Annotated in this window: 52 protein-coding genes and 1 pseudogene (1 of these 53 running past the window's edge); 31 read left to right on the forward strand and 22 right to left on the reverse strand. The window is 68.2% G+C overall.

What is annotated here, in order from left to right:
• Nucleotides 1–187: 187 nt before the first annotated feature.
• Nucleotides 188–739 carry a nuclear transport factor 2 family protein gene (locus ACSQ2B_RS26395; RefSeq protein ID WP_436054398.1) on the reverse strand — a complete coding sequence of 184 codons (552 nt, stop codon included), beginning with the start codon at nt 737–739 and terminating at the stop codon, nt 188–190.
• 243 nt (nt 740–982) lie between these two features.
• Here ACSQ2B_RS26395 and ACSQ2B_RS26400 point away from each other — a divergent pair, with 243 nt between their 5' ends.
• The 3 genes from ACSQ2B_RS26400 (at nt 983) to ACSQ2B_RS26410 (ending at nt 3,911) form a co-directional block, all read left to right on the forward strand.
• Nucleotides 983–1,597, forward strand: coding sequence for a YceI family protein (locus ACSQ2B_RS26400; protein ID WP_436054399.1), 615 nt, complete (start codon nt 983–985; stop codon nt 1,595–1,597).
• Between the two features lie 20 nt (nt 1,598–1,617).
• Entirely contained in the window at nt 1,618–2,928 is a 1,311-nt protein-coding gene (locus ACSQ2B_RS26405; RefSeq protein WP_436054400.1) for a YceI family protein, read from the forward strand.
• A gap of 65 nt (nt 2,929–2,993) precedes the next feature.
• A complete protein-coding gene (locus ACSQ2B_RS26410; protein ID WP_436054401.1) occupies nt 2,994–3,911 on the forward strand; it encodes a LysR family transcriptional regulator in 918 nt (305 codons plus the stop codon).
• A gap of 214 nt (nt 3,912–4,125) precedes the next feature.
• Here ACSQ2B_RS26410 and ACSQ2B_RS26415 read toward each other — a convergent pair whose 3' ends face one another.
• Entirely contained in the window at nt 4,126–4,611 is a 486-nt protein-coding gene (locus ACSQ2B_RS26415) for an Lrp/AsnC family transcriptional regulator (RefSeq protein WP_436054402.1), read from the reverse strand.
• 127 nt (nt 4,612–4,738) lie between these two features.
• Between ACSQ2B_RS26415 and ACSQ2B_RS26420 the strand changes: the two genes are divergently transcribed.
• Together ACSQ2B_RS26420 and ACSQ2B_RS26425 are read left to right on the forward strand one after the other, a co-directional pair.
• Nucleotides 4,739–7,075: a transketolase gene (locus tag ACSQ2B_RS26420; RefSeq protein WP_436054403.1), complete on the forward strand. Its 2,337-nt coding sequence runs from the start codon at nt 4,739–4,741 to the stop codon at nt 7,073–7,075.
• Nucleotides 7,076–7,468: 393 nt separating this feature from the next.
• A complete protein-coding gene (locus tag ACSQ2B_RS26425; protein WP_436054404.1) occupies nt 7,469–9,913 on the forward strand; it encodes a TonB-dependent receptor in 2,445 nt (814 codons plus the stop codon).
• 61 nt (nt 9,914–9,974) lie between these two features.
• On the opposite strand, the gene ACSQ2B_RS26430 is transcribed toward ACSQ2B_RS26425, so the two are convergent.
• Entirely contained in the window at nt 9,975–10,877 is a 903-nt protein-coding gene (locus ACSQ2B_RS26430; RefSeq protein ID WP_436054405.1) for a LysR family transcriptional regulator, read from the reverse strand.
• A 108-nt stretch (nt 10,878–10,985) separates the two neighbouring features.
• On the opposite strand from ACSQ2B_RS26430, the gene ACSQ2B_RS26435 reads away from it, so the two are divergent.
• The 3 genes from ACSQ2B_RS26435 (at nt 10,986) to ACSQ2B_RS26445 (ending at nt 16,746) form a co-directional block, all read left to right on the forward strand.
• The gene (locus ACSQ2B_RS26435; RefSeq protein ID WP_436054406.1) at nt 10,986–13,085 is read left to right on the forward strand and encodes a malate synthase G; all 2,100 of its coding nucleotides are present in this window, start codon (nt 10,986–10,988) and stop codon (nt 13,083–13,085) included.
• A 232-nt stretch (nt 13,086–13,317) separates the two neighbouring features.
• On the forward strand, nt 13,318–14,913 hold the full coding sequence (locus ACSQ2B_RS26440) for an alkaline phosphatase family protein (RefSeq protein ID WP_436054407.1): 1,596 nt from the start codon (nt 13,318–13,320) through the stop codon (nt 14,911–14,913).
• A gap of 6 nt (nt 14,914–14,919) precedes the next feature.
• The gene (locus ACSQ2B_RS26445) at nt 14,920–16,746 is read left to right on the forward strand and encodes an ABC transporter ATP-binding protein (RefSeq protein ID WP_436054408.1); all 1,827 of its coding nucleotides are present in this window, start codon (nt 14,920–14,922) and stop codon (nt 16,744–16,746) included.
• Nucleotides 16,747–16,806: 60 nt separating this feature from the next.
• Here ACSQ2B_RS26445 and ACSQ2B_RS26450 read toward each other — a convergent pair whose 3' ends face one another.
• Nucleotides 16,807–17,268 (reverse strand): Lrp/AsnC family transcriptional regulator, encoded by a 462-nt coding sequence (locus tag ACSQ2B_RS26450; RefSeq protein ID WP_436054409.1) that lies wholly within the window; start codon nt 17,266–17,268, stop codon nt 16,807–16,809.
• 111 nt (nt 17,269–17,379) lie between these two features.
• Here ACSQ2B_RS26450 and ACSQ2B_RS26455 point away from each other — a divergent pair, with 111 nt between their 5' ends.
• From ACSQ2B_RS26455 to lpdA, 6 genes are all read left to right on the forward strand, one after another.
• Nucleotides 17,380–17,700: a hypothetical protein gene (locus ACSQ2B_RS26455; protein WP_436054410.1), complete on the forward strand. Its 321-nt coding sequence runs from the start codon at nt 17,380–17,382 to the stop codon at nt 17,698–17,700.
• 26 nt (nt 17,701–17,726) lie between these two features.
• Nucleotides 17,727–18,974, forward strand: a complete 1,248-nt coding sequence (locus ACSQ2B_RS26460) for a thiamine pyrophosphate-dependent enzyme (RefSeq protein ID WP_436054411.1) — start codon at nt 17,727–17,729, stop codon at nt 18,972–18,974.
• A 1-nt stretch (nt 18,975) separates the two neighbouring features.
• Complete coding sequence (locus ACSQ2B_RS26465; protein ID WP_436054412.1) at nt 18,976–19,989, forward strand: alpha-ketoacid dehydrogenase subunit beta; 1,014 nt, start codon at nt 18,976–18,978, stop codon at nt 19,987–19,989.
• Nucleotides 19,990–19,993: 4 nt separating this feature from the next.
• Complete coding sequence (locus ACSQ2B_RS26470) at nt 19,994–20,440, forward strand: biotin/lipoyl-containing protein (RefSeq protein ID WP_436054413.1); 447 nt, start codon at nt 19,994–19,996, stop codon at nt 20,438–20,440.
• Nucleotides 20,441–20,594: 154 nt separating this feature from the next.
• Nucleotides 20,595–21,275 (forward strand): dihydrolipoamide acetyltransferase family protein, encoded by a 681-nt coding sequence (locus ACSQ2B_RS26475; RefSeq protein WP_436054414.1) that lies wholly within the window; start codon nt 20,595–20,597, stop codon nt 21,273–21,275.
• Nucleotides 21,272–22,669, forward strand: a complete 1,398-nt coding sequence (gene lpdA / locus ACSQ2B_RS26480) for a dihydrolipoyl dehydrogenase (RefSeq protein WP_436054415.1) — start codon at nt 21,272–21,274, stop codon at nt 22,667–22,669. The genes ACSQ2B_RS26475 and lpdA overlap by 4 nt, the downstream gene beginning before the upstream one ends.
• An 83-nt stretch (nt 22,670–22,752) precedes the next feature.
• Here the strand turns inward: lpdA and ACSQ2B_RS26485 are convergent, their stop codons facing one another.
• The 5 genes from ACSQ2B_RS26485 to ACSQ2B_RS26505 form a co-directional block, all read right to left on the reverse strand.
• Nucleotides 22,753–23,253, reverse strand: coding sequence for a nuclear transport factor 2 family protein (locus ACSQ2B_RS26485; RefSeq protein WP_436054416.1), 501 nt, complete (start codon nt 23,251–23,253; stop codon nt 22,753–22,755).
• Nucleotides 23,254–23,326: 73 nt separating this feature from the next.
• Complete coding sequence (locus ACSQ2B_RS26490) at nt 23,327–24,487, reverse strand: alpha-hydroxy acid oxidase (RefSeq protein ID WP_436054417.1); 1,161 nt, start codon at nt 24,485–24,487, stop codon at nt 23,327–23,329.
• Between the two features lie 89 nt (nt 24,488–24,576).
• Nucleotides 24,577–25,299 (reverse strand): 4-carboxy-4-hydroxy-2-oxoadipate aldolase/oxaloacetate decarboxylase, encoded by a 723-nt coding sequence (locus tag ACSQ2B_RS26495; protein WP_436054418.1) that lies wholly within the window; start codon nt 25,297–25,299, stop codon nt 24,577–24,579.
• Nucleotides 25,287–26,246 carry a hydroxyacid dehydrogenase gene (locus ACSQ2B_RS26500; RefSeq protein ID WP_436054419.1) on the reverse strand — a complete coding sequence of 320 codons (960 nt, stop codon included), beginning with the start codon at nt 26,244–26,246 and terminating at the stop codon, nt 25,287–25,289. The genes ACSQ2B_RS26495 and ACSQ2B_RS26500 overlap by 13 nt, the downstream gene beginning before the upstream one ends.
• Nucleotides 26,247–26,287: 41 nt before the next feature.
• Nucleotides 26,288–27,592 carry an NtaA/DmoA family FMN-dependent monooxygenase gene (locus tag ACSQ2B_RS26505; RefSeq protein ID WP_436054420.1) on the reverse strand — a complete coding sequence of 435 codons (1,305 nt, stop codon included), beginning with the start codon at nt 27,590–27,592 and terminating at the stop codon, nt 26,288–26,290.
• Between the two features lie 155 nt (nt 27,593–27,747).
• On the opposite strand from ACSQ2B_RS26505, the gene ACSQ2B_RS26510 reads away from it, so the two are divergent.
• The 12 genes from ACSQ2B_RS26510 to ACSQ2B_RS26565 all read left to right on the forward strand — a co-directional run bounded on the left by ACSQ2B_RS26510 (nt 27,748) and on the right by ACSQ2B_RS26565 (nt 40,502).
• Nucleotides 27,748–28,665, forward strand: a complete 918-nt coding sequence (locus tag ACSQ2B_RS26510; RefSeq protein ID WP_436054421.1) for an SMP-30/gluconolactonase/LRE family protein — start codon at nt 27,748–27,750, stop codon at nt 28,663–28,665.
• 100 nt (nt 28,666–28,765) lie between these two features.
• Entirely contained in the window at nt 28,766–30,364 is a 1,599-nt protein-coding gene (locus ACSQ2B_RS26515) for a sigma-54-dependent transcriptional regulator (protein WP_436054422.1), read from the forward strand.
• A 108-nt stretch (nt 30,365–30,472) separates the two neighbouring features.
• Nucleotides 30,473–31,429: a LysR family transcriptional regulator gene (locus ACSQ2B_RS26520; RefSeq protein ID WP_436054423.1), complete on the forward strand. Its 957-nt coding sequence runs from the start codon at nt 30,473–30,475 to the stop codon at nt 31,427–31,429.
• 96 nt (nt 31,430–31,525) lie between these two features.
• Nucleotides 31,526–32,248 carry a GntR family transcriptional regulator gene (locus ACSQ2B_RS26525; RefSeq protein ID WP_436054424.1) on the forward strand — a complete coding sequence of 241 codons (723 nt, stop codon included), beginning with the start codon at nt 31,526–31,528 and terminating at the stop codon, nt 32,246–32,248.
• A 176-nt stretch (nt 32,249–32,424) separates the two neighbouring features.
• Entirely contained in the window at nt 32,425–33,006 is a 582-nt protein-coding gene (locus tag ACSQ2B_RS26530) for a cysteine hydrolase family protein (protein ID WP_436054425.1), read from the forward strand.
• Between the two features lie 297 nt (nt 33,007–33,303).
• Entirely contained in the window at nt 33,304–34,506 is a 1,203-nt protein-coding gene (locus tag ACSQ2B_RS26535) for an FAS1-like dehydratase domain-containing protein (RefSeq protein WP_436054426.1), read from the forward strand.
• 20 nt (nt 34,507–34,526) lie between these two features.
• Nucleotides 34,527–35,699, forward strand: a complete 1,173-nt coding sequence (locus ACSQ2B_RS26540; RefSeq protein WP_436054427.1) for a CaiB/BaiF CoA transferase family protein — start codon at nt 34,527–34,529, stop codon at nt 35,697–35,699.
• Between the two features lie 2 nt (nt 35,700–35,701).
• On the forward strand, nt 35,702–36,898 hold the full coding sequence (locus tag ACSQ2B_RS26545; protein ID WP_436054428.1) for a CaiB/BaiF CoA transferase family protein: 1,197 nt from the start codon (nt 35,702–35,704) through the stop codon (nt 36,896–36,898).
• 53 nt (nt 36,899–36,951) lie between these two features.
• Entirely contained in the window at nt 36,952–37,704 is a 753-nt protein-coding gene (locus ACSQ2B_RS26550; RefSeq protein ID WP_436054429.1) for an SDR family NAD(P)-dependent oxidoreductase, read from the forward strand.
• 8 nt (nt 37,705–37,712) lie between these two features.
• A complete protein-coding gene (locus ACSQ2B_RS26555; protein WP_436054430.1) occupies nt 37,713–38,603 on the forward strand; it encodes an NAD(P)-dependent oxidoreductase in 891 nt (296 codons plus the stop codon).
• Nucleotides 38,600–39,526, forward strand: a complete 927-nt coding sequence (locus ACSQ2B_RS26560) for an SMP-30/gluconolactonase/LRE family protein (protein WP_436054431.1) — start codon at nt 38,600–38,602, stop codon at nt 39,524–39,526. Before ACSQ2B_RS26555 ends, ACSQ2B_RS26560 begins: the two co-directional genes overlap by 4 nt.
• A gap of 712 nt (nt 39,527–40,238) precedes the next feature.
• Nucleotides 40,239–40,502 (forward strand): hypothetical protein, encoded by a 264-nt coding sequence (locus ACSQ2B_RS26565; RefSeq protein WP_436054432.1) that lies wholly within the window; start codon nt 40,239–40,241, stop codon nt 40,500–40,502.
• 329 nt (nt 40,503–40,831) lie between these two features.
• Here ACSQ2B_RS26565 and ACSQ2B_RS26570 read toward each other — a convergent pair whose 3' ends face one another.
• From ACSQ2B_RS26570 to ACSQ2B_RS26580, 3 genes are all read right to left on the reverse strand, one after another.
• Entirely contained in the window at nt 40,832–41,605 is a 774-nt protein-coding gene (locus ACSQ2B_RS26570) for a sterol desaturase family protein (protein WP_436054433.1), read from the reverse strand.
• Between the two features lie 217 nt (nt 41,606–41,822).
• Nucleotides 41,823–42,632 (reverse strand): aldolase/citrate lyase family protein, encoded by an 810-nt coding sequence (locus ACSQ2B_RS26575; protein ID WP_436054434.1) that lies wholly within the window; start codon nt 42,630–42,632, stop codon nt 41,823–41,825.
• The gene (locus ACSQ2B_RS26580) at nt 42,629–43,471 is read right to left on the reverse strand and encodes an FAS1-like dehydratase domain-containing protein (RefSeq protein ID WP_436054435.1); all 843 of its coding nucleotides are present in this window, start codon (nt 43,469–43,471) and stop codon (nt 42,629–42,631) included. The genes ACSQ2B_RS26575 and ACSQ2B_RS26580 overlap by 4 nt, the downstream gene beginning before the upstream one ends.
• A 193-nt stretch (nt 43,472–43,664) precedes the next feature.
• Here ACSQ2B_RS26580 and ACSQ2B_RS26585 point away from each other — a divergent pair, with 193 nt between their 5' ends.
• The gene (locus ACSQ2B_RS26585) at nt 43,665–44,897 is read left to right on the forward strand and encodes a CaiB/BaiF CoA transferase family protein (protein WP_436054436.1); all 1,233 of its coding nucleotides are present in this window, start codon (nt 43,665–43,667) and stop codon (nt 44,895–44,897) included.
• Between the two features lie 3 nt (nt 44,898–44,900).
• Here the strand turns inward: ACSQ2B_RS26585 and ACSQ2B_RS26590 are convergent, their stop codons facing one another.
• Genes ACSQ2B_RS26590 through ACSQ2B_RS26600 form a run of 3 tightly spaced genes read right to left on the reverse strand, consistent with a single transcriptional unit; the run spans nt 44,901 to nt 45,749 of the window.
• The gene (locus ACSQ2B_RS26590) at nt 44,901–45,227 is read right to left on the reverse strand and encodes a type II toxin-antitoxin system RelE/ParE family toxin (RefSeq protein WP_436054437.1); all 327 of its coding nucleotides are present in this window, start codon (nt 45,225–45,227) and stop codon (nt 44,901–44,903) included.
• Entirely contained in the window at nt 45,224–45,463 is a 240-nt protein-coding gene (locus tag ACSQ2B_RS26595; RefSeq protein ID WP_436054438.1) for a type II toxin-antitoxin system ParD family antitoxin, read from the reverse strand. Before ACSQ2B_RS26595 ends, ACSQ2B_RS26590 begins: the two co-directional genes overlap by 4 nt.
• 10 nt (nt 45,464–45,473) lie before the next feature.
• Nucleotides 45,474–45,749, reverse strand: coding sequence for a hypothetical protein (locus ACSQ2B_RS26600; RefSeq protein ID WP_436054439.1), 276 nt, complete (start codon nt 45,747–45,749; stop codon nt 45,474–45,476).
• On the opposite strand from ACSQ2B_RS26600, the gene ACSQ2B_RS26605 reads away from it, so the two are divergent.
• Complete coding sequence (locus ACSQ2B_RS26605) at nt 45,748–46,098, forward strand: hypothetical protein (RefSeq protein ID WP_436054451.1); 351 nt, start codon at nt 45,748–45,750, stop codon at nt 46,096–46,098. The genes ACSQ2B_RS26600 and ACSQ2B_RS26605 overlap by 2 nt on opposite strands.
• A 40-nt stretch (nt 46,099–46,138) precedes the next feature.
• Here the strand turns inward: ACSQ2B_RS26605 and ACSQ2B_RS26610 are convergent, their stop codons facing one another.
• From ACSQ2B_RS26610 to ACSQ2B_RS26630, 5 genes and pseudogenes are all read right to left on the reverse strand, one after another.
• Nucleotides 46,139–46,531 (reverse strand): DUF6491 family protein, encoded by a 393-nt coding sequence (locus tag ACSQ2B_RS26610; protein ID WP_436054440.1) that lies wholly within the window; start codon nt 46,529–46,531, stop codon nt 46,139–46,141.
• Nucleotides 46,532–46,597: 66 nt separating this feature from the next.
• A complete protein-coding gene (locus ACSQ2B_RS26615) occupies nt 46,598–47,167 on the reverse strand; it encodes a CoA-transferase (protein ID WP_436054452.1) in 570 nt (189 codons plus the stop codon).
• Between the two features lie 45 nt (nt 47,168–47,212).
• Nucleotides 47,213–47,920, reverse strand: a pseudogene (locus ACSQ2B_RS26620) (CoA transferase subunit A); the annotation flags it as partial.
• Nucleotides 47,921–48,000: 80 nt separating this feature from the next.
• Nucleotides 48,001–48,960, reverse strand: a complete 960-nt coding sequence (locus tag ACSQ2B_RS26625; RefSeq protein WP_436054441.1) for a TauD/TfdA dioxygenase family protein — start codon at nt 48,958–48,960, stop codon at nt 48,001–48,003.
• Between the two features lie 81 nt (nt 48,961–49,041).
• Complete coding sequence (locus tag ACSQ2B_RS26630) at nt 49,042–49,878, reverse strand: TauD/TfdA dioxygenase family protein (protein ID WP_436054442.1); 837 nt, start codon at nt 49,876–49,878, stop codon at nt 49,042–49,044.
• Nucleotides 49,879–50,031: 153 nt separating this feature from the next.
• Between ACSQ2B_RS26630 and ACSQ2B_RS26635 the strand changes: the two genes are divergently transcribed.
• The 3 genes from ACSQ2B_RS26635 to ACSQ2B_RS26645 all read left to right on the forward strand — a co-directional run bounded on the left by ACSQ2B_RS26635 (nt 50,032) and on the right by ACSQ2B_RS26645 (nt 53,633).
• On the forward strand, nt 50,032–50,862 hold the full coding sequence (locus tag ACSQ2B_RS26635; RefSeq protein WP_436054443.1) for a TetR/AcrR family transcriptional regulator: 831 nt from the start codon (nt 50,032–50,034) through the stop codon (nt 50,860–50,862).
• 69 nt (nt 50,863–50,931) lie between these two features.
• Nucleotides 50,932–51,789, forward strand: coding sequence for an SDR family oxidoreductase (locus ACSQ2B_RS26640; protein ID WP_436054444.1), 858 nt, complete (start codon nt 50,932–50,934; stop codon nt 51,787–51,789).
• 101 nt (nt 51,790–51,890) lie between these two features.
• Nucleotides 51,891–53,633, forward strand: coding sequence for a hypothetical protein (locus ACSQ2B_RS26645; RefSeq protein ID WP_436054445.1), 1,743 nt, complete (start codon nt 51,891–51,893; stop codon nt 53,631–53,633).
• Between the two features lie 18 nt (nt 53,634–53,651).
• On the opposite strand, the gene ACSQ2B_RS26650 is transcribed toward ACSQ2B_RS26645, so the two are convergent.
• A complete protein-coding gene (locus ACSQ2B_RS26650) occupies nt 53,652–55,745 on the reverse strand; it encodes an FAD-dependent oxidoreductase (RefSeq protein ID WP_436054446.1) in 2,094 nt (697 codons plus the stop codon).
• A gap of 24 nt (nt 55,746–55,769) precedes the next feature.
• Nucleotides 55,770–55,814, reverse strand: partial view of an LLM class flavin-dependent oxidoreductase gene (locus ACSQ2B_RS26655; RefSeq protein WP_436054447.1) — the final stretch only. Its footprint extends 1,014 nt past the window's final position; the window shows 45 of its 1,059 coding nt (coding positions 1,015–1,059); the start codon falls outside the window, past its right edge — the gene reads right to left on this strand; the stop codon is at nt 55,770–55,772.

The raw sequence follows: 55,814 nt of genomic DNA on the forward strand, positions 1-55,814 counted from the left end.
GTCGCGAACCGACATTGTTGACCTCGCCGCCTTCGGACATTCGCGCCAACATCCGCTTCGCGGGCCGTCTCTAACTTCCGCTCGCGCCCCTGCGATCGGTCTGGATCTCGCGAAGTCGGTGTTTCAGGTGCACGGGTAGATGCGGCCGGCAAGGCGATGAGGGGATCAGCGGGGGCTGAGGCCTGGCCTATCTGACCGCCGCCGCCGGTGGGGTCGGGCGTGTCATCCTCGCGAAGGCCACCATCCGGGAGATCTTTCCGCTCGGGGCCAGGGTGAAGTGGTCGACAGAGGCCAGCACCCAGCGCAGCCGACCGTTCACCGGCTTGCGGTTGGCCAGCTCGACCATGCAGTCGGCGTCGTCCCCGACGTAAGCGACGGCGACGACTTCGGGCCGCATGTTGCGGATCGGCCCCTCGAAGAAGCCGCGGATCTCGCTGCGGCCACGATGGATGGGGCCGCCGGGGTCCGCCATGATCGCCTCCGCCTCGAACAGCTCGGGGATATCCGCATAGCGTCCCGCATTCACCAGGGCGACATAGGCCTTGGCCGCCTGGCAAGCGCGGCCCGCGGGCGCCTCGGCGCTGACGGGCTGGCCCAGATAGACGTCTATTCCGGAGATTCCGGAATCGAGCGCGCCGCCGGCGACGACCACCTGCGCGAAGGCGGGGTCAACCACCAGCGTCGCCACGGCGACCACCGCAGCCGCCTTGGAGGCGTTTTTGAGCCAGCCTGCGGCCATGGCGTCTCCTCCGGGGCTCTGGGGTCCTTCCGGCGCAGGTTAGAAGGCCGCGGCGGTCGTGGCTACGGCGCGCGAGGTCCCCCGCTAGTTCGCGACCCCTCCTCGCTTTCCATCAAAAATATCGAACATCTCCTTCGAACTATTGCGGCTATCTGGATGGGGCGAGATCGCCGACATGCTGGCTGACGACACGACCAAGCCGCTCCGGCGGCGTTCCCGACAACTGCTGAAGGTCATCCTCCCTTGCGCCATATCGCTTCGATCGCCGCTTGCAGCTTGGCCGCCGTACTGGCTCTGGCGCCGGTCGCCCACTCCCAGAGTCCTGCGCCTCAGTCGCCGGTGCGCGCGGGGACCTATGTGATCGATCCGGCGCACTCGAAGATCACCTGGTCGGTGAGCCACTTCGGCTTCTCGACCTATGTCGGCCAGTTCACCGGCGTCGCCGCGACCTTGAAGCTCGACCCCAAGGCGCTGGACGCCACCGACCTGCAGGTCACTGTGGACACCGCTTCGGTGGGCACGCTGAATCCGGCCCTCGACACCCACCTGAAATCGCCCGACTTCCTGGACGCCGCCAAATTCCCGCAGGCGACGTTCAAGGCCACTTCGGTCAAGCCGACGGGCGAAAAGTCGGCCGACATCACCGGCGATCTCACCCTGCACGGCGTCACCAAGCCGGTCGTGATCCATGCGACCTTCAACCAGGCCGGCGTCAACTTCATCGACCACAAGTATTCGCTGGGCTTCGCCGGCACGACGGTCCTGAAGCGTTCGGAATTCGGCATCAAGACCTATTCGCCGGCGATCGGCGAGGACGTCACCCTGCAGATCGAAGCGGAATTCAAGGCGGCGAGCTGAGGCCCGCGGGCGACCGGCGAATGCAGGGTCCGGCGAACGTCGAGAGCACGCGCTACTCGACGACGGCCATCGTGCTGCACTGGCTGATCGCCGCCGGCATCGTCCTGCAGGTGGCGCTGGCCAGCCGGATGGAAGGGCCGCCAACCCCGGCGGTCTTTGCGGTCGCCCAGCTCCACAAGTCGATCGGCATAACCCTCCTCCTGCTCAGCCTGGCGCGGCTGGCCTGGCGGCTGATCCACCCGCCCGCGCGGCTGCCCAGCGCCATGCCGCGGTGGGAGCGCGAACTCGCCCGCCTGGTCCACGTCGGCTTCTACCTGGTGATGATCGGCCTGCCGCTGACCGGCTGGATCATGGTCTCGGCCAGCCGGTTCAACCTACCCACCCTGCTCTACGGCGTCGTTCCCTGGCCGGACCTTCCGGGGCTTTCCACCCTGGCGCCCGCGGCCAAGACCGCGTGGCGTGAGTTCGGCGAGGTGGGGCACGGCCTGCTGGTCAAGGCGACCTATGGGCTTCTGGCGCTGCATGTGGCCGGCGCGCTGAAGCACCAGCTGTTCAGCCGGGACGAACCGGTCCTGGCCCGGATCGCGCCCGGCGCGCGGCCTGGCCGATGGCTGGAGCCGCGGCTATTGCTCATCCTCGTCGGCTTCGTGACCGTCATAGGCTTTGGGCGGCTGGTCCGCCCGCCCCTGCCAGCCGCCGCCGGGCCGGCGGCGGCGGCTGTGATCCAACAAAATCCCGTCGCCCCGCCGGAGCCTGCCGAGGCGGCGCAGCCGGCCCCCCCGGCGCAAGCCGCCGCCGACAACGCTCCGCCGCAGGCCGCGAAGCCGCCCGCCGAACCGGGCCGCTGGGCTGTGCAGCCCGGCTCGACCGTCGCCTTCGCCGTGCCCTGGAGCGATCAGACGGTCCAGGGCCGCTTCGACCGCTGGCGCGGCGACATCCTGTTCAGCCCCGAGGCCCTGGACCGCTCGCGGGTGAACATCACAATGGACCTGGCCTCGGTGAACACCGGCGACGCCCAGCGCGACGCCACGCTGGCCTCCGCCGACTGGTTCGACGAGGCGGCACATCCACCGGCGACCTTCACCGCCAGCCGCTTCGAAAAGACCGGACCGGACCGTTTCGTCGCCCACGGCGTCCTCGAGCTGCGTGGCGTGAAGAAGCCGGTCGACCTGCCCTTCCGCCTCAAGATCGCCGGCGACACCGCGCGGGTGACCGGCTCGGCCGTTCTCGACCGGACCGCCTTCGGCGTGGGCCAAGGCGAGTGGGCCGCCACCGACCAGATCGCCGGACAAGTCCGGGTCAGCGTGGACCTGACCGCGAGACGCAAGTGAGACCGCGCGCCCCGCACCGCGAAGATCGCCGTCGGACCTGAACACCTTCAGGTAAGTTGATCGATATGGATTCGTTGACCCTTGATCAGCTGCTGGTGTTCGTCACGGCCGTCGACGAGGGCAGTTTCTCGGGCGCGTCGCGCGCGCTCAACCGCGGCCAGACCGCGATCACCTACACCATGCAGAAGCTCGAGGATCAGATCGGGACGCCGCTGTTCGATCGCAGCGCCTATCGCCCGACCCTGACCCCGACGGGCAAGGCCTTGCTGCCGCGCGCGCGGCGCGTCCTAGCGGACGTCAACCAGCTTCGCGGCCAGGCCAGAGGCATGGTCCGGGGTTTGGAGGCCGAGGTGCGCTTTGGTCTTTCGGACATGGTTCCCATCGCCCAGCTGACGCCGACCCTCGCCGCGTTTCGCGCAGAGTTTCCGACTGTGGCGCTGCGGATCGTGAGAGGCTCGTTCGGCTTGGCGGAATCCCTGGTCGAGGGCGATCTCGACCTTGCCGTCCTCGTTGGTCTCGACCTGCCGAATGCGCTCGACAGAAATCGTCTTTCGACGACGGACCTGATCGCGGTCGCAGCGCCGAGCCATCCGCTGGCCGGGCGCGAGGGCCCGATTACGACCGACATGCTGCGGGAAGAACTGCAGATCGTACTGACCGACTCGCGTGAGGCGCCCGGCGGCCGGGACCGGGGCGTTGCGGCCCTCGACAGCTGGCGGGTCACCGACTTGACCACCAAGCACGGGTTGCTTTGCGCAGGCCTGGGCTGGGGCAGCATGCCCGAACCGCTCGTCGCGGCGGACATCGCAGCGGGCCGTCTGGTTGTCCTGCCCGTCGAGCGCTGGGACGGCAGCGATCATCTGCCCCGCCTGGACGTCGTCGTCGCCCAGTGCCGTGAGCGCGCTCCGGGCCCCGCAGGCGCGGCCCTGCTCGCCGCCCTCATCCGCGATGCGGGCGAGGGGCCTGGAGGCGTTTCTCGCTGAGCCCGGCGGCCGTGCTCGGGCGTTCTGCGCTTATGACGCGCCGAATACTCGACAGGGAGCGGCTGAAGCGGAAGACCGAGGACTCCAAGCGCGCCCTGGAGCATGCGCGCCCGTCGGTGCGGAGCCCGCGCGACGCCCCGCCTTGGCCCAAGCCCAACAGACCGACCGCATCCGATGACAAGACGCCGCCCAAGCCGCGCGCCAATGCCTAGGCTCAGTCCCGGCCGGCGCGCCTCACCGGCAGCGCCGTCTTGTAGACCACGGGGCGCAGGGCGAAGCTGGTGGTGACCTGGCCGACACCTTCGATCCGCGTGAGCTTGCGCCGCAGGAAGTCCTCGAATTCGCCCAGGGAGCTCACCAGGACGCGCAGCTGGTAGTCGGCCTCCCCCGTCATCAGGTAGCACTCCATGACCTCGGGAAACTCGGCCACCGCGGCCTCGAACAGGGCCAGATGCCGGTCGTCCTGCTGGTCCAGGCGGATACGGACAAAGGCCGTCACGCCTAAGCCCACCGCTTCCGGATCGACCAGGGCCACATAGCGCTGGATCACCCCGTCGCCCTCGAGCTGGCGAAGGCGCCGAAGGCAGGGGCTGGGCGAGAGCCCGATCTCCTCGGAGAGCTGCTGGTTGGACATCCGTCCGTCCGCCTGGAGCTGCTCGAGGATTTTGCGGTCCAGCTCGTCCAGGCGGGAAACTGGCATATGTCGGAATTTCCAAGACGTCTATTGGTAGATTCTACCAATTCTTGGCCATGGATTGGCTGTCTTTGCAAGGACCTGCGGGGCCCGCCGGCGTTAGGCTGGCGTCGCAGCTGACAAAGGACGCGCCATGGTCGCCACCCTCTCGATGGATCGGCAGGATGTCGTCAAAGCCCTCGACATGCTCGAGACGCGGCTGCGCTGGCTGTCGTCCTGGACGGTCCACAACGCCAACCATATCCGCCCGAAACGCGACGGCCTGAAGGTCGGCGGGCACCAGGCGAGCTGCGCCTCGATGACCGCGATTATGGCGGCGCTCTACTTCCATGCGCTGCGGCCGCAGGACAAGGTGGCGGTGAAGCCGCACGCCGGGCCGGTGCTGCACGCCATCCACTACCTGCTGGGCGACCAGTCGCTGGACCAGCTGCAGCGGTTTCGTGGCCTGGGCGGGGCGCAGAGCTATCCCTCGCGCACCAAGGACAAGATCCCGGTCGACTTCTCGACGGGTTCGGTGGGCCTGGGCGTCGCCGTCACCGCCTTCACCAGCCTGGTGCAGGACTACCTGATCGCCCACGGCGAGATGCAGGAGGCCGACGCCGGCCGGATGATCGCCCTGATGGGCGACGCCGAACTCGACGAAGGCAACATCTACGAATGCCTGATCGAGGGCTACAAGCACGACATCCGCAATTGCTGGTGGGTGGTGGACTACAATCGCCAGTCGCTCGACAGCACCACCTCGGACCGGATGTTCCGCCGGTTCGACGACATCTTCCAGACCTGCGGCTGGCGGGTCCTGACGCTGAAGTACGGCAAGCTGCAGCAGGCGGCGTTCAAACGCCCCGGCGGCAAGACCCTGGAAGAGTGGATCGACAACTGCCCCAACGCCGAGTTCGCCGCCCTCACCTTCCAGGGCGGCGCGGCCTGGCGCAGGCGGCTGGAGGCCGAAATCGGCGCCAAGCCCAATGTGAAGGCCCTGCTCGACTGCTTCGATGACGACGCCCTGGCGGCCCTGATGACCAATCTCGGCGGCCACTGCGTCGAGACCCTGATGGAGGCGTACGACGCGGCCTCTGACGACAAGCCGACCCTGTTCATCGCCTACACCGTCAAGGGCTTCGGACTGCCGCTGGCGGGCCACAAGGACAACCACTCCGGGATGATGAACCCCGACCAGATGGCGCAGTTTCGCACCAGCCTGGGGATCGCCGAGGGCCAGGAATGGGAGCCCTGGGGCGGCCTCGGCGCCAATGCGGCGGCGCGGCTGAAGGCCTTTGTCGCCGAGAGCCCGTTGGCCCGGAGAAAGCCCGAGTCGAAGGCGGACGCCGTTCCCGTTCCGCCGAGACTGCCCGTCCCCGCGGGCGCCGAGCAATCCACCCAGACCGCCTTCGGCCGCATCCTGCTGGACCTCGCCAAGTCCGGCGAGCTGCTCGGCGACCGGATCGTCACCACGGCGCCCGACGTCACCCAGACCACCAACCTCGGCGCCTTCGTCAATCAGCGCGGGCTCTTTCGTCGCCAGGAACTGGCGGATGTGTTCCAGAGGGCCAAGATCCCCTCGGCTCAGAAGTGGTCGGCGCACACGGCGGGCCAGCACATCGAGCTCGGCATCGCCGAGAACAACTTCTTCCTGCTGCTGGCCTCGCTGGGCCTGGCCGCCCCGCACTTCGGCACGCGGCTACTGCCGGTGGGCACCGTCTACGACCCGTTCATTTCCCGCGGCCTCGATGCGCTCAACTATGGCTGCTACCAGGACTCACGCTTCCTCCTGGTCGGCACCCCGTCGGGCCTGACCCTGGCCGCAGAGGGCGGCGCGCACCAGTCGGTGAACACGCCGCTGATCGGCATGGGCCAGCCCGGCCTGGTCTATTTCGAGCCGGCCTGGGCCGACGAGGTGGCGCTGATGATGCGCTGGGCCTTCGACCACATGCAGCAGCCCGACGGCAGTTCGACCTACCTGCGGCTCAGCACCCGCTCGATCCGGCAGGTTGAACGCGAGGACGAAAGCTGGGAGGCCGACGCGCTCAAGGGCGGCTACTGGCTGCGCAAACCGGGGGACGGCGCGCGGGCCGCCATCGCCTTCACCGGCGCCGTCGCGCCGGAGGCGCTGCAGGCCTGGGCGCAACTGGCCGAGGACATCCCGGGCCTTGGCCTGCTCAACGTGACCTCGCCCGACCTGCTCCACCGCGGCTGGTCGGCGCGCCGGGCCGCCCGCTGGACCGGGAACCGGCCCACGCCGTCCCATGCGGAGACCCTGCTGTCGGCGCTGGCGCCGGGGGCGGGCCTGGTCACCGTGCTCGACGGGGCTCCCGGCGCCCTGTCCTGGCTGGGCGGCGTCACCGGTCTGCGCGTCAGCCCGCTCGGCACCGACCGATTCGGCCAGACCGGCGACCTGCCGGACCTTTATCGGACCTACCGGCTCGACGCCGAGGCCATCATCGACGCGGCCGCAGAGCTGTTTGTCTGATCGGCGCTCCCAGGAAACGCAAGCGACCTCCCGCCCCGCCTGAAACGCGCCTCTGAACGCCATCTGGCGCGGACCCGCAGGGCCGTATCGGAACCTCGGCCTTGGGGTGCGAGAGCCGGGGCGGCCGCCCATCGCGCCCCCCTTGGAGAGGTGCGGCCGACGACCGGCGAATATCAAGGCTATTTGACGAGAGTCAATTGCCGTGCAGAGATACGGTTTCGACACAGAAACGAGCCGCATTTCGCCATGCGGCCAACAAAAACTTTATAGGGGGAAACAATGCATCCTGCATGCAAAGGGCTTCTTTTCGCCACCACGGCTCTCGGTCTCGGCGTCGCCGCGCCTGAGATTGCACAGGCTCAGGCCAGCGCACCGGCCGCCGAATCGGCGATTATGCAAGACGTCATCGTCACGGCCCGCCGGGTCGAGGAGCGTCTTCAGGACGTGCCGATCTCGATCACGGTGTTCAATCAGGAAAAGTTGACGAACAACAACGTGACGTCGGCTAAGGACCTGACGCTCTACACGCCGAGCCTGCAGACCAACAACCGCTACGGTGCCGACAACACCACCTTCACCATCCGCGGCTTCACCCAAGAGCAGCGCACCTTCTCCACCGTCGGCACCTTCTTCGCCGACGTGGTCATGCCGCGCGGTTCCGGCGCGACCCAGGGCGGCGACGGCGCCGGCCCCGGCGCGATGTTCGACCTGCAGAACGTGCAGATTCTGAAGGGTCCGCAGGGCACCCTGTTCGGCCGCAATGTGACGGGCGGCGCGGTGCTGCTGGTGCCCCAGAAGCCCACGGACAGGGTCGAAGGCTATGCCGAGGGCAGCATCGGCGATTACGACATGCGGCGCGTGCAAGCCGTGGTCAACGCGCCTGTGTCCGAGAACGTGCGCGTGCGCCTCGGCATGGACCACATGCAGCGCGACGGCTACCTGAAGAACATCGGTCGGTTCGGCGACGGGCGCGGGGGCCGCAATGACGACATGGGCAGCGTCAACTACTGGGCCTGGCGCTTCAGCGTCGTGGCGGACCTGACGCCGAACCTCGAGAATTACACCGTCGCCTCGTATTCGCAGTCGAAGAGCAATCCGGTCATCCCGAAGGTGACCAAGTGCTATCCGGGGGTGACCCAGGCTCTCGGCCCACTCGGCGCGATACAGCTAGGCAACTTGTCGTGCGATCAGATGGCGCGCGAGGCGCAGCACGGGTTCTGGACGGTCTCGAACCGCAATCCGGACGCCGTGTCGTCAAACAAGACGTGGCAGATCATCAACACCACGACCTGGCGTGCGAGCGACAGCCTCACCGTCAAGAATATCCTCTCTTACGGCGAGATCCTGGGCACCACCAACATCGACCTCTTCGGCAACTACATGATCACCGGCGCGATCGCCGGCCAGGAGACCTCGCCGAATCAGGTGACCGGCTTCGCCTTCACCAGCGCCGAACCCGCCAAGGGCCACAGCAACGCCCAGTCCTCCCTGATCGAGGAGCTCCAGTTCCAGGGCGATCCGGGCGACGGAAGGTTTATCTGGCAGGCCGGCCTCTATATGGAAATCAACCAGCCGCTCGGTTATTCGGGCGTGCAGACCGCCACCTTCACCCCTTGCGAGAACATCGCGGTTTTCAACTGCCTCGGACCGGCGCCGAACCAATCGGCGTCGACCGGCTCGTTCTCCGTCTCGAAGACGACCTTCCGCGACTACGCCGCCTACGGACAGGCGAGCTATGAACTGACGGAGCAACTCAAGCTCACCGGCGGGCTGCGCTACACCAAGGACATGGTCCGGACGGTGCTGCATAACGAGACCATTGGGTTCACGCGCTTCGCGGCGCCGAACGACGTGGGCACGGCGCGGTTCCGCTGCGCCAACCTCACCGCGCCAGGCTTTGTCAGCGACACCAGGGTCTTTCCCTTCACCGCTGACCAGCGCTACTCGGTCTGCCGGCAGGACCTCGCGAAGGACACCAAGGCGTGGACCTGGCTGCTCGGCCTCGACTACAAGCCGATCGACAACGTGCTCACCTACGCCAAGTGGTCACGCGGCTATCGTCAAGGCGGGCTGGCGATCTTCGGGCCGGACCCGATCCAGCCCTTCGACGCCGAAAAGGTCGACACCTATGAAATCGGCGGCAAGACCAGCTGGCGCGGCGCTATGCCCGGCTACTTCAATATTGCGGGCTTCTACAACGACTTCCGCAATCAGCAACTGCAGTTCGGCGTGGCCTGCGTCTCGAGCCTGCCCGGCTTCACGATCACCTGCCCGGGCAACGCCGCGATCATCAACGCCGGCAAGTCGCGCCTCTATGGCGTCGAGGCCGAAGTCGGCGTGTCTCCGTTCGAAGGTCTGCGGCTCGACGCTTCCTACGGCTATCTGAAGAGCAAGCTGCTGAAGATCGAGATCCCGGCCGCGGGCAGCCTGCCGCCCTACAACTCCTTCACGCCGCCGGTCGAAGGCGACGTGATCGCCAACTCGGGCCCGAAGCACAAGCTCGTCCTCTCGGCGACCTACACCCTGCCGCTGCCAGAATCGGTGGGCAAGGTCTCGGTCGGCGGCACCTACGTCTATCAGGACAAGTATCGGGCGGTCGTCGACGGCGTGCCGGGGTCGGGCAACGGGATCCTGCCGAGCGCCCAGATCGTCAACCTCAACGCGACCTGGGCGGACATCGGCTCGCATCCGGTCGACGCATCGGTCTTCGTCACCAACCTGACCAACGAGCACATCTACAACCACGCCAACGACAACCAGCTGCGCGGCTTCGTCTCCTACTTCATCGGCGAACCGCGGATGTACGGCGTCCGCGTGCGCTACAAGTTCGGCGGATAATCTAGAGCCTCACCGGCGGCGGTTCAGCTCCTGCGGGCTGATCCGCCGCCGGCCTCCCGGCTCAGCCTTCCCAGGGCGGCGTGGGGCCAAGCGTCGTGCGGAGATGGGCGACGAAGGCCTCCACGGCCGGCGGGGTGAAGGGCGAGCGCGGGCGCACGGCGTAGATCCCCACGTCGAGCGAGCCCTCGACCCCAGGCAGGATGCGGACAAGCCGTCCCGCCGCGAGCTCCTGGCTCACGTCCCAGAGCGACCTGAGCGCGATCCCGACCCCGGCCACCGCCAGCTCCCGCACCACCTCGCTCGAGTTGGTGCGCACGACGCTCTCGCCGTTTACGACCACCTCCTGGCCATTCCTGGAAAGACGCCAGGGCAGTTGCCCGCCCGCGGCCAGCAGGCTGTGGCCGCGCAATTCGCCGATGGTCGCCGGCGCCCCATGCTCTTGGATGTAGCTTGGCGCTGCGCACAGAACCCGGCGGCTGGTCGCCAGGCGCTCCGCGTCCACGCCCGGCGGCAGTGCGGCGGTGATCCGCACCGCCAGGTCGATGCGATCGGTAAGCAGGTCGACGTAGGCGTCGGACAGCTCCAGCGCCACGGAGACCTTTGGATGACGGTCGAGAAACGGCTTGAGGCCCGGGGCGACGTGCAGCCGGCCGAAGGACGTCGGCGCGCTGATCTTCAGCGGCCCCGCCGGGAGCCGCGCGGCGCCAGTCAGCCGGGCCTCGGCCTGTTCGATGGCCGCCAGGATGGCGCGCACCTCGCGATAGAAGTCTTCGCCCTGGACAGTCAGCTCCAGCCGCCGCGTGGTCCTGCGCACCAGGGTCACCCCCAGCCGGGCTTCCAGGCGTGACAGGCGCCGCGAGACCATGGGCGAGGACAGGCCGATCCGACGCGCGGCGGCCGCGATGCTGCCGGCGGCGACGACATGGGCGAACAGGGCGAGGTCGGGGTCGATGGACTCTTGCATCTGAAGCACGACTGCTTTGCGTTTCGTTCCTCTACCGCCCAGAAAGCCTCGGCGTTAGAGGAATCCTCGACACCGGCCTGCCCTTCGAAGCCGCTTGAGGACGCCACCATGACCCAGATGATCGACAAGGCCGGGCTGAAGGTCGCCGAGCCGCTCGTCCGCTTCCTCGAGGATCAGGCGCTGCCGGGCACGGGGATCGCCGCCGACGCCTTCTGGTCGGGCCTGGCGGACGTCTATGCGCGCTTCGCGCCCGAGAACGCGGCCCTGCTGGCCAGGCGAGACGAGATCCAGGCCAGGATCGACGCCTGGCACCAGGCGCGCCCCGGTCAGGCGATCGAGCCTGTGGCCTATCAGGGCTTCCTGCGGGAGATCGGCTACCTGGTCCCCGAGCCGGCGCCCTTCCAGGTCTCGACGACCAAGGTCGATGACGAGGTGGCGACGATGGCCGGGCCCCAGCTCGTGGTGCCGATGCTGAACGCCCGCTTCGTGCTGAACGCCGCCAATGCGCGCTGGGGCAGCCTCTACGACGCCCTCTATGGGACCGACGCCATTCCTGGCGCCGCCGACGGCGGCTATGACGCCAACCGCGGCGCCCAGGTGATCGCCTGGGCCAAGGCCTTCCTCGACGAGGCCGTTCCGCTGGCCCAAGGCGCCTGGGCCGACTTCCAGGGCGGCGAGCCGGCGCTGAAGGACCCGGCGCAGCTGGTCGGCCGCCGCGGCGACACCCTGCTCTTCCGCAACAACGGCCTGCACATCGAGCTGGTCATCGACCGCGCGCATCCGATCGGCCGCGACGATCCGGCCGGCATCGCCGATGTCGTCCTGGAGTCAGCTCTGACCACCATCGTCGACCTGGAGGACTCGATCGCCGCGGTCGACGCCGAGGACAAGGTCGCGGCCTACGCCAACTGGCTGGGCCTGATGAGGGGCGACCTCGAGGCTAGCTTCGAGAAGGGCGGACGGGTCATGACCCGCGCGCTCGAGCCGGACCGCAGCTATTCCGCGCCGGATGGGAAGGAATTTGGACTGCCCGGCCGGTCCCTGCTGTTCGTGCGCAACGTCGGTCACCTGATGACGACGCCGGCGGTCCGGCTGGCGAACGGCGCCGAGGCGCCGGAAGGCATCCTCGACGGCGTGGTCACCAGCCTGATCGCCCTGCATGACCTGAAGGGGCTCGGCCGCTTCCGCAACAGCCGCGCGGGCTCGGTCTATATCGTCAAGCCGAAGATGCACGGCCCGGAGGAGGCGGCCTTCTCCAACCGCCTGTTCGACGCCGTCGAGGACCTGCTGGGCCTGGAGCGCCACACCCTGAAGATCGGCGTCATGGACGAGGAGCGCCGCACTTCCGCCAATCTCGCCGCCTGCATCGAGGCGGTGAAGGGGCGGATCGTCTTCATCAACACCGGCTTCCTCGACCGCACGGGCGACGAGATGCACACCTCGATGCAGGCCGGCCCGATGATCCGCAAAGGCGAGATGAAGAACGCCGACTGGATCAAGGCCTATGAGGACCGCAACGTCCAGATCGGCCTGGCCTGCGGCCTCTCGGGCAAGGCGCAGATCGGCAAGGGCATGTGGGCCGCGCCCGACAAGATGGCCGACATGCTCGACCAGAAGATCGGCCACCCGCGCGCCGGCGCCTCGACGGCCTGGACCCCCAGCCCGACGGCCGCGACCCTGCACGCCACCCACTATCACCGCATCGACGTCTTCGCCCGTCAGGCCGAGCGCCGCGCCGAGCCGGTCGCCTCGATCGAAAGGCTGCTGGGCGTCCCGTTGGCGCTCGGCCGGGTCTTCGCCGCCGAAGAGATCCGCGAAGAGCTGGACAACAACGCCCAGGGCGTCCTGGGCTACGTGGTGCGCTGGATCGACCAGGGCGTCGGCTGTTCGAAGGTGCCCGACATCTTCGACGTCGGCCTGATGGAGGATCGCGCCACCCTGCGGATCTCGTCCCAGCACATGGCCAACTGGCTGCTGCACGGGGTCGTCTCCCGCCAGGACATCGACGCCGCCCTGGGGCGGATGGCCGCCAAGGTCGACGCCCAGAACGCCGCCGACCCGGCCTACCGGCCGATGGTCACCCGGGCGAACGAGAACCTCGCCTTCCAGGCCGCCCGCGCCCTGGTGTTCGAGGGCGTCGAACAGCCCAACGGCTACACCGAGCCCCTGCTGCACGGGTACCGGGCGCGGGCGAAGGCTGCGGGTTAAGCCGCCCCCCTCACCAGCCCGGCAGCCTCGGAGCGGACGCTCCAAAAGTCCACCAAGGTGGTTTCTGACACTGAGCGAGTAAGCCCGCGCGGAAATGCATCCTCGCCACGTCCCATCAACTGGGTCTTCATGTCCATCATCTAAGGTGTTGGAAAATGGGGGCCTGCCTTTGTCGCTTTCAAAGGCGGGGACAACGGGGGAAACAGTCATGGAATGCCGTCGGAAAGTTGTGATGATCGGGCTGGACGCTTGCGATCCTGCCCTGGCGCAACAGTTCGCCAAGGACGGCGTCATGCCGAACCTGGCGAAGCTGCTCGAAACCGGTTCTCGCGCGCCGGTGGACAATCCTTTCGGCCTGTTCGTCGGCGCGCTTTGGGTGAGCTTCGGAACAGCGCTGCGGCCAGACCGCCACGCCTTCCACTGCTGGAGCCAGATCGACCCCGCCACCTACGAATACCGCCTCAATACACCGAGCATCGCTCACATCCCGCAATTCTGGTCGCAGATCAGCGACGGCGGAAAGCGCGTTGCGGTCATCGACGTCCCGCACATGATCGCCAACAAGTCGCTGAACGGCTTCCAGATCCTGGAATGGGGCTGCCACGACAAGCACCACGGGTTCCACTCGTCCCCGGCGGAGCTGGCGAAGCTCGTGGAAGCGGATTTCGGACTGCATCCGGCGCTGAAGGGCGAGGAGGTCTACGGAGCCGCCGACACGGCGCCCGACGACTGGGTGCATCGCGCCGGCTGGCTGCGGACGCGGGATGAAGACTGCGCGCTGCTGCGCGACATGCTGGCGGGCGCCGAGCAGAAGCAGAAGATGACCACGACCCTGATGCGGGACGGGGACTGGGACTTCTTTTGCTCCGTCTTCGGGGAAAGCCACGCGATCGGCCACCAGCAATGGCATCTGCACGACCCGCGGCATCCCCGCCACGATGCCGAGACAGTAACGGCGATGGGCGGCGACCCGCTGGTGCAGGTCTACGGCGCCCTGGATCGTGCGCTCGGCGAAATCGAGCGCGAGATGCCGAAAGACGCCCTGCTGCTGGTCCATCTGAGCCACGGCATGGGACCGCATTTCGACGGGGACCACCTGCTGGAGGAGATCCTCGTCCGGCTCGACCGCCACGGGCGGGCGGGCCAGTCGGCTCAGGCCGACGAGGCCGCCGCGCCGCCGGCCGCGTCGGCGCTGCGCACGATCGCGCGGGCTGTGCGCGTGCCGAAGTCGGTTCGCCTGTGGGTCGGCAGGACGTTCTTTTCGCGCCCTTCGGAGGCGGACAATCGCTCGCGGCAGAGGTTCTTCAAGGAGCCCAACAATACCGTCCATGGGGGCGTGCGCCTCAATCTGATGGGCCGGGAACCGAGGGGATGCGTCCGCCCCGAGGAGGTCGACGCCCTGATCGCGGAGATCACCGAGGGGCTGCTCGAACTGGTCAATGTCGACACCGGAAAGCCGGTGATCCGCGGCGTCGAACGCTGCGAGCGGTGGCACAAGCGGTCGCCGACGGACACCATGCCCGACCTGTTTCTCGATTGGGAACGCAGCGCCTTGGTCGAAACCGTGACCTCGCCGAGGATCGGCACGCTCCACGGGCGCTACAACCATTGGCGGACGGGCGATCACCGTCCCGCGGGCCTGCTGCTGGCGAAGGGCGAGGGTTTTGCGCCCGGGGTTCGAATGCCCGGTCTGGCGGTGGAAGACATCGGCCCCAGCATAGCGGCGAGACTGGGGGTCGAGCTCCGCGACGTCGACGGACGCGCGGCCGACTGGCTTGTCCGTCCCGGCCTGATACAAGACCGCGGCGCCGTCCCGTCGATCCAGTAGCGAGCCATGAGAACCCGACACGCTCGAACGCCGGCCGACCAGGGCGCTGACAAGTCCTATCTCGACGGCTTTCGCGCCTTGCTGAACTACCTGTCGCCGCGCAGGCGGCGGCAGGGCGCCCTGGTTCTGCTCTGCATGCTGGTCGTGGCGACGGCGGAGTTCCTCACCCTAGGTTCGATCCTGCCGTTCCTGGCGGTCGTCGCCGATCCGCGCGCGCCGGATCGCTACCCGGCGCTCGCGGCTCTCCTTGCGCTCCTGCACGCGCAACAGCCGCGTGCGGCCGTCACCGCCCTGGCCGCCCTGTTCGGCGCCATGGCGATCACGACCGCGGCAATCCGGATCTTGATGACCTGGGTCAGCCAGAAGTTCGTCTTCCGCCTGGGCCATGACATCGGCGTGATGCTGTACAAGCGGGTGCTCTACCAGCCGTACAGCTATCACATCTCGAACAGCTCCAGCGAGATCCTCTCGAGCGTCAACAAGGTCCAGCAGGTCGTCGGCTCCGTCATGCTGCCGGTGATGCAGGGGCTGACGTCCGTGACGATCACCCTCTTCATCCTGGTGGGCCTGAGCCTGGTCAACGTGCAGGTGGCGTTCGGCTGCGCCGCCGCCTTCGGCCTGATCTACTTCGCGGTGTCCAAGACCAGCCGGGCGCAGCTGCGGCTCAACAGCAAGATCATCGCCCACAACAATACGCTGCGGCTCAAGACCGTTCAGGAGGGCCTGGGCGGCATCCGCGACGTGATCATCGACCAGGCGCAGCCGGTCTATGTGCGCAAGTTCGCCGAGGTCGACACCAAGGTCCGCGACGCCCAGGCCGTGAACGCGATGATCAGCGTCACCCCCCGTTTCGTCCTCGAAGGCCTGGGCATGGCGGCGATCGCCTTGCTGGCGCTGCTGCTGAGCCAGCAGGAGGGCGGGCTGAACGCGGCCCTGCCGACCTTGGGCGCGCTGGCGATCGGCTCCCAGCGGCTGCTGCCGCTGCTGCAGCAGATCTACAACAGCTGGACGCAGGTCACCGGCAATCAGGCGGCCCTGTTCGACGTGCTCGGCGTGCTCGAGCGGCCGATGCCGGTCACCGCGCCGCCGGGCGCTCAGGCCCCCACCCTTCCCTTCACGCGCGCCATCAGCTTGCAGGAGGTCACCTTCCGCTATTCGCAAGACGGGCCCGAGGTGCTGCGCAACATCGACCTCAAGATTGCGAAGGGCAGCCGCGTCGGCTTCATCGGACGGACCGGCAGCGGCAAGAGCACGATCATCGACCTGATCATGGGCCTGCTAGCACCGACGTCGGGCGCGATCCTGGTCGATGACGCCGCCCTCGACGCGCATAACATCACCGGATGGCAGCGCCAGATCTCCCACGTGCCGCAGGCCATCTACCTGTCTGACGCGACGATTATCGAGAATATCGCCTTCGGCGTGGATCGCCGCGAGATCGACGTCGCCCGCGTACATGAAGCGGCGCGCAAGGCGGATATCGAAGACTTCATCCTGTCTCGAAAGGCGGGCTACGAGACGCTCGTCGGCGAACGCGGCATTCAGCTGTCAGGCGGCCAACGCCAGCGCATCGGTCTGGCCCGGGCGCTCTACCGGCAATCCAACGTCCTGATCTTCGACGAAGCCACCAACGCGCTGGATGACGAAACGGAGGAATCCGTGATGCAGGCCATCGACCGGCTCGGCGGCGACATCACCGTCCTGATCATCGCGCACCGGCTCACCACGCTGAAGAATTGCGACCTCATCTGTCGTGTCGACCAGGGCCGGATCGTCGCGCGAGGCAGCTACCAGCAGATCGTCCTGGCCGCCGACAAGATCGCGTCGGCCTAGGCGCGTTAGCGCCAGGCCGGACCGCGAAGCGGACTTGGGATTCTTCAGATCGGGGCCTCTTCAGATCGGCAGGGCCGTTCCTTCCTTGATCTCGGAGAGCGCCACCGAAGAGGTTACGTCCTGGATCTCCTCGAGCGCGGACAGGCGCTCAAAGAAGAACCGCTCGTAGGCGGGGATGTCCTTGGTCACGATCTTCAGCAGGAAGTCGAAGGCGCCCATCAGCACGTGGCACTCGACCACCTCCGGCAGGCCGCGGATGCTCTCGGAAAAACCGGCGAGGTTCGCCCGCCCGACCGAGGTGAGCTTGACCAGGGCGAAGACCGTCAAGCCGAAGCCCAGCTTCTCCCGATCCAGCAGGGCGATCTCGCGGCGAATGACGCCGGTTTCGCGCAGGCGCTGGATGCGGCGCCAGCAGGCGGGCTGGGACAGGCCGACGAGCTCCGCGACCTCGGCCGTCGAGCGCCGGCTGTCGGATTGGAGGGCCCGCAGGACCCTCAGATCGGCATCATCGAGTTCATTCATATCACGACCATATCGCGAATAGAATTGCCGTAGAATGTTTCATCCATGTCGAGATAGAGAAGAATTTGCGCAACTCCTCACATAGACTCTCCACACGAAACGGAGTGGTCCATGAACGCCGCGAGACGATCCGTCCCTGACGCCGCCCGGCCGCTTCGGGCCGCCGCGACGTTTGATCTGGCCGTCTGTGTCGGCGACGGCGTTCGCGGGCTGAGCCGCGTCGTCAACGTGCTCGCCCTTCTCGAGATCACCCCGCTCGAACTCTCCGCCGCCGCCGGCCCTGACGTCCTCGAGGTGAGGGCCAGCCTCATGGCGGACGGCCGCTCGGCTCGGCTCGGGCTGGAACGGCTGCGGGCCCTGCCCTGCGTGCGCAACGCACAGCTTTCCCCGCGGACGGGCGAGGCTACAGCCTCGCTCGCGCGTTTCTGCTGATGACTGTGGAATCCGGAGCCGCGCCTATGACCGAACCCGTCCTTCGCAACCGACGGGCCCTGTCCCTGCACATCCCGCAGCCGGCGCGCCGTCCGGGCGAGCATGCGGACTTCAGCGGGGTCCGCTTCCCCGCACCGGGCGAGACGCGCCGGCCGGAGCTGGAGACCTCGGCCGCGGAGATGCGCGACCTGGCCTTCTCCCTGATCCGGGTGCTGGACGCCGAGGGCGAACCGATCGGGCCCTGGACCCCGACCCTGTCTGGCGAACAGCTGATCTCGGGCCTGCGCGCCATGCTGCTGACCCGCGCCTACGACGAGCGGATGTTCCGCGCCCAGCGGCAGGGGAAGACCTCCTTCTACATGAAGTGCACCGGCGAGGAGGCGATCGCCTGCGCCCAGGCCATGGCGCTGGAGCGGGACGACATGTGCTTCCCGACCTATCGCCAGCAGGGCCTGTTGATCTCGCGCGACTACCCGATGGTCGACATGATGTGCCAAGTCTACTCGAACGTCCGCGACCCGCTGAAAGGCCGGCAGATGCCGGTCATGTATTCCGGCCGGGAGGCGGGCGTCTTCTCGATCTCCGGCAACCTCGGCACCCAGTTCAGCCAGGCGGTCGGCTGGGCGATGGCCTCCGCCTACAGCGGCGACGACCGGATCGCGGCGGCCTGGATCGGCGAAGGTTCGACCGCCGAGGGCGACTTCCACTACGCGCTCACCCTGGCGTCGGTCTATCGGGCGCCGGTCGTGCTCAACGTCGTCAACAACCAGTGGGCCATCTCCACCTTCCAGGGGATCGCCAACGGCGCCGAGGCGACCTTCGCCGCGCGCGGCATCGGCTACGGCGTGCCGACGCTCAGGGTCGACGGCAACGACTTCCTGGCGATCTACGCGGTGACCCGCTGGGCGGCGGAGCGGGCCCGCTCCGACCTCGGCCCGACGCTGATCGAGCTGGTCACCTACCGGGCCGAAGGCCACTCCACGAGCGACGATCCCTCCAAGTACCGTCCGGCGGACGAGGCGAAAACCTGGCCGCTCGGCGACCCCATCGCGCGCCTGGAACAGCACCTGATCCGGCGCGGCGCCCTGCAGGAAGCCGACCTGAAGGCCTTGCACGCCGAGGCCGCGGCCAAGGTGCGCGAGGCCGGCAAGGAGGCCGAGGCTGCCGGCGTCCTGGGGACGGGCCAGCGGCTCAGCGCCTCCACCATGTTCGACGACGTCTACAAGGAACAGCCCTGGCATCTTCGCCGGCAGCGGCAGGAGGCGGGCGTCTGACATGGCTTCCATGACCATGATCCAGGCGCTGAATTCGGCGCTCGACGTGATGCTTGGCCGGGACCCGAACGTGCTGATCTTCGGCGAGGACGTCGGCTATTTCGGCGGGGTCTTCCGGGTGACGGAGGGTCTGCAAGCCAAGCACGGCCTCAGGCGCTGCTTCGACACCCCGATCACCGAAGGCGGCATCCTGGCCGCCGCGGTCGGCATGGGCGCCTACGGCCTGCGTCCGGTCGCCGAGATCCAGTTCGCCGACTACATCTATCCCGCCATCGACCAGCTGATCTCGGAAGCCGCGCGGCTGCGCTATCGCTCGGCCGGGGAGTTCACCGCGCCGCTCACGGTGCGCACCCCCTATGGCGGCGGCATCTACGGCGGCCAGACCCACAGCCAGAGCCCCGAGGGCCTCTTCACCCACGTCGCCGGCCTGAAGGTCGTCGTCCCGTCCACGCCCTACGACGCGAAAGGCCTGCTGATCGCCGCGATCGAGGACGACGACCCGGTGCTCTTCCTGGAGCCGAAGCGGCTCTACAACGGCCCCTTCGACGGCCATCACGACCGGCCGGTGAAGCCCTGGTCGCAGCATCCGGCGAGCGAGACGCCGGACGGCTACTACCGCATCCCGCTCAGCGAAGCCGCGATCATCCGGCCGGGCTCCCAGGCGACGGTGCTCGCCTACGGCACCATGACCCACGTGGCCCTGGCGGCGGTCGAGGAATGCGGCGTGGACGCCGAGGTCATCGACCTGCGCACGCTTTGGCCCGTCGACATCGACGCCATCGTCGCCTCGGTGCAGAAGACCGGCCGCTGCGTGATCGTGCACGAGGCGACGCGCACCAGCGGCTTCGGCGCCGAGCTCTCCGCCCTCGTGCAGGAGCACTGCTTCTACCACCTCGAGGCGCCGATCGCGCGGGTCACCGGCTGGGACACCCCCTACCCGCACGTCTTCGAGTGGGAATATTTCCCTGGGCCCAAGCGCGTCGCCGCCGCCCTCCGCCAAGTGATGGAGTCCTGATCCGATGGCGGAATTTGTCTTCAAGACGCCGGACGTCGGCGAGGGCGTGGCCGAGGTCGAGGTCGTCGCCTGGCACGTCAGTCCCGGCGACACGGTCGCCGAGGATCAACCCCTCGTCGATCTGATGACCGACAAGGCGACGGTGGAAATCTCCAGCCCGGTCGCCGGCCGGCTGGCCTCGATCGTCGGCGAGCCGGGCGAAAAGGTGGCCGTCGGGTCCGTGCTCGCTGTCCTGGAGGTCGGGGCGGACGCCGCCGCGGAAGCGCCTGCCCGCGCCGCGTCGCCGGCCCCAGCGCCGCCTACCCCAGCTCCGGCGGCCGCGCGCTGGGGAGCCCGCGCCCGCCGTCACCGCAGCTGCGGTCCCCGCACCGGCCGCGCCTGCCCCGCCGGCGGACCGCACAAGCCGCGGCGCCCCCCTGGCCTCGCCCGCCGTCCGTCATCGGGCGCTTGAGCTCGGCGTCCTGCTGCAGTTCGTCCCCGGGACCGGGCCGGCGGGACGCGTCACACGTGAGGACCTCGATCGCTACGTCGCCGCCGGGGGCGCGCAGGCCCTCGCCGGTCCATCGGCCGCGCCCCTCGTCCGCACGGGCTTCGAGGACGTCAAGGTGATCGGGCTGCGCCGGCAGATCGCCGAGCGGATGTCCGAGGCCAAGCGGCGGATCCCGCACTTCTCCTACATCGAGGAGATCGACGTCACCGAGCTCGAGCGGCTGCGGGCCCAGCTCAACGCCGAGGACCCCGCCCGCCCGCGCCTCACCCTGCTGCCCTTCCTGATCCGGGCGGTGACCCGGACCCTGCCGCGGTTTCCGCAGATCAACGCCACCTACGACGACGACGCCGGGATCGTGCGCCGTCACGCCGCGGCCCACATCGGCCTGGCGGCGCAGACGCCCTCCGGCCTGGTGGTGCCGGTGCTGCGCCACGCCGAGGCCCTCGACCTCTGGGCCGCCGCCGCCGAGATCGCCCGCCTCGCCGCCGCCGCCCGCGGCGGCAAGGCCACTCGCGACGAGCTTTCGGGCTCGACCATCACCATCACGAGCCTGGGTCCGCTCGGCGGCCTGGCCACGACCCCGGTGATCAACCGGCCGGAGGTGGCCATCCTCGGCCCCAACCGCATCGTCGAGCGCCCTGTCGTGGTCGGCGGCGCGATCGTGGTGCGCAAGATGATGAACCTGTCGTCCTCCTTCGATCACCGGGTGGTCGACGGCTCGGACGCAGCGGAGTTCATCCAGGCCCTGAAGCGCCTGCTGGAAACGCCGGCGCTGCTGTTCGTGGAGGCCCGATGAGCCCGCCCCCGCCTTCCAAGGTCCAGGTCCTGGTGCTCGGCGCAGGGCCCGGCGGCTATGTGGCCGCCATCCGCGCCGGCCAGCTGGGTCTCGACACCGTGCTGGTCGAGGCCGACCGCCTGGGCGGCACCTGCCTGATCCGCGGCTGCATTCCGTCGAAGGCGCTGATCCACGCCGCCGGCGAGTTCGAAGCGCTGCGCCGCGCGCAAGGCGCCAATCCCCTGGGCCTGCGGATCACCGGCGAGATCGGCGTGGATTTCGCCCAGACCGTGCGCTGGAAAGAGGGCATCGTCGACCGGCTGAGCGACGGCGTCGCCGGCTTGCTGCGCCGGGCCAAGGTGCGGGTCGTGCGCGGCTGGGGCGTGTTCAGCGACGCGCGCACCTGCGAGGTCACCCGCGCCGACGGCGTCTCGGAAGTCATCGAGGCCGAACATGTGATCCTGGCGGCCGGGTCCGAGCCCGCCGCCGTTCCCGCCCTGCCGTTCGGCGGCGACGTGCTGTCGTCGACCGAAGCCCTGTCGCTGCCCGCCCTGCCCAAGACGCTGGCCGTGGTCGGGGCCGGCTATATCGGCCTGGAGCTGGGCATGGCCTTCGCCGCGCTCGGCGTGAAGGTGACCGTCGTCGAGGCTCTGTCCCGCATCCTGCCGCAGTACGACCCGGGCCTGAGCGCGCCGATCGTGCGCGCCCTCGAGCGGGCCGGGATCGACGTCCACCTGGACGCCCGCGCCACCGGCTTCGAGGCGGGTCGCCTCGCCGTCGAACGCACCCAGGGGGAGGCCCTGCAGATCCCCGCCGAGAAGGTTCTGGTCACCGTCGGCCGGCGGCCGCGGACCCAGGGCTGGGGGCTCGAGCAGATGGCGGTCGACCTGGACGGGCCCTTCGTCAAGGTCGACGATCGTTGCCACACCTCGATGCGCAACGTCTGGGCGATCGGCGATCTGGTCGGCGAACCGATGCTGGCCCACAAGGCCTCCGCCCAGGGGGAAATGGTCGCCGAGATCATCGCCGGCCGGCGGCGGCGGTTCGACCCCGTGGCCATCCCCGCGGTCTGCTTCACCACGCCCGAGGTGGTCAGCGTCGGCGCCTGGCCCGAGCCCGGGCCCGAGGTGATCACCGCCGTCTTCCCGCTGGCCGCCAACGGCCGCGCGCTCAGCCAGGAGGCCGGCGACGACGCCGGCTTCATCCGCGTCGCGGCCCGCGCGGACGACCATCGGATCCTGGCCTTCGCCGCCGTCGGCCGGCACGTGTCGGAGCTGTCCGGCGAGATGACCGCGCTGCTGGAGATGGGGGCCGTGCTCGAGGACGCCGCCGGCCTGATCCACGCCCACCCGACCCAGTCGGAGATGATCGGCGAGGCCGCCCTACGCGCGCTCGGCCACGCGATTCACGTGTGAGGGGCGCCGCCCACCTCCAATTGTTGTCATCCCGGTCTTCGCTTCGCGAAACCGGGATGACAGTCGTGGGGCTGGTATCCGCCTCAGACCGAGCCGGCCTTCTTCGTGGTCGTCGGCTCGTCGTCGGCCGGCCGGCCCGGGAAGGGGCCGTAGTCGGGGGTGTCGTAGAAGTCGCCGGTGAAGTCGGCGGGACCGCGGTACTTCAGGCTCCAGTGGCGCGAGGCGAATTTCCAGCCCTCGGCCGTTTCGACGAATTTCTCGTGGTAGACGCCGATCGTATGCGCGGTGGCGCCGTTCGCCAGCTTGGCGTCCTCGGTCACATAGGTCCGGCCGATCGCAGATCCGTCGCCGACCTCCAGGATCGGGCTGCTGACCGAGGTCATGACATGCTCGCAGAGGCCGAGCAGTTTCGCGAACAGGGCTTCGATCTCGGCCCGCCCGCGCATGTGCTGGCCGGCGATCTTCCACTCGCCGTCCTCGGCGAAACATTCGGCGAAGGCCTTGGCGTCCTTGCGCCAGACAATATCGATGCAGCGCGCGTGCAGCTGGCGGATCGCGGTCTCGGCGGTCACGAAATCGGTCATGTGTCTCATCCCTTGCTGGCGCGCATTTGAGCAGAGCCGGCGCCGCTTCTGAACCGCAAAACGTCCGCGCGCGTCAGTCCAGGCCGACGACCGTCGCGCGCCGCAGGCAGCTGCGATCGAGCTGGTCGAGCGAGGTGACGCCCAGCATGGCCATCGCCGTGCTGATCTCCTCCTGCAGGATGGCGATCGCCCGGGCGGCGCCCTCCTGGCCGCCGGCGGCGGCGCCATAGAGGGTGGCGCGACCGATCATCACCGCCTTGGCGCCGATGGCGATGGCCTTCAGCACGTCGCTGCCCCGGCGCACGCCGCTGTCGAAGATCACCGTCATCCGCTCGCCGACCGCATCGACGATCTCGGGCAGGACGTCGATCGACGCCGGCGAGGCGTCGAAATTGCGGGCGCCGTGGTTGGAGACGATCACCCCATCGACCCCATGTTCGATGGCCAAGAGGGCGTCCTCACGGCTGAGAACCCCCTTCAGGATGAGGGTCTTCGGCCAGCGGCGGCGAAGTTCGACGATGTCGTCCCAGGTGACCGCGGCCGAATTGGCCTGCCGGTTGACCTTGCGGGCGCCGCCGGCGACCGCCTCGGTGGGATAGTTGGCGAACTGCGGGATGCCGCCCTCCAGGGCGTACCGGCCCATGACGGCCGCCAGCCAGGCAGGCCGCCCGAGGAAATGCCGCGCCAGGGTCGGATTCGGCCTGATCGGGTTGGCCATGCCGTTGCGCTTGTTAAACTCGCGGTTTGGCCACATGGGCGTGTCCACGGTCAGCACCATGGCCTCGGCGCCGGCCGCCCCTGCGCGCTCGACCAGCTGCCAGGACAGGTCCCGCCGATCCCAGAGGTAGAGCTGCATCCAGAAGCCCGCGCCGGTCGCCTCGGCGATCTGCTCGACGCTGGTGGTGGAGCTGGTCGCCAGGGTGAACGGGATGCCCGCCGCGCCGGCGGCGCGCGCGATGGCCCGCTCGCCGCGGTAGCAGAGCAGGTCGGCGGTCCCGGTGGGCGCAATGATCATCGGGGTCGGCAGCGGCCGGCCAAACAAGGTCGTCGTCTGGTCGCGGCTGGAGACGTCGCGCAGCGTCCGCGGCGAGAACTTGATCCGCTCAAGCCCGTCGCGGTTCTGCCGCACGAGGGTCTCGTCTTCAGACCCGCGCTCGATGAATTCGAAGACCGCGCGCGGCAGCCGGCGTTGCGCCTGAGTGCGCAGGTCCCAGATGTTATGCGCAGGCTTCAAGATCGGATCCCTATATCGACGTGGCGCAGGTCCTTATCGCGCGCCAAGGCGACGCCGTCCCGCTCAGGTTTGCGCTTGCGACGGAAGCGTCAGTTGCGATCGGCTTCCCAGGTCGTATCCCGCTGCTCGATGCCCAGGTTCTCGATCACCTGGCGCATGCCCAGGATGTCGAGCGGCAGTTCGCCGGCGGCGATCCGCGCCCGGACCTTGGTCTCGAAGGCGGCGCGGGCTTCGGCGCCTTCGACGGCGTGGGCCAGCAGCTTGCGCGGGATGACCAGCACGCCGTCGGCGTCGGCGGCGATGATGTCGCCCGGCTCGACCAGGACCCCGTCGACGATCACCGGCACGTTGACCGCGCCCGGGCCGCGCTTCTCCGGATGCTCGACGGAAATCGCCGTCGCCCAGACCGGAAACTCGAGCTCGCGCAGCGCGTCGGTGTCGCGCACCGCGCCGTCGGCGACCACGCCGGCGACGCCCTTCTTCTTGGCGAAGCCGCAGGCGACGTCGCCCCAGAGCGCGCCCTGGCTCGAGCCGCCGTTGGTGAAGACCAGCACCTGTCCGGCCTGCGCCAGGTGCAGCGCGGCGTGGATCATCAGGTTGTCGCCGGGATAGTTGTAGGCGGTCACCGCCGGGCCGCAGACCCGCTGGCCCGCCGAGATCGGCCGCATCTTCGGGCTCATCAGGCACATCCGCCCGGCGACCCCGCCCATGGCCTCGTGCAGGTCGGCGATGCCGAAGGCGGCCGCACGCGCGATCAGCGCCGGATCGGACTCGGGGATGCGGTTGTAGATGATGGATTTCACGGGCGGCATGAGCTGACTTCCGGGTTGAGCAAGGTTGCGGGCTGGCCCCCCGCGAGAACCGTATCGATGACGTCGGCGACGGCGAACGCCATCCCCTTCATGCTGGCTTCGGTGACGCCGGCGACATGGGGCCCCAGCACGACGTTCGGCAAGGCGAACAGCGGGTGGTCGGCCGGCGGCGGCTCCTGTTCAAAGACGTCGATGCCGGCGCCGCCGATGGCGCCCGACTTGAGCGCCTCGACCAGGGCGGCCTCGTCGATGATCCCGCCGCGCGAGGTGTTGACGATGATGGCGGAGGGATGCATCCGCGCCAGCTCCGGGGCGCCGATCAGGTTGCGGGTCCCGTCGGTGAGCGGTACGTGGATCGAGATGACGTCGCGCTCCATAAGCTCCGGAAGACCGAGCGGAGTGACCCCCAGCGCCTTCAACTCCTCCGGCGGGATCATCGGATCATAGGCCGCGATGTCGGCGCCGAAGCCCGCGCCGCAGATCATCGCCGCCGAGCGCGCAATCCGGCCGAAGCCGATGAAGCCGACGCGGGCGCCGGTCAGGTCGCCGAGCCGGACCTTCCAGCGCTCTTCGAAACGGCCGCTGCGCACCAGCTCGTCCATGTCGCGCACCCGGCGCAGGACGGCCAGCATCAGGGCGACGGCGCCTTCGGCCACGGCGGTCGAATTGTTGCCGCCGGGCGTGTTGGCGACCCAGATCCCGCGCTTGGTGGCGGCCGCGACGTCGATATTGTCGACGCCGGCGCCGTGTTTGACGATCAGCTTCAGGCCCGGCATCCGCGCCATGAGGGCGTCGGGGATCTCCATCGTGCGGACGACGATGATGGTCGTACGTTCCAGGCGCGGGTCGGACATCCCCGCCTCGGGCGGGATGATCTCGTGCGCCGCGCCGATCCGCTCGACGCCGGCGGCGTGGATCGGGTCGGCGATATAGACCAGCTCACTCATGGCCAACACTCATGCCAAAATTCATGGGGCGGCGCCGTTCCTTATAGCCCGAGGTTTTCGCGGAAGGTCGTCCCCGCGTATTCGGTGCGGTAGATGCCGCGCTTCTGCAGGATCGGCACGACCTGGTCGACGAAGTCCGAGACCGACGAGGGCATGACGTGCGGCGTCACGTTGAAGCCCAGGCAGCCGGTCTCGCGCCAGATCTCTTCCATCTGGTCGGCGACCTGTTCGGGCGAGCCGACGATCTGCGGCATGCCCACCGACAGGCCCCACTTGATGGCCACGTCCCGCAGGGTGAAGGGCCGGTCGCCGAGGATCGAGGTGAAGGCCTTCATCAGCCCCTGGGAGGCCTGGGTCGCGACTTCCTGCAAGGGGCGGTCGAGTTCGTAGGTGCTGAAGTCGACGCCCATGGTTCCGCACAACCGCGCCAGCGCGCCGTCCAGCGGCATCCGCTCGATCAGGGCGTCGAGCTTGGCTTTCGCCTCGGCTTCCGTCCCGCCGACGATCGGCTGAACGCCGAAGCTGACCCCCGGCGCCTTGACGCCCGCCGTTTCGGCCGCCGCGGCGAAGGTCGTCGCATAGCGCTTCATGCCCGCCAGGTTCGCCTCGATGGCGAAGACCACGTCGGCGTGCTGCAGGGCGAACTGCTGGCCGCGCCCAGACGAGCCGGCCTGGAACAGCACCGGCCGCTTCTGGGGCGACGGCAGCACCGGACCGACGGTGTTGCAGCGGAAGAATTCGCCTTCGTGCTGAACCAGCGCCACCTTGGTCGGGTCGGCGAAGATCCCCGCTTCCTTGTCCGCCAGGATCGCGCCGTCGCCGATGCTGTTCCAGAGCTTGTAGCAGACGTCCATGTACTCGTCGGCGCGGTCATAGCGCCGGTCGTGCTCCAGCTGCTCGAGGCCGAGCGCGCGGTGCTCGTTGCGCAGGTGGCCGGTGACGATGTTCCAGCCCGCCCGGCCGCCGCTCAGATAGTCGATCGTCGAAAGCTGCCGGACGATCGTCCAGGGATGATAGGCGCTGGTCGACATGGTCGTGGCCAGACCAAGATGGGTGGTCGCCGACGCCAGCGCGCTCAGCAGCACGACCGGGTCATGGGAGGGCCAGCAGACGCCGTAGCGCACCGCCTCGTCGACGCGGTCCTTGTAGCGGTCGAACACGCCGGGCGTGTCGGCGAAGAACATCCCGTCGAACATCCCGCGTTCCAGGGTCTTGGCGAGATCCTGCCACAAGGCGAGGTCGCCGAGCGCCTTGACCCGGTTGTCGGTCTTGTCCGCCCAGCTGAGGACGGTGTGGTTGATCGGGGAGTTGATCAGAAAGCTGACCAGATGGATCTGCTTTTGCATATTGCAGCCTCGGGGCGGGAGACGGCGCCGCCCGGGTTGAAAGTTCCACCGTCCGCGCTATTCCATTATAGGAACGACGGTCCGCAATTGGAATATGAGCGCAAGCCCTTCCCGTCAAGGGCCGGAACCCGCGATCGAGCCTAGGAGAGGAACAGATGTTCGCAGCACCGCCCAGCGTCGAGGCGCAGGTCTTCACCGAGATCCCCAAGGCGTTCGGCCGGGGCGCTGACCGGTCCACCTGGGCCGACATCCAGTTTCCGGGCGCTCAGACGCCGACCTTCCTGGAAGGCCCGTCGTTCGACAGGGAGGGGAACCTGTGGGTCGTCGACATCCCCTGGGGCCGGCTGTTCCGCATCACGCCGGCCGGCGAGGTCTCGGTCGGCGCCGAATATGACGGCGAGCCGAACGGGCTGAAGTTCCACAAGGACGGCCGCGCCTTCATCTGCGACCACAAGAACGGGATCATGGTGTTCGACCCCAGGACGGGGAAGGTCGAGCCCTATCTCGAACGCTCCTCGCTCGAGCGCTTCAAGGCGACCAACGACCTGGTCTTCGCCAAGAACGGCGACATCTATTTCACCGACCAGGGCCAGACCGGCCTGCAGGACCCGACCGGGCGGCTCTACCGGCTGCGCGTCGACGGCCGGCTGGAACTGCTGCTCAACAATGTGCCGAGCCCCAACGGCCTGGTCCTCAACAAGGCCGAGAACGCCCTCTTCCTCGCGGTGACCCGCGCCAACCAGATCTGGAAGGTGACGCTGCTGCCGGACGGGAGCGTCACCAAGGTCGGCGCCTGGGTCCAGATGAGCGGCGGCAGCGGGCCGGACGGCCTGGCCATCGACGAGAACGACAACATCGCCGCCTGCCACGTCGGCTTCGGCGCGGTCTGGCTGTTCAGCGCGCTGGGCGAACCCATGCTGCGGATCAACTCGCCGACCGGAATCCTGACCACCAACTGCGCCTATGGCGGGCCGGACAACCGGACGCTCTTCATCACCGAGTCCAAATCCGGCTCGATCCTGACCGCCCAGATGCCCGTGCCCGGCCGGCTGATGTTTTCCCACGAACCCTGAGGGCGCCATTTTTAGGCCGCCGCCGCCCGTTAAGCGCCACCGGCCCCGGGCGATCGCCCGGGGCCGGAGGTCGCTTTCGCTGGCGGCCGCCTCGGCTCAGATGCAGAAATCAGCCGAGCGACCGAACGCGCTTATACGATTGTCATATAGGACATCAAAAATACAGAATAGCAGAAATCGCAGCATCGTGCCTTTGTCAGGCTTAGGTCACAGATCCGAGCAGGTTGATCAGTCTATGAAAAGCAAGCGGATCCTTATTGCCGATCGGGATACGGCCGTTCGATTGAAATTGTCCCAGATTTTGAATGATCTGGGCCATCAGGTGCGGACGACCTCAAGCGCCGAGACTGTTCTCAATTGGCTCAGCCAGGAGGACGCCGATCTCGTGATCGCCGAGGCTGTCGGTGAAGGCAGGCTGGCGATCGTCGAGGAAATCCACAAGGCCAGGCCGCAAGTGCCCATCATCTTGACCAGCGACCAGACCACGCTCGCCATGGCGGTCAAGTCGGTGGGAGCCGGCGCGGCCGAATTGCTGCCCAAACCCGTGCAGTCCCATCGCCTGCTGGCGGCGATCGATCGGGCGTTCGCCTGCGCTCATGACGCCGAGGCGGCCAAGGCCCAGGCTCGGGCGATCCGCGACGAGCGCCTGCCGATCGTAGGCTCCGCAGAATCCATGCAGCGGGTCTATCGGACCTTCGCGGGATTGGTGAAACCCAACCTTCCGGTCTTGATCTGGGGCGAGTCCGGCGTCGGAAAGACGGTGTCGGCCAGGGCCCTTCACGACTTCGGACCACGCCCCGAAGCCCCCTTCATCCGCCTGCCACTCGGCGCCGCCTCGGACGAAACCCTGACGCACGAGCTGCTCGGCGACGAGCGCAGCCCCGGCAAACTCGCCCAGGCCGCTGGCGGCGCCTTGTTCCTCGACGGGATTGACGATCTCTCCCTGTCGGCCCAAGGCCGATTGCTGCAGCTGCTCGAGGGCGCTGGGGCGCAACCCTCAGGCTGCCTCGCCAGCGGCGGCGTACGCTTGATCGCCTCCTCTCAACAGGATCTTCGCCTCGCGATCGCCGCCGGCGACTTCCGCCCTGATCTCTATTTCCGGCTTGCCGCGGCGGCGGTTCGCCTCCCGCCGCTGCGCGAGCGTCTGGAGGACGTTCCGGCTCTCACCCGGGCCCTGCTCCTGCGCGCGAGTCGCGACGGACTTCCCAACAAGATGATCGACGCCGCCGCGCTGAGGCGGCTCCAGCAGCACGACTGGCCGGGCAATGTTCGCGAGCTCGACAACCTGGTGCGCCGTTTGTGCGCCCTGCATACGGGCGGGCTCATCACCGCCCAGGCGGTGGAGCTTGAAATGAGCACCGCGAGCGATGAAGCCGAAGAGGCTCCGGACACCAGCCTGTCGGAGCTGGTGCAGAAGCGGCTCTCGTCATATCTCGCCAACCAGCCGCTCAGCGACGTCCCGCCAGGACTCTACGACGCGGTGATCCATATGGTGGAACGACCCTTGCTGCAGGTCGTGCTCTCAGCGACCCGGGGCAATCAGCTGCAGGCCGCGGAAATCCTCGGGATCAATCGCAACACCTTGCGACGAAAGACCCAGGATCTGGGGCTCGACAAATGGGGTGGCGGACGTAGCGACACCTCTGTCGTCGCCAACGACATGGCGAACGAGACCCGCGCAGCAGCCTTCTCCTTCTAGGCTTTCGAGCCGCTTTGTTGACGAGGCGGCCCGCACTGGCGCGGCCCTCCCATTCCTAGCATTCTGGCCGGGCATTCTGGGCGCCATGCCCGGCCGGAGCCTCGGTGAGTGGACACGCGTCAACTGCGCAACTTCCTGAAGATCGCCGAGACCGGATCGATCACCCGGGCGGCGGACGCCCTGGGCGTGGCCCAGCCCTCGCTGAGCCAGCAGGTCCTGCGGCTCGAGGACGAGGTCGGGTTCAAGCTCTTTCGCCGCACGACGCGGGGCGTCACGACCACCCCGGCCGGCGACATCCTGCAGAAGCATGCGCGCCAGATGCTGGAGATCGCCGAGCATGCGGTCGAGGAGATGCGGGAGGGCCAGGAGGAGGCGCGCGCCAAGGTGGTCCTCGCCATGCCGTTTTCGATCAGCCGACTGCTCGCCATGCCCCTGGCGGAGGCCGCCATGGAGGAGACCCCGGCGGTGTCGCTGCGGGTGCGCGAGGCCTTCTCCGGCCCGATCCGCGCCATGCTGCTGGAAGGCGCCGTCGACCTCGGCCTGCTCTACGACGTCGAGCCCTTGGACCCGTTCGTGGTCAAGCGGCTGGCCCGCGAGGAGCTCTACCTCATCGGCCCTGCGGGAAAGCTGGCGGCCTCCAGCCATGTCCCGCTGAGCGAGCTGGGCGCCCTGCCCATGATCCTCCCCGGCCCGGCGCATGGGTTGCGGACGGCGCTCGACCAGGAGGCCGAGCGCCTCGGCGTCCGCCTGAAGATCGCCTCCGAGATCGACACCCTGGAGCATATCGTACGCCTGGTGGTCGATCGGCGTGGCTACTCCATCCTGCCGCTGTCGGCGATCGAGAGCGAGCTCTGCTCCGGCGCGATCAGCGCGGCCCAGATCGACGGCGGCTTCGGCCGGACCCTGTGCCTGGCCAGGCTGCCCGGCGCCGCGACGACCGACGCTTCCCGCCGCATCGAGGCGCTGGTGATCCGGCTTCTCGAAGGCCTGATGGCGAAGGGCCGCTGGCTGGCGACGCCTGCGGCCGAGGCCAAGCCAGACCCGCATCCGCTCAGGGAGCGATAGGCGCCGCCTTATCGAACCCGCATAGGCCCGACCCTTTCGTTCGCGCAGCTCCGAGACTATGCATTCTTCCAGGCGGCGGCGAAGGTCAGCGATTCTATGGAGTATCGAACCAAGGAGGAGCAGGTCGCCGACTACCTGCGCGAGGGGATCATCGCCGGGCGGTTCCCGCGCGGCAGCCGTCTGAAGCAGCTCGAAATCGCCAACCTCCTGCAGACCAGCATCACACCCGTTCGCGAGGCGCTGAAGCTGCTGGCCGCCGAGGGCTATGTCGTCGGCGACTCCTACCGCGGCGCCACAGTGGCGCCCTTCGACATCAGCGCCTCGAACGAGATGCTGCACCTGCGCATCCTGCTGGAGACGCAGCTGGTGCGCGCCGCGGTCGAACAGGCGACGGCGGCGGATATCGAGGACCTGCGCGCCCTGCAGGCGGAGTTCGAACGCGCCCTCGCCGCCCAGGAAAACGAGGCCGCGCGGGCGGCCAACTACCGCTTCCACCGCCGCATCTTCGAGATCCCCAAAATGCCGCAGACCCTGCATTTCGTGCAGATCCTGTGGGCGCGCTATCCGTTCGACCTGATCAACAAGATCAAGGGCCGGGTCGGCCGCGCCGCCGCCGAGCACGACGAGCTGCTGAAGGCCTTCATCGGCCGCGACGCCGCCGCCGCCATGCTGGCGACGCGGCAGCATATCGAGTCCGGCTGGATCGAACTGCTGAACTCGGTGCAGTCTGAGCCCACCGCTGACGCTGTGGGAGCGGGTCTGGTCGCCGACCCGCTCATGAGCCGGGGCCGCAAAGCTAGGCAGGATCCTGCACGATAAGGCGGAGGCAGGTTCCGCCTGCACGCCGGCGCGACCCATCGGTCCGCACCGATGATGCATCCTATATTGTTGTTTGACGTCGGGCGCTGAACTGGCCAAAACCGCCCGAGGTCGCTGCGCCTCGGGCGCGGCGCCGCAACCGATCCTTCCAGCACCATCGCGGGACGTTCAGGCACATGAAAAAATCGATTTTCCTCGTCATGGACATGACCAACGACCTCGTCAGCGAGACGGGCGCCAGCGCGGCCAGTTATGGCGTGCAGGTGCGCGATCGCGAGGTGCTGGCGAACACCCGCAAGGCGATCGACGCGGCGCGGGCGGCCGGCGTTCGCGTGGGTTTCGTCCGCGTCGGCTTCTCGCCGGACTACCGCGAATGCCCCCCCGCCTCGCCGATCTTCTCGAAGGCGCGCGACAACGGCCTGTTCAAATTGGGAACCGAGGGCACGGCGGTCCACCCGGCGCTGGGCCAGCAACCGTCCGACTTCGACATCGTCAAACATCGGGTCAGCCCCTTCTACGGCACCACCCTCGACCCGATCCTCAGCGCCAACGGGATCGAACGGCTGATCCTCTGCGGCGTCTCGACCAACGGCGTCGTCCACTCCGGCGCACGCGATGCGCACGACCGCGACTATGAATGCATCATTCTGGAAGATTGCTGCGCCGGCGTCACCCAGGACGAGCACGACCACGCGATCGCCTGCCTGGGCCGTTACGCCACCATCCTCAATAGCCGCGAGTTCGATTTCGCGCGTTGAGGCCGGGCCCGCCAGAGGCCCATTAACCCATTATTTTCTATGACTTAAGGCGATCTCCGCCTGGACGCCCTCTGCTCCAGGCGGGGGCAGGCGACCTGCGCCTGCAGCGCGCTCCTCGCTCCAGATCTCCCTCGACAAAGCCCTGCCCCGCCGGCCCCGCGCGCTTGACAGCCCGTCAGCATAATGCATTTTGCATCGACATTATCAGCCCCGGCGAACGCCCCCGCCGCAACAGGGGCCCCTGGCGATCACCCCAGAGACGGGCGCGCAGTCGTGGCGCCTCACGAGGAATAGACGATGAGCACTGTCGAATCCGAGGTCGGCAACGCGCCCGCAGAAGGCAAGATCACGCCGGAAGCGATCAAGGCCGCGGAGAACATGATCGGCCTGCAGCTGCGCCCGGAAGGCCCCTATCTGCAGGACGCCACCGAGGACACGATCCGCAACTTCTGCAACGGCATCGGCGACCTCAATCCGCTCTACCGTGACCTCGAGCACGGCCGCCTCACGCGCCATGGCAGCATGCTGGCGCATCCCAACTTCCCGATGGCGTTCGGCTGGGTCGGCCGCACCCGCTGGGGCCTGCCGGGCGTCCACGGCTTCTACGCCGGCAACGACTGGGAGATGTTCCGCCACGTCCGTCCTGGCGACCGCATCACCGCGATCGAGCGGGTGGTCGGCGTCGACGTGAAACAGAGCGAGTTCTCCGGCACCCTGGTGCTGCAGTACGTCGAGGCGAGCTACGCCAACCAGCGCGGCGAACTGGTCGCCCGGGTGCTCGGCACCTGCACCCGTCACGAGCGCAAGGCCGCCCGTGACGCCGGCAAGTACAGCGACATCAAGACCCACGAGTACACGCCCGAGGAATTCGCCCACATCGACGAGACGATCCTCAACGAGGAAAAGAACATGCGGGGCGGCAACGTCCGCTACTGGGAAGAGGTCAAGGAAGGCGAAGAGCTGCCCGAGATCGTTCGCGGCCCGCTGTCGCTGATGGACACCATGGGCTTCCTGGTCGGCTGCGGACGCGGCCACACGCACGGCGTCATCTTCAAGAATGCGGTGAAGCACCCCGGCCACTTCTTCCGCAATCCGGAGGCGGGCGGCGGCATCGAGTACACCGGCATCGGCCACCATCGTGAATCGACCGCCAAGGAAGTCGGCGTGCCCGGCGTCTACGACTACGGCCCGCAGCGTTCGGCCTGGATGGCCAGCCTGGTCACCAACTGGATGGGCGACGCCGCCTTCCTCAAGCGCGTCCGCACCCAGATGCGCCGCTTCAACACCATGGGCGACTGCACCTGGGCGCGCGGCAAGGTGACCCGCAAATACGTCAAGGACGGCCACGCCCTCGTCGACATCGAGATCCGTGGCGAGAACCAGCGCGGCGAACTGACGACGCCCGGCCTGGCGACCGTGATCATGCCTTCGCTGGACCCGAACATCCCGGCCTTCTTCGACGGGTCGAAGCTCGACCTCGAACTGCCCGTCGTGCGCTGAGGCCGGCGCGGGGTCCGGTCATGCAGGACATCGCCAACGCTCCCCTGACGGGCCTTCGGGTGGTCGTCTGCGCTTCCGGCGTGGCGGCCGCCTACGCCGGGCGGCTGCTCGCCGTCATGGGCGCCGAAGCCACCCTGATCGAGCCGCCGCAGGGCGCGCCGCTGCGGCGGGAGCCGCCGTTCCTCGACGGCTCCGATGACGTGAGCGCGCTCTTCGCCTACCTCGCCGCCGGCGCGCGCAGCCTGGTCTGCGACCTCGACGCCGAGGACGGCCGCGCGGCCGCCACGGCCCTGCTCAGCGACGCGGACATCTTCATCGACGACACGCCGCTGGCCGACCGCCCGCGGCGCGGCCTCGACGAGGCCGCCATCACCGCGCGCCATCCGGACCTGATCCACGTCTCGGTCCTGCCGTTCGGCGCGACGGGGCCGAAAGCGAGCTGGAAGGCGGAGGAGATCAACATCCTGCATGCCTCCGGCGAGGGAAACCTGCTGCCGAACGGCCTCTCCATCGAACTCTTCCCGGAGCGGCCGCCGGTCAAGATCTACGGCCACTTCGCCTCGCTGCAGGGCGGGGTCGCTGCGGCCCTCGGCGCCCTCTCCGCACTGTGGGTGCGCGACGAGGTGGGCGGCCAATATATCGACGTCTCCAGCCAGGACGCGGCGCTGGCGGTCGGCGCCTTCGCGGTGCAGCGCTATGGCGACGGCCAGGTGGAGCACCGGGTCGAGCGCTCCTTCCGCTACGGCGGCGTGCTGCCCTGCGCCGACGGCTACGTCGAGCTCTTGACGCTCGAACAGCGCCAGTGGGAGGCGCTGGTCGAACTGCTCGGCCGTCCCGACTGGGCGCTGGATCCGGCGCTGGCGGACAACCTGGAGCGCAGCCGCCAGGGCCCGGCGATCAACGCCCGCATCCGCGAATGGGCCAAGGTGCGGCGCGTGGCCGACATCGTCGCCGAAGGCCAGGCGGCAGGCGTGCCGCTGGCCAAGTACAACACCCCGCTCGAAGTGCTGCGCGACCCGCACGAACGGGCGCGCGGCCTGTTCGCGCCGGTGGAGATCGAGGGCCTGGGCGCGCTCGACATGCTCGTGGCGCCCTTCCAGTTCGGCGGCGCCCCGCTCGCCCTTCGGGCCGGCCCGCCGGCGCTCGGCGACTACGGTCGGGCCGGCCGCCAAGCCCTGCCGGCGGAGGCCTGACGATGGTGAAGCCGCTCGCAGGGGTCCGCATCGCCGATTTCACAGTTCACAACGCCGGCCCCTTCTGCACCCATATGCTGTCGCAGCTCGGCGCGGAGTGCATCAAGGTCGAGAGCGCCCAGCGCCCGGACATCTTCCGCAAGCCGCATCCGGTCTATGGCCGCCTGGGCCCGGCCAGCTTCGACCAGGTCGCTTCGAACAAGTTGTCGGTCCGGATCAACCTCAAGCACCCCAAAGGGATCGTGCTGGCCAAGCGGCTGGTGGCGATCTCGGACGTCGCCGCCGAGAGCTTCCGTCCTGGCGTGGTGGGGCGGCTGGGCCTCGACTACGACGCGCTTCGGGCGATCAGGAACGACATTATCCTGCTCTCGGTGTCCTCGTCGGGACAATCCGGCCCGGATTCGCATTTCGCCGGCTATGCGCCGCTGTTCGGCGCCTGGGGCGGACTGGGCGCCATGACCGGCTACGCCGACGGTCCGCCCGTCGAAATGCGCCACGTCATGGACCATGCCGTCGGTCTCAACGCCGCGGTCGCCCTGATCGCGGCCCTGCACCGGCGCCGGGCCACCGGCGAAGGCCAGCTGGTCGATGTGGCGGCGCGCGAGGTGGCCTCCTCCCTGCTGGGCGAGGCCCTGCTGCTGGCTGCGGCCGGCGCCGAACCCGCCCGCACCGGCAACGACCACCCGCGCATGGCGCCGCATGGGGTCTATCCGGCCAAGGGCGAGGACGTCTGGATCTCGATCGCGGTCGGCGGGGACGCCGAGTGGCGATCCCTCGTCGGGGTCATGGGCGCGCCCGAGCTCGCCCGTGACCCGCGCTTCGCCACGGCCGCGGACCGGCACGCGAACCGGATCGAGATCGACCGCATCGTCGCCCAATGGACCGCCTCGGTCCCGGCGGAAGAGGCGACCGAGGCCTTGCAGGCCGCTGGCGTCGCCGCCCACGCCTCCTGGACCACGCGGGAGATCGTCGCCGATCCCCATCTGCGGGCGCGAGGCGCTATCGTCAACGTGCAGGAGCCCGACGGCAAGGCGCGCGCCGCCGTCGGCGCCCCGATGCGCCTGTCGAAGGGATCCGAGATCGGAATTGCGCGCGGCACGCCGAAACTCGGCGAGCACGAGGACTACGTCTACGGCGAGCTGCTGGGCATGACCAAGGCCGAGCGGCAGGCTCTGCAGGACGAGAACGTCATCTACTGACGACGGCCCCAGCCGAATACGGCGGGGCTGCACATGGGAGTGGAGGAATACGCATGGTTAGCATCCCTGTGAGCGGCCCGGCGCGGCTCGACGGCCAGGTGGCGCTGGTGACCGGCGGGGCCGGCGGGATCGGCAGCGAGGTGGTGCGAACCCTGGCCGCCGCCGGCGCGACGGTCGTAGCGACCGACCTCGGCGAGACCCACCCCTTCGAGGGCGCCTCGAACATCCAGTACCTGCGCTATGACGTGACCTCGGCCGCCGAGACCGACGCCCTGGTCAACCGGATCGTCCAGGACCACGGCAAGATCGACGTCCTGGTGCTGTGCGCCGGAACCATCGCCAACACGCCGCTCTGGGACTCCACCGACGCCGAGTGGGAGAGCATCTGGCGGGTCAATGTGATGGGCGTGGTCAACCCGACGCGCCGCATCTTCCCGCTGATGAAGGAGAAGGGCTACGGCAAGATCGTCGCCCTGGGCTCGGTGGCGGCGCGGATCGGCGGCGTGGCGTCCGGCCCGGCCTATGTGTCGGCAAAGTCGGCGGTGCACGGCCTCATCAAATGGGTGGCCAAGGCCGGCGCGCCGCACGGCGTCTACGCCAACGCCGTCGCCCCCGGCCCGGTGGAAACCGCCATGTGGGCCAGCGTCACCGAGCGCAAGCCGCCGTCGGCGCACGCCACCGTGCCGCTCGGTCGCTACGGCCAGCCGGAGGACATCGCCCAGTCGATCCTCTTCCTCGCCTCGCCGGCGTCGAACTGGATCACCGGGACGACGATCGACATCAACGGCGGCAGCTACCTGAACTGAGCGGGTCCATGCAAACCTCCCCCACCCTCGGTTTCATCGGGCTCGGCGTCATGGGCGGCCCGATGTGCCTCAACGTCGTCGCCAAGCATCCGGCGCCGGTCATCGCCTTCGACCTGAACGAGGTCGCGCTGAACGAGGTCGCCGAGGCCGGCGCCCGCCGCGCCAGCTCGATCGCCGACCTCGCCGCCAGCGCCGACGTGATCCTCCTGTCGCTTCCGGGCGGAAAGCAGGTGGAGGCCGTCTGTCTCGGCGAAGGCGGGATCGCCAGTGCGGGCCGGCCCGGGCTGATCGTGGTGGACCTCAGCACGACGGCCGTGGCCGAGGCGCGCGCCATCGCCGCCCGGCTGGCCGAGGCCGGCATCCAGTTCGTCGACGCCCCGGTGGCGCGCACGCGGCAGGCCGCCCAGGCCGGCACGCTCAGCATCATGGTCGGGGCTGCGCCCGACCTGTTCGCCAAGGTCGAGCCCCTGCTACGCTACATGGGCAGCGACGTCACCCACTGCGGCGGGACCGGCGGCGGCCAGGTGGTCAAGCTGATCAACAACGCCCTGCTGTTCGAGCATGTCGCCGCCCTGGCGGAGATGATGGTGGTCGCCGAACGCGCCGGCGTCGCGCCGGCCACCCTGCTGGAGGCGGTGTCGAAGGGCTCCGGCGACAGCTTCGCCCTGCGCAACCACGGCCTGAAGGCCATGCTGCCCCGGGAGTTCCCGGAGCGCTCCTTCCCCTCGGAATATGTGCTGAAGGACCTCGGCTACGCCATCGACCTCGCCAAGAGCTGCGGGGTCGAGCCGAAGATGTCGACCACGGCGCAGAGCTACTACCGGGCCGCCGTCGAGGCCGGCTTCGGCCCCCGCTACTTCCCCTCGATCATCGAACTCCTCGACAGGAGCGGCTCATGAAACGCCAGAAGCTCGAAGCGCGCGAGATCGCCCGGGGCCTGCTGTTCCCCGAGGGGCCGATCGCCATGCCGGACGGCTCGGTCCTCGTGGTGGAGATCATGGGAAACCTGGTCCGGGTCACGCCGGACGGCCGCCGGCATCTCGTCGCCGAATTGGGCGGCGGGCCGAACGGCGCCGCCATCGGCCCGGACGGCAAGGCCTATGTCTGCAACAACGGCGGCTTCAACTGGGTCCAGGCCGAGGACGGCTATCGGCGCCCGATCGGCCGGGCGAGCGATTACACGACCGGACGCATCGAGCGGGTGGACCTTACGACCGGCGCGATCGAGACCCTCTACACGGAATGCGACGGCGAGCCGCTCAAGGGGCCGAACGACATCGTCTTCGACGGCAAGGGCGGCTTCTGGTTCACCGACCACGGCAAGAGCTACGGCCGGCTGATGGACCGCGGCGCGCTCTTCTACGCCCTTGCCGACGGCTCCGCGATCAAGGAGGTCGCCTTCCCGCTGTTCACGCCGAACGGCGTCGGCCTCTCGCCGGACGGGGCGACCCTCTATGTCTCGGAGACCGACACCGGCCGCCTCTGGTCCTACCCGGTCACAGCCCCTGGCGAGCTGGCCAAGGAACCGTGGCCGTCGCCCAACGGCGGCAGGTTCCTCGGCAATCTCTCCGGCTACCGTCGCTTCGACTCCATGGCCGTGGAGGCGAACGGCAACGTCTGCGTCGCCACCCTGGTCAGCGGCGGGATCACCGTCTTCTCGCCGACCGGCGAGGCGCTCGAGTTCCATGAAGCCTCGGAAGGCTACTGCACCAACATCTGCTTCGGCGGCCCGGACCTGCGCACCGCCTACATCACCCTCTCCGGCTACGGGACCCTGGTCGCCGTGGACTGGCCCCGGCCCGGGCTGCGGCTGGCGTATTGAGGCGCGGCTCCGCGCTCGTAGAGCAGGTCTATCGCATAGACGCCTGGAAGGGCTGCGGAAGTTGTGTCTGCGGTTCGATAGCCCTGCCTCGTAGAGGGGCTGAACCCCGGGCGGCTGCTTGAGTGGCGAAGCCGGCCATCGCCTGACCAAGCGTCCCCAAAGCGGCCGTTCCGGATGACGGAGATGGATTGCAGGTCGGACGGAGCTATATCCGTCGCGCTTCAAGCCTGCGCCGCTCCAAGATGATGCCAAAGCTAATCGCCATGCAAATGGGCAAGCATACGAGAGCAAGTCCCAGAAGTATGACCAACACATAGGCGGGCCCGTCGATCGAGCGCGGGTCAGGCCGCCCCAACATGAGGGCGGCCACCGTCACAGATGAGGGCACGACGAGGCCGCAAGTAATCCCCGCGACGACCGCGCCAAATCTGACCAGCACTCGTCCGAGCGTTGCCGCAAGGAGAGCGGTGATCACCATACCCGCGGCGATGATCATCAACAGGAAGCCCATGGAAGTCAGCCCAGCTCTCGTTGCGCGTAATCGCCAGCTCCCGAGGTGGACGGTCCCGGTCCCGCAATGAGCGGGCTATGCACAGTTGGCGGCAAGAACAAGTAAAATGTTGCAAATGTCCGCCATTGTTGACAAATGGCGGATCGGCGCATGCGTACATGTGCGGACAGTTTACGTTAAGCAACGTTAAGAGGTGGGGCCGTGGCTGCGTTTCAATCCTATTCGGGCGCGTTTACCTACGAGGGCGAGACCTACCGCTGGAATTGCTACGCGACGTGCCCAGTCTACGAGGTGCGAAGCTATGCCCATTCGCTCCCCGATCCGTCGGACGGCCGAAAGTGGGTTCGCCGGGCGCAAAGCGCCGGCGGCCAGGACTTCTCCATCCTCGTGGACAGTGAGACCACGGACTTCTCGCAGATGCTGACGCAGATCACCTCCGCGACAGCGGCGGCGCTCGCCTTCTAGCCGAGCTTATCGCCGAGCGTCCCTGGCCAGGGCGCTGTTCATACCCCGGGCGGCGTCCTTCGCCGTCGCTTCCGAAATATGCCGGCTCACAATCCGGCCGGTTGCGATGTCCACCACCACGTGTTGGGCCGGAACCCAGGATGAACGGCCTTGCCAGATATAGCGGGTCATGAGCGCCCCCATCTGCTGAAACCCCCGCCGGGATCCGGCGATCGTCAAGAATCAGCATTCAATTCTGGAAGGCTGCGCTCGTTCTTCTTGATTCGCCAGTGGTGTGAACCGGCTCCTCTTGGACAATCTGTTGCGTGGAAGAAGGTGCGAACCCTCGGCTAAGCCTTCACCCGCTTCTTGCGGTCTTCGCCGTTGTCCAGCGTGCCGAACATCCAGTCGTAGAGCAGGGAGATGGTCGCGAAATTGCCGCCGGTAAATTTCGCATGGTGGTTGTGGTGCATCTTCGATGTGTAGTTCAGGTATCTGAAGGGAAAGCGATCCGCCTTCCACAGGTCGTGGTTGTGCAGGTTGATCTGCGAGAAGGCGACCCAGGTAATGACGACGGTCGCCACATGGAACTCACCCATGAAGTGCGACAGGACGAAGATGCTTCCGGCGTAGAGCCCAAGCCCCATCGCCACTTCCAGCGGATGGATATAGCTGGAATCCATCCGGCAGGGGTTGTGCTGCTGATGATGGAGCGCATGGACACGGACCAGCGGCCCGCCCAGGAAGCCGTTGTCGTGAAACAGGAAGCGGTGCACCAGATAATAGAAGAAGTCGTAGAACATCAGGATCACGACAATATCCAGCAGGATGCGCCACCAGGGCTGCGCCTGCAGCGTCAGGCAGAACGGCAGGATCAGGCCGAAGATCACCGCCATATAGATGAAGCCCCACTTGCGGTTCCATTTCTGGTTGGCCGCGTAGATGGGTCGCTCCATCTTCTTCTTTAAGGCCGCCTGGTTGAGCTGGTCGGCCTCTTTGAACGTCGGAACCAGCAACAGCAGCCGCTTGCCGAGGAAGGTCAGCGCAAAGATCCCCACGGCGGCGTACAGCGACAGCTGCCACTGATAGTGCTCCAGAAGCGACGCGAAAAACGGAGTGCTCATAGGTTGCCTCTGGCGCCTTTGACCGGCGATTGGTCCTGTCGATCCGCCGCCGCACGATGCCGGCCGCTTTGATCCACTGTGGATCATATTTATAGCGCCATTCCTTATAGCGTCTTTGATCGAGCGCAATCGGAGCTGCAGGCTGGACGGCGGCCGCTCGCGGCGGTTGGCGACAGCCTCGCTTTCGAAGAGCACGTAGTCGGAATCCTAATCGCCTCTAGGCGACGCGACGCGCCCAGCGGACCATGGCGATATCGATCATCTTGCCGTCGAGCACGCCCACGCCGTCGGGCGCGGCTTCGAGAATGCGCCGGGCGAGGTCACGCTCCGCCGGCGTGGGGGAAAAGGCCGCGCCGATCGCCTCGAGCTGCGCCGGATGGATGGCGGCCTTTCCGTGGAAGCCCAAGGCGCGCGCCTTACGGCATTCCGCGCCGAGGTCATCAGGCTTGTCGATCGCAAAGAACGGGGAGTCGATGGCGGCGATCCCGCCCGCGGCGGCGGCGTTGACCAGGCTCGCCCGGGCGAAGTCCGGTTGGAAGATCCCCACCTGCTGGCCAAGGTCCGCCGCATAGTCGGCCGCGCCGAACATCAGCCCCACCAGTCGCGGCGTCGCCTCGGCCAGCTCGGCCGCGCCCGCCACCCCGCGCGCCGACTCCACCAGAGCGGCCAGGCGGGCGCTGGACCCCGCGTCGTCCAGCACGCGCGTGGCGAGAGACAGCTCGGCGGGCTCCTCGGCCTTGGGGATCAGCACATAGTCCGGGCCGTTCGCCAGCTGGGCCAGGGCCGCGAGATCTTCCAGTCCTACCGCCCGGCCGAGGGGATTGATCCGGACGGCGACCTGCTGGCCGATCGCTGGCCGGCTCTCCAGGAAGGCGACGACGTGGCCGCGCGCCTCGCGCTTGCGATCCTCCGCCACCGCGTCCTCAAGGTCGAGGATCAGGGCGTCAGCCGAGGTCGCCGCAGCCTTGGCGAACCGGTCGGGGCGCGATCCCGGCGTGAACAGCCAGCTGCGGGGCAGCGCGTTCAAGCGGCCTCGCCGCAGGTGATGGTGGCGGTCATGCTCTTGCCGCCCGCCTGCTCGGTCCAGACGTTGGCGCCCGTTTCGGTCGGCTCGCCGCAGACCTGCAGCAGGGTCCCGTCAAAGGCCGGCGACTGGCCGCGGAAGTCGAAGCCGGTGATCGGCGCGGTGAGATTCTGCGCCGCCAGGTCGGCCAGCAGGGTGGCCTGGAGCGGGCCGTGCACCACCAGGCCCGGATAGGCCTCCTCCCCCATGGCATAGGGCCGGTCGTAGTGGATCCGGTGGCCGTTCATGGTCAGGGCCGAGTAGCGGAACAGCAGCACCGTGTCCGGGAAGACCTCGCGCCGCCAGGGCGCATGGGGCGCCGGCGCCTCACCGGCGGGGGCCAGGATCGAGCCAGGCGCGGCGGCCTCGCGATAGACGATGTCCTGCTCTTCGACGACCGCCACGCCCTGTTCGCCGGACAGCTGGTGTTCGACCGTGACGAAGACGAGGGTCCCGCTGCGCCCGCTCTTGGATTCGACCTTGAGGATGGTCGAGGCGCGGGTCGCGCGCTCGCCGACCCGCAGCGGTTGCAGGAACTTGAGCCGCCCGCCGGCCCACATGCGCCGGGGCAGCGGCACCGGCGGCAGGAACCCGCCGCGGGCGGGATGGCCGTCGGGGCCCAGGCCCTGGGGCGGCCGGACATCCCAGAAGTAGAGCCAGTGGTGCAGCAGCGGAAGCGGCGCGCCTTCGGCCAGCGGCTCGGCCTGCCCGAGCGCGGCCCGCAGCGCATTGGTGCGGGCCGGATCCAGGACATCGGCGGCCTCCTCGCGGCGTCCAACCCAGTCGGAAAAGTCCTCGCTCATAAGCTCTGCTCGCTGTCTCGGTGGGCGTATCGCCGACATCAACCAGCGCGCCTCATGATGCGCAATGCATTTTTTTCCGCTTCCACGGCCCAAACCACGCAGCAGACGGCGGTCGAGCTACTGGAGGCTGTCTATTGCCGGCCCGACTGACCGGGAACATAATGCATTCTCGTCGTCGCCCACCAGGATCTTCATGACCCACCTCCCCCTCGCCGGCCGCCGGGTGATCGAGCTCGGCACCATGGTCGCCGCGCCGTTCGCCACCCACATCCTCTCCCAGCTCGGCGCCGAGGTGATCAAGGTCGAGCCGCCGACCGGCGACACCACCCGCGCCCTGGTGCGCGGCGGCCCGAGCGGCACCTTCATCGCCTACAATCACGGCAAGAAGAGCCTCTCGATCGCGCTGGACACGCCCGAGGGTCGCGACGTCTTCCGCAGGCTGGTCGCCTCGGCCGACATCGTCATCCACAACCTGTCGCCGTCGGCGACCCGCAAGCTGCAGATCACCGCCGACGACCTCGCCGCGGTGAATCCAAGGCTGATCTATTGCCATATCCGCGGCTACGCCGCCGGACCGCAGCACGACGACCTGGCGACCAATCCCGTCGCCGAAGCCTCCACCGGGGTGATGGACGATCACCGCATCGACGGCCGCCCCAGCCGGCTCGGCCCGTCGTATCATGACCAGTTCGCTGGGGCTTACGGGGTCATCCGCATCCTCGCGACCTTGCTGCAGCCCGCCCCGACCGCAGAGGAGCGTCGCATCGAGATCGGCCTTTACGAAACCGGCCTGCACGTCGCCGCCCGCGACCTGGCCGGCGTGCAGCTGAAGATGCAATTGCTCGGACGTCCCGAAAAGGAGGGCGGCGGCGAGTTCAGCATGCCGGGTTACGGCGCCTACCAGGTGAACGACGGACGCTGGCTCTACCTGCTGGTGCTGACCGACGCGCACTGGCAGAAACTGGCGACGGCGCTCGGCATGCCCGAGGCCGACGACCCCGCCCTGGCGAAGCTGCGCGAGCGGAAAAAGCAGCGCGAGCGCGTGGAGGCCGCGGTGCGGGCGGCCGTCGGCAAGCTCGGCTTCGACGAGGCCGCCGAGCGGCTGCGCGCCGCGGGCGTCGGCTTCAGCGAGGTCCTGCCGCTTGAGCGGGTGCTCGCAGCGCCGCAGGCGCGCCAGCCCGGCAAGCTGCGCGACCTCGACTACCGCGGCCTGCACTTCGAGGCGCCGGAGTTTCCGGGTCAGGCGGAATGCTCGCCCGGCCTGCCGCCGCCGGAGCTCGGCGAGCATACGGTGGAGCTGCTGCGCGGCCTGGGCTTCGACGAGCGCGCCTGCGCGGCCCTGGTGGAGCAGCGCGCCGTGGCGGTCGCGCGGGAGGGCGACTTCGCCTGGGCGCCGGTCAGGCCGGAGGCGTCCGGCAAGGCTTGAGGATCAGCCGCCGGACTCCTGCAGCCAGGCGGGGATGTCCCGGTGAGCGTGAAGCACCCGCCAGACGTCCACCTCGTCGGCTCCGTCGATGTAGAAGACCAGATACGGGAAGCGTCTCAGGCCGTGGCTGCGCAATCCCGGCAGGTCGAGCTCGACGGCATACCGGGGCGAGCCGGCCGAAGGATGCCGGCTGATGGCGCGAAAGGCGCGCTCCAGGGCGTCGATGAACCCAAGCGCGATCGCCTCGCCCGCCTCGGCGGCGTAGAAGTCCACGGCGTCCTCGACGTCCCGCCGGGCTGTCTCGCGCAGGACGACCAGCTTGGCCGTCATCCAGTCGTGCGGCTGCGCGCCCGTTCCCGAAGGCCCTCGAAATAGCCCGAGTCCGCCGGGCCCGCCGCAGGCGACGACGCGCCTTCCAGCAGCAGGCCGCGCAGGCGCTGACGGTCCTGGTCATGGCGGATCAGCTCGCGGACATATTCGCTGCTGGTGCCGTAGCCCCGCCCGGAGACCTGTTCGTCGACGAAGGCCTTGAGCGACTCCGGTAGGGAGATGTTCATCGTGCTCATCCCGTGGATCCTAACGCATTTGGCAAATTTTGCCAAACCAACCATTGCGGCTGGCCGCCGACCGCGCGAGACTGACGCCAAGCGACAAGAAACGCCGGGAGGACGCCATGAGCGAGCTGAACAGCAGGTCGCGCTCAAGTTCATCGAAGCCGTCCGCCCCCTGACGAACCCTTCGGAAGCGCCGTCGAAAACAGTCTTCACCTGCGCCATGGAAGGCGCCAGTCTGCCGCGCAGCGGAGGTGACCATGACGTTTGCAGCCTGCAGCCGGATCATGGCAGTGATCATGCTTGTCCCCGGAATTGCGGCGGCGCGGGCCGCGACGGCGACCTTTCCGGCCGAGACCGCCATCCCGGCCAAACTGACCTTGCTTCCGGTCGACGGCGTGGTCGGCCGCGAGAACCCGTTTTACGACGGCTATCGCCCCAGTTTCATCTTCGCCGGCGGCAAGGCGGACGTGATGTGCACGGTCAATCTGCTGGGCGCACAGGACAAGGTCGAGCCAGGCCAGACCGCCGAAGTCGTCCTCCAGTGCATCAAGCCGGTCTCGGTCAAGCGGGCCAAGCCCACCTTCGTCTTCAAGGAAGGCGGCCGCCGGGTCGGCGAGGGCGCGATCAACCTGCCCGCCAACCCCTAGCTGCCGGCGACACACCAGTCCCACCCGCCGCAGGAATGCGCTAGGGCAGGTCCTTTCGCGGGATGGCGGCGACCTCGGCCGGGGTGAGCTTCCGCATCGCGACCGCGATCAGCGGCTTGCGAAAACCGTAGTCGCTAGACAGCGTCAGATTGAGGTCGAGCGGCGAGCAGATCCAGCCGGACCCCCGCACGCGATTGACCAGGAAATAGCCCGGCGATTTGTAGACGCGCGAGCCTGGCGTCAGGTCGACACGATAGATGTCGTTGATGTGGACCCGCAGGTAGAGCACGTCGCCGTTCCCCGGCGCGCTCCAGCCCGTCCAGCTGCCGCCGGCGGGGAAACAGCTCTCGCGCCGCTCAGGAGCCGCCTGGACCGTGGTCGCGGCAAAGGCCAGAACCAGAGCCGCCGCCAGCGCGCCGCCATGTGCGTTCATCGATAGTCCTCCTTTGGACCGTCTCCTCACAGCGTGAATACCGCGCCGGGCCCGCAAGGTTCTCTCCTAAGCCAGCGCCACCTCGAAGGCCGCCCCGGTCTTGGCCCTCACCTCCTCGACGGTGACGCCGGGCGCCAGCTCGACCAGGGTCGGCGGACGCTTGCCGCGATCGACCCGAAAGACGCCGAGGTCGGTGACCACCATGTCGACCACCCCCTGGCCGGTCAGCGGCAGGGCGCACGCCTCCACCAGCTTGGGCGCGCCGGACTTCTCGACGTGGTCCATGATGACGACCACGCGCCGGACGCCGGCCACCAGGTCCATGGCTCCGCCCATGCCCTTCGCCGATTTGCCCGGGATCATCCAGTTGGCGAGGTCGCCGTTGGCGGCCACCTGCATGGCGCCGAGGACCACCAGGTCGATGTGGCCGCCGCGGATCATGGCGAAATTGTCGGCCGAGTTGAAATAGGCGCTCGCCCGCCCCGGAACCACGCCGCCAAGATGCTGCAGGCTGCTGTCGCTCTGCAGGATGACGCGCATGTCGGGCGGGATGTGATCGGCCACCAGGGTCGGAACGCCCACGCCGAGATGCACGTGGAAGCCGTCGCGCAGCTCGGCGGCCGCGCGCGCCGCCATCCCGTCCCGCGTCCAGCCTGTAGACCGGCCATCTCCGCCCCTGGCCGCCGCCTCGCGCGGCCGGGCCGCAGCCGGCGCGACGGGCTCTTCGCTGGCCGCACCCGTGACCATCCGGTCGACGTAGACGCCCGGCGTATGGATCTGGTCGGGATCAAGCTGGCCCACCTCGACCAGCTGTTCGACTTCGGCGACCGTCACCCGGCCGGCGGTCGCCATGATCGGATTGAAGTTCCGCGCGGTCGTCCGATAGACGAGATTGCCTGCGGCATCGCCCTTCCAGGCCTTCACGATCGCCAGGTCGGCGGTCAGGCCGCGCGCCATCACATAACGCTCGCCGTCGAACTCGCGGACCTCCTTGCCTTCGGCCATCAAGGTGCCGACCCCGGTCCGGGTGAAGAAGGCTGGAACGCCCGCGCCGCCGGCGCGGATGGCTTCGACCAGCGTGCCCTGCGGCATGAACTCCAGCTCGAGCGCGCCCGAGAGGTAGAGGCGCTCGAACAGCTTGTTCTCGCCGACCCAGCTGGAGACCATCTTCCGCACCTGGCCGGCGGCCAGCAGGACCCCTAAGCCGAAGCCGTCGGCGCCGCCGTTGTTGGAAATGACCGTGAGGTTCCTGACCCCGGCCTCGCGGATCGCCGCGATCAGGGTCTCGGGAACCCCGGAACGGCCGATGCCGCCGGACATGATGGTCATGCCGTCGAACAGCAGGCCCGCGAGCGCCTCGCCGGCGTCGGCCTGAACCTTCCGCGTCACCTAGCTTCCTCCCGGTCGCGCCCCGCTCTCAGCCATGCCTCTAGCATGGAAGGCCGGGCGAAGCGGACCGGTCCGGGCGTTCAGACCGTCATCTCGAGGATCTTGTCTCCGGTCCCGCCGCCCTCGAAAAAGCCCAGACCGTAGTCGCCCTTGATGGTGGTGCGCTGCATGCGCCGCGAATAGGCGGGATCCATCCCGCTCACCGAGTGCAGCATCCGCCAGTTGTCCCAGATGAGCATGTCGGTGAGGTTCCACCGGTGGAAATAGGGCTTCGCCTTGGTGTTGATCTCCTGGCAGACCGCTTCCAGCAGGGCCTCCCCGTCTTCGGTCTCGGCGCCCTGAACGCCCTGGGACATCCAGGGGGAGACATGCAGCACCTTCTCGCCGGACTTGCGGGTCCAGACCGCCGGATGGATGGCGCGCGGGGAACCCTTGGCCGCCTCCATGACCGCCTGGGCGCCGGGCTTGCGGACGACTTCGACGAGGCCCGCGGGCCGGCCGAAACGCATGCTCGGGCCGTACTCCACGTCCAGCCTGTAGAGGATGTTCTTGCCTTCGATCCGCGCCAGAAGGTCGGGCGACAGCGATTTGTAGAGGTCGATCCCGTCGCAGAAGCCGGTGAGGCCGCCCTCGGGCGCGACCTCGATGGCGCGCAGCACGCCCGCGCGGTTGAGCTCGTTGTTGTAGCAGTGGTCGAAGTGCCACGGCAGCCAGCTGGACAACCGCCGGCCGTTCAGCTCGACCACGCCGCCCTCGCCGGCCTTGACCCGCATGTCGATGACGCCCGGCATGGTGTCGCCGTCGACGCGGGCGACCGCCTTGTTGGGATGTTCCTTCAGCGGGCCGAACACGGTGCTCAGCGCCAGGTGCATCTGGCTCGAGGGCTCGACGTCCTCGAAGATGATCATCCCCTTGTCTTCGAAGAGGTCGACGATCTGCTGGCGGACGCCCGCATCCTCCAGGAGTTCCCGGGTCACCCCGCCGATCCGCACGCCGAAGGACAGATCGTCCTGGAGCGGTTTGACGTCCATCTTAGCCATCTCGTCCTGACCTCCTGTGGCCGCCGCGCGCCGCGCGTTGAGCCTCTGTCATTGCGCCTTGATCGTTCCAGCTGGCCGGGATCAGACCGCGGTGATCGGCTCTTCGCCGTTCAGCGTGAAGCGCGCGAGCATGCGGCCGGATTCCGTATCGAAGGGCCGCGCTCGGTGCATGGTGCCGGTATTGTCCCACATCAGGAGGTCGTTCATCCGCCACGCGTGGCGATAGAGATACTTCTCCTGGGTCGTGTGGATCATCAGCCGTTGCAGCAGATCGTGGCTTTCGGTGGGATCCATTCCGACGACGTGCGAACCGGAGGTCGAGAGCGCCAGCGACTTGCGGCCCGAACGATGCCGCCAGACCAGCGGGTGGCTCCGCTCAGGGTAGGTGCACCACAGGGCGAATTCCTCCGGGCTGCAGTTCGGCTTGGCGGGGAACAGCGCGGCCTGCATCGTGTGCACGACCGTCAACGTGTCGAGCCACGGCTTCTCGTCTTCGGGGAGGTCGTTGTAGGCGGCGTAGGTGTTGACGAATTCGGTGTCGCCGCCGCGGGTGTGCAAGACCTTGGGCCGTAGCACCGTGGCGAAGGGCGGGACTTCTTCATAGGTCCCATCCATGTGCCACAGCAGGCTGCCGAAGAAGAACTTGGCGTATTCGGGGTTTTCCTTCTCGTCGAAGGTCACCTTCATCAGGCCCTCGTCGCCCTCCTTCTTGACGGTCCCCAGCCGCAGATCGCCCAGGGTCTTGATGAAGGTGCGCTGCTGGTCGTCGGTCATCTCCAGGTCCCGGGCGATCAGCACGCCCCGCCGGGTCAGGAGATCACGGACCTCGCCGGCGACGGCGCCGCTCAGCAGGGTGTCCAGATCGACCTTGATCTCGCTGCCGATACGCGGCGTCAGATCCACTGCAGTCAGCACCATGGGGCCGTTCCTCACCTAGAAGCGGTACGTCGCTTGGCGCGACGTTTGTTATGAGATAGTTCTTATATTGTCACCTCGATCGTTTCAACGGCAAACCGGAAGCGGCAGCCGTCGTCCGGTCGATTGAAGAACACGAAGGCGCTGATATTTTTGATGGATTCTCAGATCGAGCCGCTTTCGGCGCCTGACGTCGCCCAGGAGTCGCCGTCGAGATCGGGCCGCGGCCCCGGCCGGCCGACGCTCAGCAACGAAGCCCTGCTCGACAAGGCTCTCGACATCTTTCTCGAGAAGGGGTTCGAGGGCACGTCCATCGACGCGATCACCGCCGCGGCCGGCGTGGCCAAGCGGACGGTCTATCTCCGCTATGGGGACAAGACCACGCTGTTCCGGGCGGCGCTCGAACGCGCGATCGAAGAGTGGATCGTGCCCGTCGAGACGCTGCAGGCCGCCGAGAGCGACGACCTGGAGGAAACCCTGCTGCGGATCGGCCAGATCCTGGTGGCCAACATCATGACCCGGGCGGGCCTGCGGCTGCTGCGGATCACCAACGCCGAGTCCGTGCGCATGCCGGAGATCGGCGCCTATGCCTACCGGCACGGCACCGGGCGCACCCTGGTCTATCTCGCCGACCTCTTCCGGCGTCGCGTGAAGCCCGGCGGACGCGAACTGGCGGACGCCGACGAGGCCGCCCTGGCCTTTCTCAATCTGGTCGTCGGCGGCCCCCCGAGCATGGCCTTGTCCGGCGTGGAGCTCGACCAGGCGGAGATCGACCGACACACCCGTTCGGCCGTGAGCCTCTTCCTGCACGGCCTGCTGCCGCGTGAGGCCTCAGGCGAGGAGCGCGAGACCGCGCTCGCCGGACCCTGCGGTGCAGAAGCCCAGGACCTGCGGACGCTCGAGGCGGAAAACCGGCGGCTGCGGACCCTGCTGGTCGAGGCCATGCTCGAAGCCGCCGCGCTCAAGGAAGGGCGCAGCTCGGACTGACGACGCCCGTCCCCCAGGACGGGTCGCGAAACGACTGAAAAACAAGAAGACGACGGAGGAGGAAACGGCATGACGGACATCGCGGGCAAGACGGCTCTTGTGACCGGCGGCGGCAGCGGCATCGGCCGCGGCCTGGCCCTGGCGCTGGCGGCGGAGAGGGCGTCGGTCGTGGTGGCCGACATCCTGCTGGACAAGGCCCAGGCCGTCGCCGAAGAGATCAGGAGCCAGGGCGGCTCGGCGATCGCCCTGGCGTGCGACGTCTGCGAGCGGGATTCGATCAAGCAGATGAAGGCGGACGCGAACGCCGCCTATGGTCCGGTTTCGCTGCTGTTCGCGAACGCGGGGGCGACATCCTTCGAGCGGCTGACGGACATGTCCGAGGCCGACGTGGACTGGATCATCCAGGTCAATCTGATGGGCGTGACCTACTGCCTGCAGACCTTCCTGCCCGACATGATCGCGGCGCGCGAAGGCCACGTCATGGCGACCGCCTCCATGGCGGGCATGCTGCCCGCCTGGATCCCCATGCACGCCCCCTATTCCGGCGCGAAGATGGGGATCATCGGCCTGATGCTGAATCTCAGCCTCGAGCTGGCGGAGCACAACATCGGCTCCACGGTCTACTGCCCGGGCGGCGTGGCGACCGGCATGAAGGACAACAACGAGCGCTATCGCCCGCAGCGGTTCGGCGGCCCCGGGCCGGGCCCCGTGAAGGTGCCGGAGGGCTTCTTCATGGAAGCCAAGACCACCTTCCTGCCGCCGGAACAGATCGCGCCCATGGTGCTGCGCGGCGTCCGCAACAATCGCGCCATCGTCTTCGACCATTCCGACCAGCGGAAGATCTTCCAGGAGACCTATCTGAACCTGGTCATGCAGGCCTTCGACGACGCCTTGGACTACGAGCAGTCCATGGGGATGACCCCCTAGATCCGGCTCCCGCCCTATTCACGCGTCCGGCGCCGATGGCGCTTGGCGATGGAGGCGCCGCGGCCCTACCATTGGCGTCGTTCGGGCTCTGGGGGCAGGCGATGATGGAGAATATCGTACGCGCGCCGACGGCGCCGCGCCTGGCGCCGGTGCGAGTCAACGACGCCTGGCGCGTTCTGTGGGTGTCGCTGGCGCTCTTCATCGCCGCCCTCGCCATACGACTGCTGCTGGCGGAGCAGCAGCCGGTCTGGACCGACGAACTCTACCATCTGCTGGCCGCCGAATCCCTCTCGCAGGGCCGCGGCCTCGATGTCTACGAAGGCGAATACACCCGGGATCCGCTGTTCACCTGGATCGTATCTCTGCTTTCCCCCTATTTTACGTGGAACTTGCTCCTCCCGAGACTTCCCGCGGCCATCGCCGGCGCCCTTCAGGTTTCGATCGTTTTCGCCTGGTTGCGCTATCGGTCCGATTGGATCGCGGCCCTGGCCGCCGCCCTCTTCCTGTGTTTCGCGGAGATGGCGGTCCAGCAGTCGGCCTATGTGAGATTCTACTCGCTCCACGCCCTGTTCTTCTGGCTGGCCGCGGCGTCCGCCTACGACCTGTTCGACGGCGCCGGACGCGGCAAGCCCATTCTCATCGGCGCCATCGGGGTGGTAGGCGCCGCGGTCTCGCTGCACCTTCAACCGACGACCCTGTTCGGCCTGGGCGCCATCGCGCTTTGGGCCGCGTGGATGCTCTTGCGGGCGGATCCCTCGAAGAGAACCCAGACCCTTCTGATTTCGGTCGGCGTCCTGGGCGTGATCGGCGCGGCCCTGCTCGCCCTGGCGCGGCCCGATCTGGTTGCACGCGCAATTTACGAGTACACGCACACCGAGCAGTGGAACAGGAAGGCCAGTCAGGACCTCCTGTATTACGTCAAATATTTGATCAAGCAGTATCCGGTTATTTCGCTTTTATCTGTTCCCGCACTCACCCTGTCCTATAGAGAAAAGCCTTCCCTAACCGCACTCTGCGTCTTCATTATCGCCATTTCCGGCGCCGCCCTGTCGGTCGCGGGCATGAAGTCGGCGCGCTACTTCCTCTTTGCGCTGCCGTTCGTCTTCACCATTTTCGGCCTTGGACTCTCCGCTGCATGGCGTCTGTTTGTCGACCGGTTGCCGCCTGCGGCGGATGAGGCGAAAAGGCGGCTCTGGCTGGCGCTCGCGGGCGTCGCCGTGGTGGCGGTGCTCGCCCTCAATCCCGGCTTTGTCACGACCATGAGATGGAGCCTCGACGGGCTCCAGCGCGCCCTCTCGGCGCGCAGCCTGCTGTTCTCGGCCGCCTCGGACAAACCCTGGGAGAGCCAGCGGGCCGAAGCCGCCGCGGCGCTTGCCGGGCGGTCGGTGATCCTGACGACCGAGGAATTCCGAACCCTCCGCTACCTCGGCGCCTTCGATCTCGCCCTCGTGCCGATGAACAAGGGCGAAAACGGGAAAAAGGACTTCATTGTGGACCTCCGCACCGGGCGGCCGCACATTTCGACGCCTCAGAATATCCAGGCCATCTACAACTGCTATCCGACGGGCGCCCTTATCCTGGCCGCCGACGGATGGCCGGCGACCTTCGAATTGAACGCCGGGATCCAGGCCTTCCTTGATCGACACGCCCGACATCAGGCCTTTGCGGCGAAGGGCGTTCCCGTTCAGTTGCATGTCGTCACCTGGGACCATCCTCCGGCTCCCCCGACGGCGGCCTGTGAAGCGCTGAAGCGCTACATCGGCAAGAACCACAGACCGGCGAGCGAGACGATCGATCGCATCGCCGCCGAGCCTGGCGGCGGGCGCATCGCCCTCCCCCACTGACGGCGCGGGCTGGGCGGCTTAAGCGCCCGGCCTCGCCACGTCCGCGGGGAATGGCGTCAGGTCCGGAGCGTCAGGACGGAAAAAGGCCTCGCAGACCGTCGCCGGCGCGCCCGGTTCGCCGACGAGGCGGGCGAACATCTGCCCCTCGTAGGCCGCGGTCGCGAGGGGACGGGCGGCGAGCGCGTCGCCCAGGGTGAACAGTTGCGGGACCCGGCCCTCGAGCTCCCGGGCCAGGCCGTCCAACGGCATGCGGCCGGTCGAAAGCACCACGGCGTCGACGCCGGCGACGACGCGCTCGGCGTCGGTGTGGACGTCGTAAAGCGTGACCTCGCCCTCGCCGATGCGGCGCAGCCAGGTGGTGGGCGCGAACCGCACGCCGGCCGCCTTCAGCCGCTGGACGACGAAACGGGCCTCGAAACTGTCGACCAGGCGCGGCGACAGGGGCGAGAAGCCGGCGGTCACATAGGTCACCTCCGCGCCGGCGCTTCCCAGCAGTTCCGCAATCCCGGCGCTGGCGTGCAGGCCTTCACCGTCGAGCAGGACGATCCGGCCCGACGGCCGCGCCCCGCCCAGCAGGATGTCCTCGGGCCGGTAGACGAAGGCGCGGTCATGCCCCGGAATATCGGCGTCGAAGGTGATGCTGCGTCCGCCCGGGCTGTAGCGCGCGCCGGTGGCGACGATCACCGCGTCCGGCCCCTCGGCCAGCACCGCGCTCGCGTCCGCCAAGGTCCCCCGCCGGATATCGACGCCAAGCCGAGCGACTTCGGCCCCCCACCACTCGATCGACTTGCGGTAGGTCTCGCGGCCCGGCAGATCCGCCCACAGCGCCAGGCCGCCGCCCAGGCGCTCTCGGCCCTCAAACAGCGTGACGTCATGCCCCTTGAGGGCGCTGACCCGCGCAGCTTCCAGTCCGCCGGGGCCTCCGCCGACGATGACCACCTTCGAGGGGCGCGTGGCGGGGGCGAAGCTCTCGACGCCCCACAGACGCTCGCGATAGCTGGCGGGGTTGATGGTGCAGCCCTGCGCCCCGTCGCCCCCGGCCGCCGTGCACCAGTTGCAGGCGATGCAGGTCCGGCTACGGTCTTCGCGGCCTTCGCGCGCGTTCTTGACGAATTCGGGCTCGGCGATCAGCTGGCGCGCTGCGCCCGCCACGTCGCAGACGCCGGCGGCGATCGCCGCCTCGGCGTCGGCCATCGAGGTGATCCGCCCCAGAACGCTGAGCACGGGCGTCCGGCCCGCGGCGTCGCGCACGGCCTCGACGAAGGGGCGGTAGGGTTGGGGCTCGACAAAGGACGTCGGCATGCCGTGGTGGAACTGCTGCGGCTCCACCCCGACGTCGAGGTCGATGTAGTCGACGAGCCCGCGGTCGCAGATCGCCTTCAGGACCTGCCGCGCCGTCTCGGCGCCATAGCCGCCGGGAAGCATCTCGTCACAGTTGAACCGCATGCCGACCGCCATGTCGGGACCTGCGCCCTCCCGCGCCGCCCGCAGGGACTCGACCAGGAACCGCATGCGGTTTTCCAGGCTGCCGCCGTATTCATCCGTACGCTGATTGAAATAGGGCGACAGGAACTGCTCGATGAGGCCGGCGTGCGAGCCGTGCAGCATGATCCCGTCGAACCCCGCTTGGCGCAGGTGGGCGGCCGATTGTTTGATGGCGGCGTGCATCGCCCGGATCTCGTCCAGGCCCATCGCGTGGGTCGAAACGGTCCGGTCGGAGTAGCCGAACTGGCGCGTCGAAGGTCCCATCGACGGCGCCGGCGGGCTGAGCGGCTGCCACTGGCCGTAGCCGCCCCACCAGTAGAAGGTCTGGCCGAAGATCTTGCCGCCCGCCGCGTGGATCGCATCGGCCATCACCCGAAAGGCGGCGACATTCTCCGGCGGATGGGGCGACGGCTGCCGCGTGCGGCCGCGTTCATGGGCGACCAGAGCCACGATCACCAGCCCGCACCCGCCGCCCTTCACCCGCTCGGCGCTGTAGGCGACGAGGTCGTCGGAGGGCTTGGTCCCGGCGCTCAGCGCGCTGCCGTGGGGCGCAAAGAAGAACCGCGTCGGGATCTCCACCGGCCCCAGCCGGATCGGGCTGAAGATGTTGGGATATTTCGGATGCATCGCCCGCCCCTCCCCGCGACCGCCCTATCCCTTGAGCTTCGGCATGACCTTGTCGGCGAAGAGCTTCAT

The organism is Phenylobacterium sp. LjRoot225, from assembly GCF_964252855.1.
GTDB lineage: Bacteria > Pseudomonadota > Alphaproteobacteria > Caulobacterales > Caulobacteraceae > Phenylobacterium.

Bases quoted from the DNA above. Each gene is read 5' to 3' on its own strand.
- ACSQ2B_RS26560 (WP_436054431.1), top strand. From the start codon at position 38,600: ATGAAACGCCAGAAGCTCGAAGCGCGCGAGATCGCCCGGGGCCTGCTG.
- ACSQ2B_RS26545 (WP_436054428.1), top strand. From the start codon at position 35,702: ATGGTGAAGCCGCTCGCAGGGGTCCGCATCGCCGATTTCACAGTTCAC.
- ACSQ2B_RS26510 (WP_436054421.1), top strand. From the start codon at position 27,748: ATGTTCGCAGCACCGCCCAGCGTCGAGGCGCAGGTCTTCACCGAGATC.
- ACSQ2B_RS26530 (WP_436054425.1), top strand. From the start codon at position 32,425: ATGAAAAAATCGATTTTCCTCGTCATGGACATGACCAACGACCTCGTC.
- ACSQ2B_RS26605 (WP_436054451.1), top strand. From the start codon at position 45,748: ATGCTTGTCCCCGGAATTGCGGCGGCGCGGGCCGCGACGGCGACCTTT.
- ACSQ2B_RS26645 (WP_436054445.1), top strand. From the start codon at position 51,891: ATGATGGAGAATATCGTACGCGCGCCGACGGCGCCGCGCCTGGCGCCG.
- ACSQ2B_RS26495 (WP_436054418.1), bottom strand. From the start codon at position 25,299: ATGCCGCCCGTGAAATCCATCATCTACAACCGCATCCCCGAGTCCGAT.
- ACSQ2B_RS26515 (WP_436054422.1), top strand. From the start codon at position 28,766: ATGCAGAAATCAGCCGAGCGACCGAACGCGCTTATACGATTGTCATAT.
- ACSQ2B_RS26415 (WP_436054402.1), bottom strand. From the start codon at position 4,611: ATGCCAGTTTCCCGCCTGGACGAGCTGGACCGCAAAATCCTCGAGCAG.
- ACSQ2B_RS26535 (WP_436054426.1), top strand. From the start codon at position 33,304: ATGAGCACTGTCGAATCCGAGGTCGGCAACGCGCCCGCAGAAGGCAAG.
- ACSQ2B_RS26550 (WP_436054429.1), top strand. From the start codon at position 36,952: ATGGTTAGCATCCCTGTGAGCGGCCCGGCGCGGCTCGACGGCCAGGTG.
- ACSQ2B_RS26615 (WP_436054452.1), bottom strand. From the start codon at position 47,167: ATGGCGGCGCGCGCGGCCGCCGAGCTGCGCGACGGCTTCCACGTGCAT.
- ACSQ2B_RS26635 (WP_436054443.1), top strand. From the start codon at position 50,032: ATGGATTCTCAGATCGAGCCGCTTTCGGCGCCTGACGTCGCCCAGGAG.
- ACSQ2B_RS26590 (WP_436054437.1), bottom strand. From the start codon at position 45,227: ATGACGGCCAAGCTGGTCGTCCTGCGCGAGACAGCCCGGCGGGACGTC.
- ACSQ2B_RS26505 (WP_436054420.1), bottom strand. From the start codon at position 27,592: ATGCAAAAGCAGATCCATCTGGTCAGCTTTCTGATCAACTCCCCGATC.
- ACSQ2B_RS26610 (WP_436054440.1), bottom strand. From the start codon at position 46,531: ATGAACGCACATGGCGGCGCGCTGGCGGCGGCTCTGGTTCTGGCCTTT.
- ACSQ2B_RS26430 (WP_436054405.1), bottom strand. From the start codon at position 10,877: ATGCAAGAGTCCATCGACCCCGACCTCGCCCTGTTCGCCCATGTCGTC.
- ACSQ2B_RS26500 (WP_436054419.1), bottom strand. From the start codon at position 26,246: ATGAGTGAGCTGGTCTATATCGCCGACCCGATCCACGCCGCCGGCGTC.
- ACSQ2B_RS26465 (WP_436054412.1), top strand. From the start codon at position 18,976: ATGGCTTCCATGACCATGATCCAGGCGCTGAATTCGGCGCTCGACGTG.
- ACSQ2B_RS26425 (WP_436054404.1), top strand. From the start codon at position 7,469: ATGCAAGACGTCATCGTCACGGCCCGCCGGGTCGAGGAGCGTCTTCAG.
- ACSQ2B_RS26445 (WP_436054408.1), top strand. From the start codon at position 14,920: ATGAGAACCCGACACGCTCGAACGCCGGCCGACCAGGGCGCTGACAAG.
- ACSQ2B_RS26650 (WP_436054446.1), bottom strand. From the start codon at position 55,745: ATGCATCCGAAATATCCCAACATCTTCAGCCCGATCCGGCTGGGGCCG.
- ACSQ2B_RS26405 (WP_436054400.1), top strand. From the start codon at position 1,618: ATGCAGGGTCCGGCGAACGTCGAGAGCACGCGCTACTCGACGACGGCC.
- ACSQ2B_RS26440 (WP_436054407.1), top strand. From the start codon at position 13,318: ATGATCGGGCTGGACGCTTGCGATCCTGCCCTGGCGCAACAGTTCGCC.
- ACSQ2B_RS26455 (WP_436054410.1), top strand. From the start codon at position 17,380: ATGAACGCCGCGAGACGATCCGTCCCTGACGCCGCCCGGCCGCTTCGG.
- ACSQ2B_RS26395 (WP_436054398.1), bottom strand. From the start codon at position 739: ATGGCCGCAGGCTGGCTCAAAAACGCCTCCAAGGCGGCTGCGGTGGTC.
- ACSQ2B_RS26420 (WP_436054403.1), top strand. From the start codon at position 4,739: ATGGTCGCCACCCTCTCGATGGATCGGCAGGATGTCGTCAAAGCCCTC.
- ACSQ2B_RS26525 (WP_436054424.1), top strand. From the start codon at position 31,526: ATGGAGTATCGAACCAAGGAGGAGCAGGTCGCCGACTACCTGCGCGAG.
- lpdA (WP_436054415.1), top strand. From the start codon at position 21,272: ATGAGCCCGCCCCCGCCTTCCAAGGTCCAGGTCCTGGTGCTCGGCGCA.
- ACSQ2B_RS26600 (WP_436054439.1), bottom strand. From the start codon at position 45,749: ATGATCACTGCCATGATCCGGCTGCAGGCTGCAAACGTCATGGTCACC.
- ACSQ2B_RS26640 (WP_436054444.1), top strand. From the start codon at position 50,932: ATGACGGACATCGCGGGCAAGACGGCTCTTGTGACCGGCGGCGGCAGC.
- ACSQ2B_RS26595 (WP_436054438.1), bottom strand. From the start codon at position 45,463: ATGAGCACGATGAACATCTCCCTACCGGAGTCGCTCAAGGCCTTCGTC.
- ACSQ2B_RS26470 (WP_436054413.1), top strand. From the start codon at position 19,994: ATGGCGGAATTTGTCTTCAAGACGCCGGACGTCGGCGAGGGCGTGGCC.
- ACSQ2B_RS26450 (WP_436054409.1), bottom strand. From the start codon at position 17,268: ATGAATGAACTCGATGATGCCGATCTGAGGGTCCTGCGGGCCCTCCAA.
- ACSQ2B_RS26630 (WP_436054442.1), bottom strand. From the start codon at position 49,878: ATGGTGCTGACTGCAGTGGATCTGACGCCGCGTATCGGCAGCGAGATC.
- ACSQ2B_RS26485 (WP_436054416.1), bottom strand. From the start codon at position 23,253: ATGACCGATTTCGTGACCGCCGAGACCGCGATCCGCCAGCTGCACGCG.
- ACSQ2B_RS26585 (WP_436054436.1), top strand. From the start codon at position 43,665: ATGACCCACCTCCCCCTCGCCGGCCGCCGGGTGATCGAGCTCGGCACC.
- ACSQ2B_RS26460 (WP_436054411.1), top strand. From the start codon at position 17,727: ATGACCGAACCCGTCCTTCGCAACCGACGGGCCCTGTCCCTGCACATC.
- ACSQ2B_RS26540 (WP_436054427.1), top strand. From the start codon at position 34,527: ATGCAGGACATCGCCAACGCTCCCCTGACGGGCCTTCGGGTGGTCGTC.
- ACSQ2B_RS26410 (WP_436054401.1), top strand. From the start codon at position 2,994: ATGGATTCGTTGACCCTTGATCAGCTGCTGGTGTTCGTCACGGCCGTC.
- ACSQ2B_RS26570 (WP_436054433.1), bottom strand. From the start codon at position 41,605: ATGAGCACTCCGTTTTTCGCGTCGCTTCTGGAGCACTATCAGTGGCAG.
- ACSQ2B_RS26580 (WP_436054435.1), bottom strand. From the start codon at position 43,471: ATGAGCGAGGACTTTTCCGACTGGGTTGGACGCCGCGAGGAGGCCGCC.
- ACSQ2B_RS26435 (WP_436054406.1), top strand. From the start codon at position 10,986: ATGACCCAGATGATCGACAAGGCCGGGCTGAAGGTCGCCGAGCCGCTC.
- ACSQ2B_RS26625 (WP_436054441.1), bottom strand. From the start codon at position 48,960: ATGGCTAAGATGGACGTCAAACCGCTCCAGGACGATCTGTCCTTCGGC.
- ACSQ2B_RS26555 (WP_436054430.1), top strand. From the start codon at position 37,713: ATGCAAACCTCCCCCACCCTCGGTTTCATCGGGCTCGGCGTCATGGGC.